We start from the raw sequence: 56,602 nt of genomic DNA, 5'->3' as shown, positions 1-56,602 counted from the left end.
CGTACGCGGCGAGGTCCTCGGCGGGCGGTTCCCGGGGCGGGAAGCGCGGACCGTGCGGCGGCGTGGGCTCGATCCGGTCCGCCCGGAACGTCCGCCAGTCGCCGCGGTCCACGTCCCAGGCCACGAGGTACCAGCGCCGTTCGGTGCAGACGAGCCGGTGCGGTTCGACGGTCCTGCGGGTGGTGTCGCCGCCGTGGTTCCGGTACGCGAAGCGGAGCCGTTCGCTGTCCCGGCAGGCGTTGGCCAGCTCGGTGAGGACCGCCGGGTCGACCCGTTCGCTCGGGGTACGCAGCATGGGCACGGTGAAGTCGGTGAGCGCGCCCACCCGCCGCCGCAGCCGGGCCGGCAGGACCTGTTCCAGCTTGGCGAGGGCGCGTACGGAGGTCTCGCCGATGCCCTCGACGCCCTGGCCGGCCGCGGTGCGCAGACCGACCGCGACCGCCACGGCCTCCTCGTCGTCGAGGAGCAGCGGCGGCAGCTCGGCCCCGGCCCCGAGCTGATAGCCGCCGCCGGTGCCGGGGCTGGCGTGCACGGGGTAGCCGAGCTCGCGCAGCCGGTCGACGTCGCGCCGTACCGTACGCGAGGTCACCCCGAGCCGGTCGGCGAGATCGGCACCGGACCACTCCCGGTGGGCCTGGAGCAGCGAGAGCAGACGCAGCAGCCGTGCGGAGGTCTCCAACATGCCCCGAGTCTGTCAGCCCTCGCGGACAGGTACGGTCCTCGATGCGAGGGCGAGCGGCCCGATCGGCAGGACACCCCCCGACGGCCGTCAGTGGAGGCGCCGGAGCAGGCCGCGCGCCAGACGGGCGGCCTTCGTCCTCAGCAGGTAGGCCGCGTCGACGGCCCGGCCGATCTCGTGGTGCCGCTTCGCCTGCCCCGCCGAGTCGGTGCGCCGGCTCGCGCCCCGGTCGGCGAGCTCCGTCCAGAGTGCCTCGTGCCGGGCCACGATCCGGACGGGGTCGAAGCGTTCGGAGGAGGCGAGTGCCGCCCGCGCGGTCTTCGCACGCAGTTCGTCGTCCTCGACGAGACCGCGCAGCGCCCCCGCGACCGCGGCCACGTCGTCGACCGGCACGAGCCGCCCGTCGACCCCGTCCTCGATGATCTCGCGCGGTCCGTTCGGGCAGTCGGTCGCCACCACCGGCAGCCCGCAGCGCATCGCCTCCACGATCGACATCCCGAAGGACTCCCGCCGCGAGGTCACCGCGGCGATCGAGCCCTTGGCCCACTCCGGTTCCATCGGATGGACGGCGCCCATGAGGAAGACCTGCCCGCCGAGGCCCCGTTCCCCGATCTGCCGGGCCAGCTCCTTCTCCAGGTCCTCGACCGCGTCGCCGGTGCCGTAGATCCGCAGCTTCCAGTCCGGGTGGTCCGCGGCGACCTCGGCGAAGGCGTCGATGAGCACGTCGTACCGCTTGACGCGGGTCAGCCGGCCCGCCGCCACGACGGTCCTCGCCGCGGGGTCGGCGGGCGGCAGGGCGGGCGCGGGCACGCAGTTGGGCACGGCCTCGATCCGTACGCCGGGCAGCCCCAGTCTCCGATAGTCGCGGGCGTCGGCCTCGGTGACCGTCGTGACGGCGTCGAGGAGCCGGTACTCGTGCCGGATGTCCCGCCGGAGCCGGCGGCTGTGGCCGGCCAGGCCCAGGTGCTCCTGGCCGACGAGGACCGGCCCCCGCCGGGCCTGCCGGGCCAGGTGCACGTTGAGCCCGGGGCGGGTGGCGACGAGGACGTCGGCCTCGACGCCGCGCAGGTACTCCCCGATCCGGGCGTCGGTGAGCGCGCTGTACTGCTTCCAGCGGCCGTCGCCGCGCGGAAAGACCTCGGCGGGCCGGTGGATGTCGGGGTGGTCGCCGTCGTGGTCGGGACTGTCCTTGCGCAGATCGACGAGATGACGGAGCGTCACGTCCGCGGGGAGGCCGAGGATCGGCCGGTCCCGGTGGCGGAACACCGAGACGATCTCGACCTCGTGGCGGGCGGCCAGTTCCTCGGCGAGCGTGAACGTCGTCCGGATCGTGCCGCCGTAGTGGTAACCGTTGTGGAGCAGAAAGGAGATACGCATCGGGCTGCCGGTTCCCCCCGGTCAGTGATGTCGGTCGGTCGGTCGCGCCGACTGTACTGCCGGGACGCGCCTCCCTTCCGCCGGGACGTACCTCCGCGTCACGGGCGATAGCCCAGCATGGGCACGGTCATGCAGTTGTCCGTCATGTCGCCCTGCCCCACCCAGCCCCGGCCGTCCTCCCAACGGGCCACGGACAGACAGGTGTGACGGGTCTCGGGCGGCTCCGCGAGGTGCTCGAAGCGGACGGGCAGCAGCAGTCCGCGCGCGGTGTACGGCTCCGGCCGGTTCAGGTACTCCTCGACGCACCCCCGGGTGAGCCCGCCGCCCCCGGCCAGACAGGAGCGGGCCGCGTCGGTGAACCACATCGCCGCCGCCCACCCCTCCAGCTGCCATTGGGACAAGGGACGCTGCCCCATCGCCGCCCGGAACTCGCGGACCGCGGGGTGCCCGGTGTCCTGGTGGTTGCGGCTGGATCCGGTCGCCCACAGGGCGCTGCGGCAGCCGGGGGCGCGGGCGTAGTCGCGGGCGACGGACGAGGACCAGTTCTGGACGTTGGTGACCTTGGCGTCGACGCGGACCCCGAGCGCCTCCATCGCCTCGCACAGCCGGACGTTGCCGTGGGTGTCCATCGCGTCGAAGAGGAGGTCGACGCCCTGGTCCCGCAGGTCGGCCGCGACCGCGCGGAAGTTGGGCAGGGCGAAGTCGACCTGCTCGTCGACGACCCGGTACCCCTCGGCGCGCAGCCCGTCGGAGACCAGCCGGGCGTAGCCGGCGGAAGCGGCCTGGTTGTACGAGACGACGGCGGCGGTCCGGGCCCCCTTCTCCCGCTCGAACCAGCGGTAGACCTCGGTCCCGCCGTACAGGGTCCCGTCCCAGCCGGGCTTTCCGCCGGTGCGCGGGGCGGAGCTGCCGTAGATCCCGTAGAGGTGCGGATACGTGTCGTAGGCGGGGGTGAGGGGCTGGCCGCCGATGTCGGGGACGCCGGCCCTGGAGACGAGCGGCGCGCCCGCGTAGTTCAGAGCGGTGGTGGCGACGAGCGCGAAGACCCGCCGCTCGTCGACCAGCCGGTGCACGCACGCGTTGTTGCCGACGCCGCTGCCGCCGTCGTCGCAGGTCTCGACCTCGATCCGGCGTCCGTCGAGGCCGCCGCGGGCGTTCAGGGCGTCGAAGTAGGCGCGGGCTCCGTCGCGTGGGCCGGTGAGGGCCTGCCCGCCGACCGGGCTCGTGGCGCTGGTGATGATCCCGACGCGGAGCGGCTCACCGCCGGAGGGGTTGGCGGTGGGCCGCGTCTCGAAGGCGCGCTCCGGGAGCCTGCTGCCGCACCCCGCGAGGAGCACGATCAGCGCGGCCAGGAGCAGCGCCGCGACCGCCTCAGCAGCCCGGAACGGTGACACCGCTCAGCTCGACCAGGCCGCAGAGGGTCTTGACGGAGACCTTCCAGGTGCCGTCCTGGAGGATCGTGGTGCCCTGGGAGTCGGGCAGGGCGGGGGCCCCGCCGACGAGCAGGTCGTAGGTGACCTCGGCGTCGGTGGCCGAGGTGAACTCGACGTCCGTGACCCGCGCCGAGGTCGCGGCGGCGTTCCTGTCTCCGGCGAAGGCGGCGAGGACCGGCTGCATCGTGTCGCCGTTCTCCAGGAGCTTCACCTTCTCGGCCGCGGGGACCTTCGGGTCGAAGAAGGCCGTCCAGTTCTTGGTGATCTCCGCCTCGGCGGCGGCCGGGTCGGCGGGTTCGTCCTCCCCCGGCGGCTCGGCGGTCATCCCGTACGGCGCGGTCTCCGACACGTTATTGCCGGACGTCGTGTCGTCGGAGCAGCCCGCGACGGCGGGGGCGAGGGCCAGGAGGGCGGCGGCCGCGAGGGCAGCGAGCCGGGTGCGTCCGCCGAGTCGTTCGAGAACCATCTGGCTCACCACCGGGTGTCTCGCCAGGCCGTGCGGCCTGCTGCTTCCAGGGTGGGACGAACCGGGGCATAGTGCAAGGAAAGGGAGAGACGAGGGAGGCCCGTGCAGAGGTCCCGGATCCTGCTGTGGGGCGGTGTCACGGCGGCCGCCGTGGGCGCGGTGCTGTGCGCGCTCGGCTGGTACGGGATCTCCGGCGAGCGCTTCGCGGAGCGCCAGCTGCCCTATCTGGCCTCGTGCACGGTGCCGGGGGCGGCGCTGATCGTGGCGGGCGCGGTCCTGGTCACGGCGGCGCTCCTGTTCCCTGCCGCCCCACCGGACCGGGCAGGCCCACCCGACACCACGGAGACTCCCCCGCCCTCCTCGGACGGCCCCCTCCTCCGGGTCCCGGGCGGCACCCTGGCCCACCGCCCGGACTGCCCGCTGGTGGCGGGCAAGGCGGAGGCGACGGAGGCCGGCGACGCGGCCCTTGACCCCTGCCCGGTGTGTGATCCATGGCGTCCCTGACGTACGAACTGACGCTCGCCGGCCTCGCCGTCGGCAGCGCGGCCGCGCTCACCGGGATCGGCCTGATCGTCACCTACCGAGCGACCGGGGTGCTGAACCTGGCGCACGGCGCCGTCGCGATGATCTGCGCGTACGTGCTGCGGCAGCTGGTGGTCGTGTGGGACTGGCCCCTGCCCCTCGGCGCCCTGGTCACGCTCCTGGTGGTGGCCCCCGGCATCGGCCTCGTCCTGGACCGGGGCGTGTTCCGCCCGCTCGCGCTCCTCGGTTCGAACCCGGCGCAGACCCTGGTGGCCTCCATCGGCGTCTTCGTGCTGCTCGTGGGCGGGGCGGCGCTGCTGTGGGGCGGCGGGGCGCGGGACGACGCGCCGGTGCTGCTCGGTGACGACCCGTGGGCGCAGCTGGCGGCGGTGGTGGCGCTGGCCTGTCTGGTGGCGGCGGTGACGCGGTGGACCCGGTTCGGCCGGGAGCTGAGGGCCGTGGTCGACAACCGTCCGCTCGCCGTCCTGTCGGGGGTGCACGCGGACCGGGTGGCGGCGGCGGGCTGGGCCTTCGGCTCGTTCACGGCCGGACTGACGGGCGTGCTCCTCGCCCCGTACGTACGGCTCGACCCGTACGGGATGCCGCTGCTCGTCATCGAGGTGATCGCGGTCGCGGTGATCGCCCGGATGCGCTCGCTGCCGGTGGCGATCGTGGCGGCGGTCGCGATCGGGGTGGCTCAGGCGCAGATGACACGGCTGCACCCGGAGGGGTGGGCGGGTCCGCTGGTGCAGGCACTCGGGGCGAACCTCTTCGTGGTGGCGCTCCTGGTGGCGGCCCTGGTCCTGCCGGGCGTCGGCGGCAAGGGCCGGGACGCCCTGCCCCCGCCGCCCCGCGCCCGGCCCGTCCCCACCCTCCTCTGGCCGGCCATCGGCGTCCTGTTCCTCCTCCCCCTCGGCTTCGCGGGCTCCGACCTGCAGACGGCGGTGCAGGTCCCTGCGCTGGCGGTGATCCTGCTGTCCCTCGTCGTGGTGGCGGGCCGGGGCGGCCAGATCGCGCTGGGCCAGGCGGCGTACGCGGGCCTGGGCGCGCTGCTCACGGCCCTGCTGGCGACGGCGGGCGTCCCGGCCCTCGTGGCGCTGGGGCTCGCGGTGCCGATGGTGGCCGTGGTGGGCCTGGTGACGGCCTGGCCTGCGATCCGCCGCCACGGCCTGGCACTCGCCCTGGCCACCCTGGCGACCGGCGTGGCGGTGAGCCGCTTCGTCCTCACCCAGCCGTACGCGACGGCGGGCCTGTCCCTGGGCCGCCCGGCGGGTTTCTCCGACGACCGCGCCTTCTACGCCCTGGAGCTGGTCCTGCTGGCCGGCTGCCTGGCCCTGGTGGCGGCGCTGCGCCGGGGCCGCACGGGCCGCGCGCTGGCCGCCCTGCGGGACCACGAACCGGGCGCGGAGGCGGCGGGCGTCCCGGTCCCCGCCCTCAAGCTCCTCGCCTTCGTCCTGGGCGCGGCCCTGGCGGCCCTGGGCGGCGGCCTCCTGGGCATGGGCCTGCGCGCCTTCGACCCGGAGGCGTACGACCCGGTACGCGGCCTGCTCTGGTTCGCGGCCGTCCTGGCCCTGGGGGCCGACAGCCTCCTCACGCCCCTGGTGGGCGCGGCGCTCCTGGTGACCCTGGACGCGGGCCCCCAAGCAGGCACGGCAGCAGCCCTCATCGGCCTCCTGGCCACCCAGTCGGGCCGCCTCCCGCCCCTGACGACCCTGCTGCTCCGCCGAACCCCCCACCTACCGCCGGGCGCCGGCGGCGCGGCACCCCCCACGGGAAAGCCCGCACCTCGGTCGGCAACCCGCACGAGTGGTGCGGGTGGGAACCCCGGTCCGGCCGAAGGCCGGACGCACCCCCACCGGCCCGCACCGGCCCACACACCCGCACACACACCGGCCTCCGCCCCGGAACTCCGCGCCGACGACCTCACCCTCATCTACCCCGGCGGCATCACCGCCCTCTCCCATGTCACCCTCGCCCTCACCCCCGCCCGCATCACCGCGCTCGTAGGACCCAACGGCGCCGGCAAGAGCACCCTCTTCGACTGCCTCGCCGGAACCCTCCACCCCCGGCACCGCCAAGGCCTCATCACGCTCGACGGCACCGACATCACCTCCCGCCCGGCGTACGCCCGGACGCGGCTCGGGATCGCGCGGACCTTCCAGCGGCTCGCCGTGTTCCCGTCACTGTCCGTCGAGGAGAACGTCCGCCTCGGCGCGGAACGGGGCCGGGTCCGCGGCGACCCCGCCGCGGTCGAGCGGAGCCTGCGCCTGGTCGGCCTCGCCGGCCCCGTGCGGCACCGCGCGGCCGCCGGCCTGCCGACCGGCACGCTGCGCCGGGTCGAGCTCGCCCGTGCGCTCGCGGGGCAGCCGCACACGCTCCTCCTCGACGAACCCGCCGCCGGCCTCGACACCGCCGAGACCGCTGCGCTCGCCCGGCTCCTCGCCGCGCTCGCCGCCGACGGCCTGACGGTCCTCGTCGTCGAGCACGACCCGGACCTCGTCGCGGGGATCGCGCACACCGTGCACACCATGGAAGGCGGCCGGCTCCTGTCATGAGCGTGGAGATCGAACTGCGCGCGGCCCGGGTCCGCTACGGCCCCCTGGAGGCCCTGCACGGCCTCGACCTGCCCGTGCCCGCCGGCACCGTCACCGTGCTCCTGGGGCGCAACGGCGCGGGCCGCAGCACGGCCCTGCGGGCCCTCGCCGGCACGGTCGGGCTCTCCTCCGGCCGGGTCCTGTGGCGCGGCGCCGACGTCACCCGGCTCCCGCCGCACGAGCGGGCGCGCCGCGGGCTCTGCTTCGTACCGGATCTGCGGGCGGTGTACGAGGGGCTCACCGTCGCCGAGAACCTCGCGCTCACCGTGCCGGCCGGCGCCCCCGCCCCGTACCCCGAGCTCGTCCCCCTCCTGTCCCGGCCCGCCGGGACCCTCTCCGGTGGGGAGCGCCGGATGCTGGCCCTGTCGCGTGCCCTGCTGAGGCCCGCGCGCGTGGTGCTGGTCGACGAGCCGTCGCTCGGCATGGCCCCGCCGGTCGCGGCCCGTACGTACGGGCTGCTCGCGGCGCTCGCCGTGGAGCGCGGGGCGGCCGTGGTCCTGGCCGAGCAGCGCGTACCGGAGGGCCTGCCGGGCGGCTCGCTCGTCCACGAGCTGCGACGCGGCTCCCGCGCGTCCAGCGGGGAGCCGCACGAGTACGCCCGAGGCGCCACGCCCTGACGTCAGAGCGGCGCGATCCGCAGCATGGTGCCGACGACGATCCGGTTCGGGTCGGGCCCGATGAGGCTCCGGTTCGCCGCGTAGAGCGCCTGCCAGCCGCCCTTGACGGCGAAGCGCCGGGCGATGGAGCCGAGCGAGTCCCCCGGCTGGACGGTGTGGACGCGACCGCTGAGCCCGTACCGCTTGGAGCAGACGGGCCAGGCGCCCCAGCCCTGCGTGCGCAGGACCTCCTCCGCGATCGTGATCTGCTGCGGGCGGGTCGCCAGGTCTGCCCGCGGGGCGTACTTCGTGCCGCCGTGCTCGACCCAGGTCGGCTGCCAGAACTGGAGCCCCCCGTAGAAGCCGTTGCCGGTGTTGATGTGCCAGCGGCCGCTGCTCTCGCACTCGGCGACGCAGCCCCACGGCCACTGGTCGACGGCGCAGGCGTAGCCGGGCACGCCCGCCGCGGCCCGCACGGCGTCCGCGGAGGACGAGACGGCCCCGGAGACCGCGGCGGCCACGGCCGCGTCCCACGGCCCGTCGGACACGTCCTTGGCGTGAGCCGGGACCGGCGTCAGGGTGATCAGCGCCGCCGCCGCGGCCACCACGGAACCGGCCGTCCAAAATCGGATCTTCGACATCGGGGCAGGCTAGGCAGCCGCCCGGCACCCCCGGCCCGTGCCGCGCGGAACGGTGTTCACACCCCACCCGGTCGGAGTCACCGGCCCCGCCGCACGAGCCACCGGCAAGTTGCCTCGCTTCCACGCGTGACCCCGGCCGATCCTGACCCGTTGAACTCGGCATGAGACGACCGGGAACGGCCCGGCGTCCCCCCGTACCGAGTCCAGGGAGCCCCCCGTGCCGCGCATGCTCGACGTCAGCGAGGACGTACGCGCCGAGATCGGCGACGAAGAAGCCGACCGGCTGCTTGCCGGCGACAACGCCCCGGGCAGCTACGACTGCACCTCCTGCCGCACGCCGGGGGACTCCGAGCAGGAGCGCACCAGCACGGTGCTGTTCGTCGGTGAGGAGACCGCGGTCCTCGCGTTCGCCCACGCCAGCTGCATCCCTTCCCAGGTCGTCAAGGTCGCCGAGGCGCAGCTCCAGGGAGCCGTCGCCTCGATCACCGCGTCGGACGCCGCCGACGCGCTGTCCGCCGCCCACCCCGAGCAGGCCGTGCTCGGTGTCACCAGCGGTCTCGTCCTGATCGAGGGCGAGCTGCACCCGGCGCTGGTCGTGGAGCCGACCGCCCCCGTGGCCCGCCCGGGCACGGACGGTCTCGTCGACGAGTTCCTGCCGCTCCTCGCGGAGCAGGGCTTCCGGCCCGTCACCGATCTCAACGAGAAGCCCGCGCCGCTGCCGGGCTGGTCGGTCCTGGTCGCCATGGGCCAGCTGCACTCCGTCCTCCAGCCGGGACCGAACGGCGCCGGTCAGGCCGCCTGGTGGCAGGCGCACCAGCCGCTCCAGGTCACCGAGGGCTGGCGCGCGGCGGCCAACAAGTCGCACACGGTCCTGGTCTTCGCCGCCCCGGTGGGCTCCATCGGCCAGCAGCCGCGCGAGGACCTGCTGCGCGACGCTCTGGAGAAGGCCGCGGCGAACGGGCGCCTGGTGGCGGCGGCGATGCCGCTGGCCGGTACCTGATGGACGACGGCCGGCCCGGCATAGGGCCCTTGCGGGCCTCAGGCGGACGGGTGGTGCCACCGGCGCCGGGCGGGCCGGGAGGGCTGGGCCGGCTGAGCGGACCGACAGGCGCGGGCGGACTGACAGGCGCGGGCGGACTGACAGGCGCGGGCGGACCGGCTGCGCCCGCCGGTCCGCCCACGGGCGCCCCGCTGGGGGCGGCGGGCGCCAGGAGCACGGGAGGAGGCGCGGCGATGCCGGAGGTTCCGACCGTGCCACGTCCCCGGCGGGCGTCTCTTTCGGAGAGCCGCCCGCATCCGACCGGCGGCGGGGTCGTTGGCACGTACGTGCACCCATACGACCCTTTCCTCCAGCCGTATCCGAGCCAGATCCCCTCCATGCGCCCGGCGCAGGACGTCGCGGCGGGCCAGTCGGCCACGCCGATCTACGACGCCCTGTTCTCGGAGTACCGCCGGTCGTTCCGTACGCTGCCGGGCGACCGGAGCGGCGAGGAGGACGTGGCCTTCCGGGCCTTCGGCACGACCGCGAGCACGGGTCTGTACGGAAACGCCCAGGGATACGGAGCCGTACAGGGATACGGCAGCGGTCACCGGTACGCCTCCGCGTATCCGCCGATGTGGCCGGCGCAGCAGCACCACACCCCTGCGGCGCTCCCGCCGGGTCCGCGCCGGGGCCTCTGAGACATCCGTGAACGGCTGAGGGCCGGGGCATTTCGCCCCGGCCCTCAGCCGTACCGCCCCACAGGGCAGCGGACTACTTCTTACGACCGCGCTTCTCGCGCACGCGCACCGAGATGTGGATCGGGGTGCCCTCGAAGCCGAACTCCTCGCGCAGACGGCGCTCGATGAAGCGCCGGTAGCCGGCCTCCAGGAAGCCCGAGGCGAAAAGCACGAACCGCGGCGGCTTGGTGCCGGCCTGCGTACCGAAGAGGATGCGGGGCTGCTTGCCGCCGCGGATCGGGTGCGGGTGGGCCGCGACGATCTCACCGAGGAAGGCGTTCAGCCGGCCGGTGGGGACGCGGGTCTCCCAGCCGGCGAGGGCGGTCTCGATCGCCGGGACCAGCTTGTCCATGTGGCGGCCGGTCTTGGCGGAGACGTTGACCCGGGGTGCCCAGACGACCTGCTGCATCTCGGTCTCGATCTCGCGCTCGAGGTAGTAGCGGCGCTCCTCGTCGAGCTCGTCCCACTTGTTGTAGGCGATGACGATGGCGCGGCCCGACTCGACCGCCATCGTGATGATGCGCTGGTCCTGGACCGAGATCTTGTCGGTGGTGTCGATGAGGATGACGGCCACCTCCGCCTTCTCGATGGCGGCCGCGGTCCGCAGGGAGGCGTAGTAGTCCGCGCCCGACTGGAGGTGGACCTTCTTGCGGATGCCGGCGGTGTCGACGAACTTCCACGTCACGCCGCCGAGCTCGATCAGCTCGTCGACCGGGTCGCGGGTGGTGCCGGCCAGCTCGTTGACGACGACGCGGTCCTCGTTCGCCACCTTGTTGAGCAGCGAGGACTTGCCGACGTTCGGGCGGCCGATGAGGGCGATGCGGCGCGGGCCGCCGACGGCGTTGCCGAAGCGCTGCTCGGGGGCCTCGGGCAGCTTCTTCAGGACCTCGTCGAGGAGGTCGCCGGTGCCGCGGCCGTGCAGCGAGGAGACGGGGAACGGCTCGCCGAGGCCCAGGGACCAGAGCATGGCGGCGTCGGCCTCGCCGGACTGTCCGTCGACCTTGTTGGCGGCGAGGACGACCGGCTTCCCGGCGCGGCGGAGCAGCTTGACGACGGCCTCGTCGGTGTCGGTGGCGCCGACGGTGGCGTCGACGACGAAGAGGCAGGCGTCGGCGGCCTCGATGGCGAACTCGGCCTGGGCGGCGACGGAGGCGTCGATGCCGAGGACGTCCTGCTCCCAGCCGCCGGTGTCGACGACCTTGAAGCGGCGCCCGGCCCATTCGGCCTCGTAGGTGACGCGGTCACGGGTGACGCCCGGCTTGTCCTCGACGACGGCCTCGCGGCGGCCGATGATGCGGTTCACCAGGGTCGACTTGCCGACGTTCGGGCGGCCGACGACGGCGAGGACGGGGAGCGGGCCGTGCCCGGCCTCCTCGATCGCGCCCTCGACCTCTTCGACGTCGAAGCCTTCTTCCGAGGCGAGCTCCATGAACTCCGCGTACTCGGCGTCGCCAAGTGCCCCGTGGTCGTGCTGGTCGTTCATGAAGTCCGTTCCTTGATCATTCGTGGTCGGTGGGTCCCCGAGCCGCGGGGCCCACTACTGAAAGTCTCGCTCAGCGCCCGGTGAGGCGCCTGGCGTTTTCCAGGTGAGCGGTGAGCTGCCCCTGGATCCGTACGGTGGCCTCGTCGAGCGCCTTGCGAGTGCGGCGGCCGGAGCCGTCGCCCGCCTCGAAGGCGTCGCCGAAGACGACGTCGACGCGGCCGCGCAGCGGAGGCAGTGCCTTGACCAACCGTCCGCGGCGCTCGGTGCTTCCCAGGACGGCGACCGGGACGATCGGCGCGCCGCTGCGGACGGCGAAGTACGCCAGGCCGGCGCGGAGCGAGGCGAAGTCGCCCTCGCCGCGGGTGCCCTCGGGGAAGATCCCGAGGACGCCGCCCTGCTCCAGGACACCCAGGGCGTTGGCTATCGCGTTCCGGTCGGTGCTTTCGCGGTCGACCTTGAGCTGCCCGATGCCCTCCAGGAAAGGCCCGAGCGGCCCGACGAAGGCTTCCTTCTTGATGAGGAAGTGCACCGGGCGCGGAGCGGTGCCCATGAGCATGGGGCCGTCGATGTTGTGCGCGTGGTTGACGGCGAAGATGACGGGGCCGGAGGCCGGCACCCGCCAGGCGCCGAGGACACGCGGCTTCCAGAAGCCGTACATCAGGCCGATGCCGATGCGTCGGCCGACGGCGGCGCCCCTCTGAGAGGGCACGGTCACTTGGCGGCCGTCCTCTTCTCGTCCACGAGGGTGACGACGCACTCGATGACCTGGTCCAGGGTGAGGTCGGTGGTGTCGACCTCGACGGCGTCGCCGGCCTTCGCGAGCGGGGAGGTCTTACGGCTGGAGTCGGCCGTGTCCCGCTTGATCAGGGCTTCCTTCGTCGCGTGCACGTCGGCGCCCTTGAGCTCGCCGGAGCGGCGGGCGGCACGGGCCTCGGGCGAGGCGGTGAGGAAGATCTTCAGGTCGGCGTCCGGCAGGACGGTGGTGCCGATGTCCCGGCCCTCGACGACGATGCCGTGCTCGGCGCTGCGGGCGATGGACCGCTGGAGCTCCGTGATCAGGCTCCGCACCTCGGGGACGGCGCTGACGGCGCTGACCTTGGAGGTGACCTCTTCCGTACGGATGGGACCGGCGGCGTCGGCACCGTCCACGGTGATCGTGGGGCGGCCCGGGTCGGTGCCGGAGACGATGACCGGCTTGGAGGCGGCGTTGGCGACGGCCTCGGCGTCGGTCACGTCGACGCCGTTGCTGATCATCCACCAGGTGATCGCCCGGTACTGGGCGCCGGTGTCGAGGTAGCTCAGCCCCAGCTTGGCGGCGACCGCCTTCGAGGTGCTCGACTTGCCCGTGCCGGACGGCCCGTCGATGGCGACGATCACGGATTCCACGGTGGGAACACCTTCCTGGGTGAGCGATAGGGCCTCGCCGAGATGCGGGCACCTCCACAAGGTTACCGAGTCCCCAGCACCCGTTCGGCCCCACCCACGGCCGCAAGCACCCATCGGCCGCCTCGCCCGGGTCGGCCCTCTGCCGGACGGGCACCTCCCCGAGCGAGGCGCACCCCTGCCGGGCGGCGCGAGCCTGGCGCGCACCTGCGGTGCGATACCCCTCCGCCGGACCTTCACCCCACCCCGTGCGGGGCCGCCCCCTGCAGGGGCCATGCCCACCCAGCCCGCCCCGTGCGGGCCGCACCGCCACGAGGCCGCGCCCACCCCCGTGCGGGCCGCACCACCACGAGGCCGCGCCCACCCCCGTGTGGGCAATGGCCCCGCAGGGCGGGACGGGTGGGCACAACGGGGTGGTGGGCAGTAACGCTGCCGGGCGGCCCGCAGTGTCACGTGGTGCGGAGGGCCCAGCCTCGTTCCTGGAGGGATGCGCTCAGAGCCGGGGCCGCCGTCGGGTCGACCATCAGTTGGACCAGGCCCGCCTGCTGCCCGGTCGCGTGCTCGATGCGGACGTCCTCGATGTTGACCCCCGCCCGCCCCGCGTCCGCGAAGATCCGGGCCAGCTCGCCCGGCTGGTCGCTGATGAGGACCGCGACGGTCTCGTAGGCCGTGGGCGCGGCGCCGTGCTTGCCGGGGACGCGGGCCCGCCCGGCGTTCCCCCGGCGCAGGACGTCCTCGACGCCGGACGCGCCGTCCCGGCGCTTGTCCTCGTCCGCGGACTGCAGCGACCGCAGCGCGCGGACCGTCTCGTCCAGGTCGGCGGCGACGCCCGAGAGGACGTCGGCGACGGGACCCGGGTTCGCGGAGAGGATCTCGACCCACATGCGCGGATCGGAGGCGGCGATCCGCGTGACGTCCCGGATGCCCTGACCGCAGAGCCGTACGGCCGACTCGTCGGCCTCCTCCAGGCGCGCGGCGACCATCGACGACACCAGCTGGGGGGTGTGGGAGACGAGGGCGACGGCCCGGTCGTGGGCGTCGGCGTCCATGACGACGGGCACGGCCCGGCAGAGGGCGACGAGCTCCAGGGCGAGGTTGAGGACCTCGGTGTCGGTGTCCCGGGTGGGGGTGAGGACCCACGGCCGCCCCTCGAAGAGGTCCGCGGTCGCCGCGAGCGGGCCCGAACGCTCCTTGCCGGACATCGGGTGCGAACCGATGTACGCGGTGAGGTCGAGGCCCCGCGCCTCCAGCTCCCGCTTCGGTCCGCCCTTGACGCTCGCCACGTCCAGGTAGCCGCGCGCGAGGCCGGCCGACATCGCCTCGGCGAGGGTGACGGCGACGTGCGCGGGGGGTACGGCGACGATCGCGAGGTCCACGCGCCCTTCGGGCGCCTCGTCGGTGCCCGCGCCGAGCGCGGCGGCGGTCCGGGCGCGCGCCGGGTCGTGGTCGCGGAGGTGGACCGTGACGCCCCGGGCCGCCAGGGCGATCGCTGCGGAGGTGCCGATCAGTCCGGTGCCGATGACGAGCGCTGTTCTCACTGGGCGATGTCCTTGCGCAGGGCGGCCGCGGCGCCGAGGTAGACGTGCGCGATCCGGGACTTGGGCAGTTCGGTCTCGACGTGGGCGAGGAGCCGGACGACCCTCGGCATCGCGCCCTCTATGTCGAGCTCCTGGGCGCAGATCAGGGGCACGTCGACGATCCCGAGGTCCCGGGCAGCGGCGGCGGGGAAGTCGCTGTGCAGGTCGGGGGTGGCCGTGAACCAGATGCTGATGAGGTCGTCGGCCGTGAGTTCGTTGCGCGCGAGGACGGCGGTGAGCAGCTCCTCGACCTGCTCGCGCATGTGTCCGGCCTCGTCCCGCTCCAGCTGGACGGCTCCTCGGACCGCTCGTACCGCCACGTCGTGCTCCTTCGCCTGCGTCAAGTGCTCCGTTCAGCCTAGTCAGCGGTGGGGAGGACGCGTCGCGGCGCCCGCCTTCCGAGACGGAGGGCGGGCGCCGGCGTACCCGCCTAGAGCTGCTGCTGCCGGATGATGTCCTCCAGGGAGCCCTGGGGCACCGAGCCGTTCGGGGTCAGCTTGTCGACGGCCTGGGGCAGGGTCTGGGCGAGCTCGTCGGCGGCCTCCTGCGGGGTGAGGCCGGCGTCCGCCGCGACCTTCTGGAGGGTCTCGTCGGGGAGGGCCTCGGTGATCTGGGCGCCGCTGACGGGCTGGTTCCGGCCGGTGCCGACCCAGGACTGGGCCTGGTCGACGAGGCCGGACTTCGTCAGCATGTCGATCAGCCCGCCGAGCGGGTTCGCGCCGTCGGCGCCCGCGCCGCTCTTGCCTCCCGCGAGGGCGCCGAGCAGGGAGCCGAGAACACCGCCGGCGCCGCTGCCACCGCCCTGGCCGCTGCCTCCGAGGAGGCTGCCGAGGAGACTGCCGAGGTCGTTTCCCGCCATCGTTCTGCCTTTCGTCCGGTACGGAACACGCCCAATCTCACCCATACCGCGTCGTTCCGCCACTCGGTGTACACGCGGCTCGCGGTGGAGCGGTCGGCACGCGGTACAACAGTCGGCATGCTTCTGCACGTCCTACCGCTGGCCGACTGGTCCGCCGACCCCGCCGATCCCACCGCCCCCTACGCCCCGGCGTCGCTCGCCGCCGAGGGCTTCGTCCACTGCTCGGCCGACGCGCCCGCGGCTCTGGCGATCGCCGACGGCCCCTACCGGTCGGTGCCCGGCCCGCTCCTCGTCCTGGTGATCGACGAGTCCCGGCTGGGCGGCGAGGTCCGCTGGGAGGGCGCCGGGGGCCGGCTCTACCCGCACGTCTACGGACCCATCGAGCGAGCCGCGGTGACGGAGGTCCTGGAGGTCCGCAGGGATGCGGACGGCCGTGCGAGGGAGCTGACGCCCCGCCCGTAGGCGTGTTGCGGGGCCCGGGGCCCGGGGCGCCACCAAGCTGGGCGCCATGACTTCACGCGCCACGAACCGCCGCACCGTCCTGATCGCCGCCGCGGCCCTGACGACGGGCTGCGGCTCGGACGGCGGGGGTGACGGCGGTACGGAGACCACGGCCCCTGCCACTCCCGACACTTCGGCCGCGCCGAGCGCCCCCGCGACGACCGCCACCTCCGCGGCACCCGCGGCGACCGCCACGACGGCCACGACGACCGGCGCTCCCCCGCTGGCCAGAACCTCCGGGATCCCGGTCGGCGGCGGCACGGTCTTCACCGCGGAGAAGGTGGTCGTCACGCAGCCCACCGCCGGGGAGTTCAAGGCCTTCTCCGCGGTCTGCACCCACCAGGGCTGCCTGGTGAACAAGGTCGCGGACGGCACCATCGACTGTCCCTGCCACGGCTCCAAGTACCGCATCGCCGACGGCTCGGTCGTGCAGGGCCCGGCCACCCGCGCGCTCCCGGCCGAGCAGATTATTGTCTCGGGGGAATCGATCACCCTCGCGTAATCTCACCGCCATGACTCCGGACGAGCTGGTGCGCGACCACACGATCTACTCCTGCGTGATGGGCTCGCGCGCCTTCGGTCTGGCCACCGAGGGCAGCGACACCGACGTGCGGGGCGTCTATCTCGCCCCGACGCCGCTCTTCTGGCGGTTCGACAAGCCCCCGGCCCATGTGGAGGGCCCGGGCGAGGACCAGTTCAGCTGGGAGCTGGAGCGCTTCTGCGAGCTGGCCCTGCGCAACAACCCGAACGTCCTGGAGTGCCTGCACTCCCCCGTCGTCGAGCACGTGAACGACCTCGGGCGCGAACTGCTCTCCCTGCGCGGGGCGTTCCTCTCCCGGCAGGCCCACCAGACCTTCGTCCGGTACGCCGGCGGCCAGCGCCGCAAGCTGGACGCGGACGTCCGTCAGCACGGGCAGCCGCGCTGGAAGCACGCGATGCACCTGCTGCGACTGCTGGCGAGCTGCCGCGACCTGCTGCGCACGGGCGAGCTCCGCGTCGACGTCGGCGAGGAGCGCGACCGCTACCTCGCGGTCAAGCGCGGCGAGGTGTCCTGGCAGGAGGTCGAGTCCTGGATGGACCGCCTCCAGGACGAGGCGGACCTCGCCCACGACACCAGCCCGCTCCCGGCCGTCCCGGACCACGCCCGCGTGCAGGACTTCCTGATCCGCGCCCGCCGCGCCTCGCTCTGACGCCCTCCCGGCGTCCCGCTCGAGGGGCGCCGGGGCCCCGCTCAGACGTCCCAGAGCGCCCCGAAGGCCAGCAGTTCGCTCCGGTACTCGATGTGCCGCGTCCACTCCTCCGGCCAGGCGTCGGCGCCCAGGTGCGCGCCGGCGAAGGCGCCCGCGAGGGCGGCGATCGAGTCGGAGTCTCCGCGCGTGCAGGCCGCCCTGCGCAGGGCGGTGAGCGGCTCGTCGGGGAAGAGAAGGAAGCAGAGCAGGCCGGTCGCGAAGGCCTCCTCGGCGATCCAGCCGTCGCCGGTGTACTCGCAGGGGTCGAGCTCCGGGTCGGCCGTGCGCTGGACGGCGTCGAGGCGTTCCAGGACGGCCAGGCACTCGTCCCAGCCGCGCCGGACGAAGTGCCCGGCGCTGGGGTCCTGGGAGCGGGTCCACAGGTCGCCGAGCCAGCGCTCGTGGTAGCGGTCCCGGTTCTCGTACGCGTACGAGCGCAGCTGTCCGACGATCCCGGTCGGGTCCACGCCCCGGGCGAGCAGCCACACGGCGCGGGCGGTGAGGTCGGAGGCGGCGAGGGCGGTGGGGTGGCCGTGGGTGAGGGCGGCCTGGAGCTGGGCGGCTCCGGCGGTCTGCTCGTCGTACACGTGCCGGAGTCCGAGCGGGGCGACCCGCATGTTGGCGCCGCAGCCCTTGGAGTGGATCTGGCTGGCGTCCTGCCAGAGGCCGTCGCCGTCGAGGAGGGCGCAGGCGCGGAGGCAGGTGTTGCCGGGGGCTCGGTTGTTGTCGGGCGAGTGGTACCAGGCGACGTACTCCCTGCGGATGGTGTCGGCGAGCCGCTCGGGGCCCGCCACGCCCCGCTCCTCGCACGCCCTGACGGCCCGGGCGAGGGCGAGCGTCATCTGGGTGTCGTCGGTGACGTACGCCGTGCCGCGGGTCACGGGCAGTGGGGCCCTCCGCCAGGGCCCGTGCTTCGCGAGGATCGACGGCACGTCGTGGAACTCGGTCGGGAAGCCCAGCGCGTCGCCGAGCGCCAGCCCGATCAGCGCCCCGGTGGCGGCCTTCTTGGCGGTCTGCCGCGTCATGTGGATCGTCCTTCCGGTCGGAGCAGCGGCGGGTGGAGGGCCGTGGCCTCTCCCGCCCGGTAGAGCGCGGCCGGTTTCCCCCGTCCGCCGGTGCGGCGCGGCGGGCCCTCCACGGCCCGGACGAAGCCGGGTGTGGTGAGGACCTTGCGCCGGAAGTTGGGGCGGTCGAGTTCGACGCCCCAGACCGTCTCGTACACCTGCCGCAGCTCACCGAGGGTGAACTCCGGCGGGCAGAAGGCGGTGGCGAGGCACGAGTACTCGAGCTTGGCGCCGACGCGCTCGCGGGCGTCGGCGAGGATCCGGTCGTGGTCGAAGGCCAGCGGCCCGTGCGAGCCGTAGGGCAGCCACCGCGCCTCGGCCGCGTCGCCGCCGCCGCGTGGCTCGGGCAGGCCGGGGACGAGCGCGGTGAAGGCGACGGAGACCACCCGCATCCGGGGGTCCCGGTCGGGTTCGCTGTAGGTCCGGAGCTGTTCGAGGTGGAGTGCCTCGACGGTGGCCCCGGGCAGCCCGGTCTCCTCCGCGAGCTCGCGGCGGGCGGCCGTCTCGGCTGACTCGCGGGGCAGGACGAAGCCGCCGGGCAGCGCCCACTCCCCCGCGTACGGCTCCTGGCCTCGCTGGACGAGGAGGACGTGCAGGCGTTCCTCGCGGACGGTGAGGACGGCGAGGTCGACGGTGACGGCGAAGGGTTCGAAGGCGTACCTGTCGTAGCCCTCGGGCGCCTTGGGGGTGTTCATCGGCGCTCCGCGAGGCGATCGGTGAGGTGTGGGCCCTCGGCGAGCAGGGCGTCGACGGCGGCGACGGCCGACGCGAGGCGCTCCTCGTGCGGGCCGCTGAGGACGGCCGTCCGGCGGCCGGTGCGGGCGAGCTGGGTGAGGAGGCGCGCGGTCATCCAGGGCCGCAGCTCGTCGTCCTCGCGGCCGACGCCCCGGTGGTCGGTGAGCAGCCAGAGGTGCTGCCGGCTGCGGGCGGCGATCTCCCCGGTCTCGGCGCTCGCGGTGCCCAGGTGCCGCTCGTGCCAGATGGTGGCGGCGAAGGCGTCGGTGTCGCAGAAGAGGACGGGCGAGCCGTCCCGGGCCGCCTCCTCCTCCAGCTCGGCCTGGCGCTGCGCGATGACGGGGAAGTCGGAGGAGCGGAAGGTGACGTCGGACCGGGTGGCGCCGGGGTGCTCGGCCCGGAGTCCGGCGAGCTCGAGTTCGCGGTACTCGCGCCCGTACGCCGGTACGCACCGGGTGCGGGCCCAGACGCCGCCGCGCCGCCGGTAGTGGTCGGTGAGGGCGAGGGCCATGGTGGTGGCGCCGGTGGACTCGGCGCCGAGGACGACGACGCGCCGGGTGAGTCCGGCGCGGACCGGCGGCTCCAGGAAGTCCCAGGAGCCGGCGACGTCGGCGCGGACGGCGGCGTCGGAGACGGGGAAGCGGGTGCGGTCGGGGCCGGGGTCGACCGTCACGGACTCCGCACCGAAGCGACGGCCGAGCTCCTCCCCGTACGGCTCCGAGGTGAAGACCGCGTCGACGTGCTCGGGCACGGCCGCCCCGAGGTCCTCGTCGACGGCTCCGACGACGAGGGCCTCGGGGTGGATCTCGCGCATCCAGGCGACACGGTCGGCCAGGGACAGGCTCTCGCCGGAGGAGGCGCTGACGAGCACGGTGAGGCGCTCGCACCGCTCGCCCGCGGCGCGGACGAGGTGGTGGTGACCGGCGTGCGGCGGACAGAACCGTCCGAGCACGAGGCCGTGGCCGTAGCGCTTCGGCCCGCTGCCGGGCCTCGCACCTGCGGAACTCATACCGTCCCCATCTCTCCCGCCGCGAGCGGCCCGGCCCTCCCGGTGCGGCCTGTGCGGCGCACCGGGAGGGAGCCGGAGCCTGGTCCACCCCCGTGGGTCCAGGTCCGGCTGCCGCTCGCGGCGAGGGCGATGAGGACGAACGCGAGGCTCACACCCGCCTCCTTAAGAGTCACCTTGACTATAAATGCTGACGGGTCTCGGCCACAAGCGCGAAAGAGGCCCGTGACCGGCGTGCGGTCACGGGCCTCTCGCGGAGGGGGCGGGAACTACATCCCGACTTCCTTCATCAGCATGCCGACCTCGGTGTTGGTCAGACGGCGCAGCCAGCCCGACTTCTGGTCGCCCAGGGCGATCGGACCGAAGGCCGTACGGACCAGCTTGTCGACCGGGAAGCCGGCCTCGGCCAGCATCCGGCGCACGATGTGCTTGCGGCCCTCGTGCAGCGTGACCTCGACCAGGTAGTTCTTGCCGGTCTGCTCGACGACACGGAAGTGGTCGGCGCGGGCGTACCCGTCCTCCAGCTCGATGCCGTCCTTGAGCATGCGGCCGACCTCGCGGGGCAGCGGGCCGGTGATCGCGGCGAGGTAGGTCTTCTTCACGCCGTACTTGGGGTGCGTGAGGCGGTGGGCCAGCTCACCGTGGTTGGTGAGCAGGATGATGCCCTCGGTCTCCGTGTCGAGCCGGCCGACGTGGAAGAGCCGGGTCTCACGGTTGTTGACGTAGTCGCCCAGGCACTGGCGGCCTTCCGGGTCCTCCATGGTGGAGACGACGCCGGAGGGCTTGTTCAGCGCGAAGAACAGGTGGGACTGGGTGGCGACGGTCAGGCCGTCCACCTTGATCTCGTCCTTCTCCGGGTCGACGCGCATGCCCTGCTCGAGCACGATCTGGCCGTTGACCTCGACGCGGGCCTGCTCGATGAGCTCCTCGCAGGCACGCCGGGAGCCCATGCCGGCACGGGCGAGGACCTTCTGCAGACGCTCGCCCTCCTGCTCGGCGCCGGGGAAGGTCTTGGGGGTCTTGATCTCGGGCTTGCCGGCGTACCGCTCCCGGTTGCGCTCCTCCGTGCGGGCGTCGTACTCGCGCGAGCGGGACGGGGTCGTACGGCCGCCACCGCGCTGCGGGGACTGCCGGGGACCGCCCTTGGCTCCACCACGCGCGGAGGCGCCGCGGCCGCTCTTGGGGCCGCCGGCGGAGCCGCCGAGGCCGGGCACGTCGTACTGACGCTCTTCGGGACGCGGGTTGCGCGGCCTGCTGCTGCCGCCGCCCTGCCGGTCGTCGCGGCCACCGCCGCCGCCGGCGCCGCGGTAGCCACCGCCACCGCTACCGGAGCCACCGGAGCCGCGGTAGCCGCCACCCCCGCCGCTGCCACCACGACCGGCGCCGCCGCCGCTGCCGCCACGGCCCGCGCCGCCACTGCTGCTGCCGCCGCGGCCACCGCCGCTGCCGCCGCGGCCACCGCCGCTGCCGCCGCGGCCGCCGCTGTTGCCACCACGGCTCCCGCCGTTGTTTCCGCTGCTGTTCCTGCCGCTGCTGCTTCGCATCAAATTTCCGTCTTGTCGTCTACGTCTGCGTCCGGATCGAACGACGGGACGCCTTCCAGCGAGTCCGGCTCGACCGCCTCCGCCTCAGGGAGGAAAGGCGCGAGCTCGGGGAGTTCGTCCAGGCCGCGCAGGCCCATCCGCTCCAGGAAGTAGTTCGTCGTCCTGTACAGGATCGCACCTGTTTCGGGTTCCGCGCCCGCCTCCTCCACCAGACCCCGCTGGAGAAGGGTCCGCATGACCCCGTCGCAGTTGACCCCGCGGACCGCGGAGACCCGGGAACGGCTGACCGGCTGGCGGTACGCGACGACCGCGAGGGTCTCCAGGGCCGCCTGGGTGAGCCGGGCCTGCTGCCCGTCGAGCACGAAGGCCTCGACGGCCGCGGCGTGGGCCGCCCGGGTGTAGTAGCGCCAGCCTCCGGCCACCCGCCGCAGCTCGAAGCCGCGGCCCTGGGCGGTGTACTCGTCGGCCAGCTCGTGCAGGGCGTCGGCCACCTCGCGCGGGGTCCGGTCCAGCACCTTCGCGAGGTGCTGCTCGGTGGCGGGCTCGTCGACGACCATCAGGACGGCTTCGAGGGAAGGCTTGAGGTCGCTCACTCCTGGGCCTCCGTTTCTGGGGCGGATGTGGTGGCCGGGTCGGGTTCCCGGTCGAACTCGTCGGTGACGCGGGCCTCCCCGTCGCCGCCGGCCCAGGTGACGGTGAGCTCCCCGAGGGCCGTCTCCTGGTCGAGGCCGACGGCCTTCTCCCGGTAGAGCTCCAGGAGGGCGAGAAACCGGGCGACGACGGTGAGGGTGTCGCCGGCGTCCTCGATCAGCTCCCGGAAGGCCGCCGTCCCGCGCTCGCGCAGCAGCGCGACGACCACGGCGGCCTGCTCCTGCACGCTGACGAGCGGGGCGTGGATGTGCTCGACGTACACCTGGGGCTCGGCCTTGGGCTGCATGGCCTTGACGGCCAGCTTGGCGAAACCCTCGGCCCCGATGGAGATGACCACCTCGGGGAGCAGCTCGGCGTGGTGCGGTTCGAGCCCGACGGTACGGGGGTGGCGGCGGCCCTCGGCCTCCCAGCGGTCCTGGAAGATCTCTGCGATCCGCTTGTACGCGCGGTACTGGAGGAGCCGGGCGAAGAGCAGGTCGCGGGCCTCCAGGAGGGCGAGGTCGGCCTCGTCCTCCACCTCGGCGACGGGGAGCAGCCGGGCGGCCTTGAGGTCGAGCAGGGTGGCGGCGACGACGAGGAACTCGGTGGTCTGGTCGAGGTCGCCGTCGGGGCCCAGGGCGCGGAGGTGCGCCATGAACTCGTCGGTGACCTGGGAGAGGGCGACCTCGGTGACGTCGAGCTTGTGCTTGGTGATGAGCTGGAGGAGCAGGTCGAAGGGCCCCTCGAAGTTCGCGAGCCGCACGGTGAACCGCCCGTCAACGGGCTCGGCGGCGGCCTCGCCCCCGCCGGGAGCGACGGGCACGGTCCCGGCCACGGACTCACCGACAGGCCCCGCCACGGGGGGCACGGCTCCGGCCAGGGACTCCGCCAAGGGCTCGGCCCCAGCCTCAGCCACGGCCTCCTCTACCGGCTCGGCCAGGGCCTCCGCTACGACGGGCTCGGCCAGGGGCTCGGCCACCGCCTCCGCCCCGGCCAGGGCCACCCCTGCCTCGTCGGGCACTGGCCCCCGCGTCTCGCCCGGGCCGCGGCCCAGGGGGCGGCGGCCCGGCGGGCGGGACGTTTCGTCAGAGGTGTGGCGCATGGGGGTCCAGGGAGAACGGAGAGCTCGGCAGCAGCCCGCAGGCTACCGTCAGCGGCCGCGCAGGCGGCGTACGAGGATGCTCGCGTCGCCGCGGGACTCCAGGTCCGCCAGGACGACGGCGACCGCCTCCCGGACGATCCGGCCCCGGTCGACGGCGAGGCCGTGCTCGCCGCGGAGCACCAGCCGGGCGTGCTCCAGGTCCATGAGCTCCTCCGCGGAGACGTAGACCGTGATCTTCTCGTCGTGGCGCTCACGGCCGCTGGGCCGCCTGTTCGGGGTACGGCCGCCGCGCCGCCGGGCGGCCGCCGGGGCCGGGACCGTGGCGGGGCCCGCGGGCTTCTGGGCGGCGGGGCCTTCCGGCTCCGCCGTCCTGGCCCGCGGTTCGGCCGCCTCGGAGTCCGCGGCCGTGTGTTCCGCGGAGCCCTCGGCCGCCGCCGTGTCGCTCTCGCCCGCAGGGGCCGGGACGGCCCGGCGGGGTGAGGACGACTGGAGCGCCGTCCCCCCGGTCGTACGGAAGAGTTCGTCGGCGCCGGGCAGACTCACTCGGCGTGACACCGGGCGAGCACCTCCCTGGCGAGCTGGCGGTAGGCGGCGGCGCCCACGGAGTTCGAGGCGTACGTGGTGATGGGCTCGCCGGCGACCGTGGTCTCCGGGAAGCGCACGGTCCGCCCGATGACCGTGTGGTACACGTGGTCGTCGAAGGCCTCGACGACGCGCGCGAGGACCTCACGGCTGTGCACGGTCCGCGAGTCGTACATCGTGGCGAGGATGCCGTCGAGCTCCAGGTCGGGGTTGAGCCGCTCCTGGACCTTCTCGATCGTCTCGGTCAGCAGCGCCACTCCGCGGAGGGCGAAGAACTCGCATTCCAGCGGCACGATGACCTTGTGAGCCGCCGTCAGGGCGTTCACGGTCAGCAGGCCGAGCGAGGGCTGACAGTCGATCACGATGTAGTCGTAGTCGTTCATCAGCGGCTTCAGGGCGCGCTGGAGCGTGGACTCGCGCGCGACCTCGCTGACCAGCTGGACTTCGGCGGCCGAGAGGTCGATGTTGCTCGGCAGCAGGTCCATGTTGGGCACTGCGGTCTTGAGGAGCACCTCGTCCGCCGACATGCCCCGCTCCATGAGCAGGTTGTAGACGGTGAGGTCGAGCTCCATCGGGTTCACGCCGAGGCCGACCGACAGGGCTCCCTGCGGGTCGAAGTCGACGAGCAGCACCCGTCGTCCGTACTCGGCGAGCGCGGCACCCAGGTTGATGGTCGACGTGGTCTTGCCGACGCCGCCCTTCTGGTTGCACATCGCGATGATCTTGGCGGGTCCGTGGTCGGTCAGGGGACCCGGGATCGGGAAGTACGGCAGGGGCCGTCCGGTGGGGCCGATCCGCTCGCGGCGCTGGCGGGCAGCGTCGGGTGCGAGGGTGGCCGCGTACTCCGGGTCGGGCTCGTACTCGGCGTCGGGGTCGTAGAAGTGCCCCTCGGGCACCTCGTCAAAGGCGGCGAAGTGGGTGGACTCTCGGCCCATCTCGTTGCCGGCCGTGGCGTTCACGTGTAGGCCGTCCATCGTCTTCATCGTGTGGGCTGTCGTCATGGGCTGGTGCGTCGCGAAGGTCCGCACCGCGACGGAGCCGATCGGAGCACCTGGCGCACCGCTCCCGGGAGTAATTGTCGACTCATTCACAAGTCGTCTTACCTCCTTGGATGTCACCAGGAACATTTATCGATAGGTCAGCGTGGCACCATGCCGACGGTTGGCGACTCTATGGCGTGTCACCGCTCCGCAGCAACACAATCCGCCGGACCCGGCCGGATGTGTCGGCAACCGAACACGTCTCTGTCAAGGGTGCGCAGGCATGCATCCACACGTTTCAGGGGTGCGCGAAACGGTTAAAGGGTTACGTTCGAGGCGAGTTGCTCGGGCCCCGGACAGGGCCGGACGCACAGCCGGCCGGACCTTGTCGAACAAGGTCCGGCCGGGTGTGTGGCATTGACGGCACCGGTTGACGGCGGCGCCTGCGGGGTCAGCCCAGGAGGGTGCTCAGCTCGACGTGCTCGAGGCCGTGCGCCTCGGCGACCTCCTTGTAAACCACCTTGCCGTCATGGGTGTTGAGACCCAGACCGAGGGCGGCGTCGCGGCGCAGAGCCTCGACCCAGCCGTTGTTCGCCAGCGACACGATGTAGGGCAGCGTGGCGTTGGTGAGCGCGTAGGTGGAGGTGTTCGGGACGGCGCCGGGCATGTTGGCGACGCAGTAGAAGACCGAGTTGTGGACCTGGAAGGTCGGCTCGGCGTGGGTGGTCGCGTGGGAGTCCTCGAAGCAGCCGCCCTGGTCGATCGCAATGTCGACAAGGACACTTCCGGGCTTCATCTTGGCGACGAGCTCGTTGGTGACCAGCTTCGGGGCCTTGGCACCCGGGATGAGGACGGCGCCGATGACGAGGTCGGCCTCGACGACGGCCTTCTCCAGCTCGTAGGCGTTGGAGACGATCGTTTTCACCTTGGTGCCGAAGATCTTGTCGGCCTCGCGGAGCTTGTTGATGTCGCGGTCGAGCAGGGTCACGTGGAAGCCCATGCCGACGGCGATCTGCGTGGCGTTCCAGCCGGAGACGCCGCCGCCGATCACGACGCACTCGCCGGCGTGGGTGCCGGGGACGCCGCCGGGGAGGACGCCACGGCCGCCGACCGAGCGCATCAGGTGGTACGCGCCGACCTGCGGGGCCAGGCGGCCCGCGACCTCGGACATCGGGGCGAGCAGCGGCAGGGCGCGGTTCGCGGTCTCGACGGTCTCGTAGGCGATGGCGGTGGTGCCGGAGGCGAGCAGCGCGTCCGTGCACTCGCGGGAGGCGGCGAGGTGCAGGTACGTGAAGAGGGTCTGGTCCTTGCGGAGGCGGTGGTACTCCTCCGCGATGGGCTCCTTGACCTTGAGCAGCAGGTCGGCGATCGCCCAGACCTCGTCGGCGGTGGGGAGGATCTCGGCGCCGGCGGCGACGTACTCCTTGTCCGTGATCGAGGAGCCGACACCGGCGTTCTGCTCGATGAAGACCTGGTGGCCGTTGCGGACGAGCTCGTGGACACCCGCAGGGGTGATGGCCACGCGGAACTCGTTGTTCTTGACCTCGCGGGGGATGCCGACCTTCATCGTCGATCACGGTCCTTGAATCTGGGGGGACAACTGGGGTACTGCGATACATACCCGGATGCACTGCGGCGCACCGGGGCAGACCACGTTCGAACGCGGCGGACCCAGTCTAATGAAGGAGTTCCCGGTGTCTAGCCTTTCAAAGTACTAATCTTTCTCGAACCCACTACGGATTTCGCAGGCTGCGGTGCGTGATTCCAGCAATCGCTCCGCCGCGGCCCTGTGCAGCCCGGCCGCAGCGGGGTCACCGAGCCGGTCGAGCGTGTCGGCGAGCCGCAGCTGGAGGGCCGCCTGCAGCCGGGTGTCCCGCGCCCGCCGGGCCCACTCCACCGCCTCCTCGCAGGTCCGCAGCGACTCCTCGGGGCGCCCCGCGTACTCCTGGACCCGGGCCGCCTCGCTCAACGCCCGTGCGTGGCCCGGGAGATCGTCGAGCCTGCGGTAGCCGGCCGCGGCGGCCCGCCAGTTCCGCAGGGCCTCGCCGTACCGCCCGGCGTAGGTCTGCACGGCGCCGAGGCGGCCGTACAGCCGGGCCTGGTCGGCGCGCTCGTCGCGGGCGAGTCGCTGGGCGAGCGCGCGCCCGTACCAGTCGCCGGCCCGCTGCCAGTCGCCCAGCTCCTGATACGAGCCACCTACGGATTCCATCGCCCGACCGGTGGCGTACGGATCATTTGCTGCCCTTCCGGCATCCAAAGCCAACCGATATCGCAGCAGAGCGTCCTGCGTCCGTCCGGTCCTGGCGTCCAGGTCGGCCAGGTTCAGCAGGGCGGCCGCCCGCTCGCGGTGCAGCCCGCGTCGCTCGGCCACGTCCAGGACGAGCCGGTGGAGGCCGTACAGCTCGGGCGCCGCGGCCTCGGCGCCCCGGTGCGCGGCCAGCGCCCTGACGAAGGAGGCGATCAGTCGGCGGGCCAGGGTGTCGAGCTCCCCGTCGGCGACGGCGAGGCGGGCGGAGGCGAGCAGGACGGGCTGCCGGGAGCGCAGCCAGTCGGCCCCGGCGTCCCGGTTCGGGAAGCGCAGGGCGCGCGGCAGTCCGGCCAGTTTCCGCCGGGCGGCCGAGCCCTCGGGTTCGGTGACCGCACGGCACGACTGGAGGAGCCGTACGGTCCGCTCCAGCATCCGGGCCCGGGCGAGCTGCACCTCGGCGGGCCGGTCGCGCTCCTCCAGCTGAGCGCGAAGGAGAGGGACGAGATGCCCGGGAACCGCGTACTGCCCGTCGTCCCCGGCGGAGACGAGCCCCAGGGCGGCGAAGTCGGCGAGGGTGGTGGCCGCCGCGGAGACCGAGCAGCCGGCCAGGGCGGAGGCGGTGTGGGCGTCCGCCCGGCCGAGCGGGGCCAGGGAGAGGAATCGCAGTATCCGCGCGGCGGTCGCGGGCAGGGCCTCGTGGGCCAGCAGGAAGGTGCGGGTGAGCGGGTCGCCGGTCAGTCCGCGCAGCTGCTTCGCGAGGTCGGCGACGGAGGCCTTGGGGCGGGCCGCGAGCCAGCCCCCGGCGAGGACGACGGCGGCGGGCATCCCCCCGCACTCCTCGACGAGGGTCTCGGCGGCCTGCGGGTCGACGGTGATGCGGACGGAGCCGGTGAAGGCGGTGAGCAGCTCGATGGCCGACTTGGCGTCGAGGCCGCCGAGGGTGCAGGGCCGTACGTCGGGGATGCCGGTGAGCGGTCCGCGCGACACGCCGACGACCAGGGTGGCGGGGTCGTCGGGGATCAGCGGGTCGGCCTGCTCGGCATCGACGGCGTCGTCGAGGATCAGGACGGCCCGGCGCCCGGTGAAGGCACGGCGGACCAGCTCGGTCAGCTCGTCCTCGGCGGCGCCGGGCGGCTCGGGCACGCCGAGCGCGGCCAGGAGTTCCTGGGCCACGCGGGCGGTGGGGACGGGGTCGCCGCCGGGCTCGGTGAGCCGGGCGCGGAACACCCCGTCGGGGTAGCGGTCACCGAGGCCGGCGGCCAGCTCCTCGGCGAGGGCGGTCCGTCCGGAGCCCGGCTTGCCGGCGACGAGCAGGACCCGGGCGCGGGGTGCCTTGCGGCCCGTGAGGGTGTCGAGGCCGGTCCGTTCGATGTCGGCGCGCAGGGCCTTCAGCTCCCGCTGCCGGCCGAAGAACCGCCGGCCCACGGCCGCCGCCACCGCCTGATCCGTCACGGGCCACGCTCCCGTCCACCTGCGCACGAGCCATCCCGCGGGGGACTCCGCACGGGCGATTCCGAGCGTAGTTCAGGGCGCGGCACGGACCCGGCGGAGCGCGGCGGACACATCGCCCGATCGGATCAGCCGATGGTCACACCGCCGGGTTCCTGCGGGGACGACGAGGTGCCGTCACGACACGAACGGGCGGGCCGGCCAGGGCGCCTCCGCCGGCCGCAGCGCCTCGACCCCGTCGCCCGCGCGCGCGGCGGCCAGCGACAGGACACCCACCACCAGGCAGTTGTTGTGCAGCTCACCCGCGAGGACCGCGCGCACGAGCTCCGCGAGCGGCACCCGCGCCGACTCCATGTCGGCCTCCTCGTCGGAGACTTCGTAGCGCTCGCCCTCCGCCTCCGCGAGGTCCCGGGCGAGGAAGATGCGTACGGCCTCGTCGCAGCCGCCCGGGGTCGTGTAGACGTCGGTCAGGACCCGCCAGTCCCCCGCCTTGACGTGGGCCTCCTCGTACAGCTCGCGCTGGGCGGCGTGCAGCGGGTTCTCACCGGGCACGTCGAGGAGCCCCGCGGGGATCTCCCACAGCTTCTGCCGCACCGGGTGCCGGTACTGCTTGAGCAGCAGGACCCGGTCCTGCTCGTCCAGGGCCAGGACGGCCACCGAGCCGGGGTGGACCTGGTAGTCGCGGCGGGCGACCGTGCCGTCCGGCATGACCACGTCGTCCGTGCGGACACTGGTCTTCTTGCCCTGGAAGGGGGTCGTCGTCGCGACGACGCGCCACTCCTGCGGGGTGTCCTGCAGCTCCATCTGGGTCCTCCCACGTACGCGCACACACGAAAGCCGGGGTACGTGTCCGTCAGGACCCGTACCCCGGCAACGTTAACGCCGACCGACGACAGCGCCGGTTACTTCGCGGGCTTGCCCGTCTTGCGCTCGACGGCCGCCTTGACCAGGCCCGCGAAGAGCGGGTGCGGGCGGGTCGGGCGGGAGCGGAGCTCCGGGTGCGCCTGGGTGGCGACCAGGTAGGGGTGGATCTCGCGCGGGTACTCGACGTACTCGACGAGCTTGTTGTCCGGGGAGGTGCCGGAGAAGACCAGGCCGGCCTTCTTCTCCAGCTCCGCGCGGTAGGAGTTGTTGACCTCGTAGCGGTGGCGGTGGCGCTCGTCCACGTACGGCTGGTCGTCGTAGACCTCGCGGACGATCGAGCCCTCGGCGAGCTTCGCCGGGTACAGGCCCAGGCGCATCGTTCCGCCCAGGTCGCCGGCGCCCTCGACGTACGCGAGCTGCTCCTCCATCGTGGAGACGACGGGGTGCGCGGTCGCCGGATCGAACTCGGTGGAGTTGGCGTCCGGGATGTCCGCCAGGTTCCGCGCGGCCTCGATGACGATGCACTGGAGGCCGAGGCAGATGCCGAGCAGCGGCACCTTGTTCTCGCGGGCGTACTGGATCGCGCCGATCTTGCCGTTCACACCGCGGTCGCCGAAGCCGCCGGGGATGAGGATCGCGTCGACGTCACCGAGCTGCTTCTTGGCGCCGGCCGGCGTCTTGCAGTCGTCGGAGGTGACCCACTTGACCTTGACCCGGGCCTTGTTGGCGAAGCCGCCGGCCCGCATGGCCTCGGTGATCGAGAGGTAGGCGTCGGGCAGGTCGATGTACTTGCCGACGAGCGCGACCGTGACCTCGTGGTCGGGGTTGTGGACGCGGTCGAGCAGGTCGTCCCAGGTGGACCAGTCCACGTCACGGAAGGGCAGGTCGAGCTTGCGGACGACGTAGGCGTCCAGGCCCTCGGTGTGCAGGACCTTCGGGATGTCGTAGATCGACTTGGCGTCGATCGCGGCGACGACCGCGGCCTCGTCGACGTCGCACATCAGCGAGATCTTGCGCTTGATGGCGGTCGGGACCTCACGGTCGGCGCGCAGGACGATCGCGTCCGGCTGGATGCCGATGTTGCGGAGGGCGGCGACCGAGTGCTGGGTCGGCTTGGTCTTCAGCTCGCCGGAGGGGCCGATGTAGGGCAGCAGCGAGATGTGCACGACGAAGACGTTGTCGCGGCCGACCTCGTGGCGGACCTGGCGGACGGTCTCCAGGAACGGCAGGGACTCGATGTCGCCGACGGTGCCGCCGACCTCGGTGATGACGACGTCCACGTCGTCCGTCGCCATGCGGCGGATCCGGGACTTGATCTCGTTGGTGATGTGCGGGATGACCTGCACGGTGTCGCCCAGGTACTCGCCGCGCCGCTCCTTGGCGATGACCTGCGAGTAGACCTGGCCGGTGGTGACGTTGGCCGAGCCGTCGAGGTCGACGTCGAGGAAGCGCTCGTAGTGGCCGATGTCCAGGTCGGTCTCGGCGCCGTCGTTGGTGACGAACACCTCACCGTGCTGGAAGGGGTTCATCGTGCCCGGGTCGACGTTCAGGTACGGGTCGAGCTTCTGCATCGTGACCCGCAGTCCACGGGCCTTGAGGAGCGCACCCAGGCTGGAGGCGGTCAGGCCCTTGCCGAGGGAGGAGGCGACACCCCCGGTGACGAAGATGTGCTTGGTCGTCGTGGTGTTGGGCGGCATCGCCAAGAGGGGGCTCCCGTGGTCGCGTTCTGGAGGTGCGTACCGGCGTCCCCTCCGGAAGAATCGGGGGGTGCCGTCGCTGCGGTTTCGGGGTCCTCGGCTGTCGCCGTTTCCCACCGGTCCACGGGGTACCAGGGTATCAGCGACATCGGGAGACCGCTTCCGGCCACACGCGGCAGTCGGGTGTTCACGGACGGCTACGAAAGGGTGGGGCGGGATCCGTCCGACGGGGTGATCGCCGTGGTCACGGGCTTGTTCACCCGATCGGAGCAGCGACGTTACCGGCGTGATCACCGCGTCACTAGGGTGCGACGTATCCTGCTCGGACACAGCCCGCCGAGCAGCCCGGCCATCGGCACCACCCCGCCGGCTCGACCGGACCGAGCGCTCGTCGACGAACCCCTGACCGCTGACACCAGCAGACCCGGCTGACACCCAGCCGGCGCATCCGAGCAAGCGCCCCACGGGGCGGACATGGCCGTTCGACTGGAGTGAAGCACGTGGCCGGGCGCATCGAGGATTACGCACTCATCGGGGACATGCAGACCGCCGCGCTGGTCTGCCGGGACGGCAGCGTCGACTGGCTGTGCCTCCCCCGCTTCGACTCCCACGCGGTCTTCGCGGGACTGCTCGGCACCGAGGAACACGGGTTCTGGCGGGTGGGTCCCGCCGCGGCCGAGGAGGACGAGGCGCCCCCGGCCGACCGGCGGCGCTACCGCGGCGACTCGCTGATCCTGGAGTCCGAGTGGGACACCGACCGCGGCACGGTCCGGGTGACGGACTTCATGCCCCCGCGCGACGGCGCGCCGCAGCTCATCCGGATCGTGGAGGGCGTCTCCGGGCGGGTCGCGATGCGCTCCGCGCTGCGGATGCGGTTCAGCTACGGCCGGATCGTGCCCTGGGTCCACAAGGTCGGCGAGCGCACGGTCGCCGTCGCCGGGCCGGACTCGGTGTGGCTCGACGCGGACGCGGAGACGCACGGCGAGTCGCTCACCACGTACTCCGAGTTCACCGTCGCCCCCGGCGACCGGATCACCTTCACGCTCTCCTGGCAGCCCTCCCACAAGGAGCCGCCGGCGCTGCCGGACCCGGAAGGCTCGCTGGAGGCGACCGCCGACTTCTGGCGCGAGTGGGTCGACCACTGCACGTACCACGGCCCCTACCGGGAGGCGGTGGTCCGCTCCCTGATCACGCTGAAGGCGCTGACGTACGCCCCGACCGGCGGGATCGTGGCCGCGCCGACCACCTCGCTGCCCGAGGAGATCGGCGGCGTCCGCAACTGGGACTACCGCTACACCTGGCTGCGGGACGCGGCGATCACCCTCTCCTCGATGCTGCGCACCGGCTACCGCGAGGAGGCCCGCGCCTGGCGGGACTGGCTGCTCCGCGCGGTCGCGGGCGACCCGGAGAACCTCCAGATCATGTACGGCATCGCGGGCGAGCGGGAGCTCGGCGAGGCGGAGCTGGACTGGCTCCCGGGGTACGAGAACTCCGGCCCGGTCCGCGTCGGCAACGGCGCCGCCAACCAGCTCCAGCTCGACGTCTACGGCGAGGTCACCGAGGCCCTGCACCTCGCGCACATGACGGGCCTGTCCCGCAACGACTACGCCTCCCTCCTCCAGATCAAGCTGATCAACTACCTGGAGAAGCACTGGGACCAGCCCGACGAGGGCATCTGGGAGGTCCGCGGCCCACGCCGCCACTTCACCCACTCCAAGGTGATGGCCTGGGTGGCCGTCGACCGCACGATCAAGCTCATCGAGTCCGGGGACGCCGACGGCCCGCTGGAGCGCTGGCGCGAGCTGCGCGACGAGATCCACCGGGACGTCTGCGAGAAGGGCTACGACAAGGAGCGGAACACCTTCACGCAGTCGTACGGCTCCCAGGAGCTGGACGCCTCGCTGCTGCTGATCCCGCAGATGGGCTTCCTGCCGCCGGACGACAAGCGGGTCATCGGCACGATCGAGGCGATCCAGCGGGAGCTGTCCACGGAGGACGGCTTCGTGCTGCGCTACCCGACGGCGGGCGAGGAGGCCGGAGTCGACGGACTCGAAGGTGACGAGGGCGCGTTCCTCGCCTGCTCGTTCTGGCTCGCGGACGACCTGGCGATGATCGGCCGGGTGGACGAGGCCCGCACGCTCTTCGAGAAGCTGCTCGCCCTCCGCAACGACCTCGGGCTGCTCGCGGAGGAGTGGGACCCGCGGCTCCAGCGCCAGGTGGGCAACTTCCCGCAGGCGTTCAGCCACGTCCCGCTGATCGACACCGCGCTGCGCCTGACGGCCAGCGGGGCGTACGGAGGCTGAGGCGCGGAGCAGGGCCCGCAGGAATACGCTGGGAGGGTCCTGTCCCCCGCACGAAGGGGGCTCCCATGGCTCCCCACGTCTCCGAAAGCGCCCTGGCCGGACTGGTCGAGGACCTCGCCGGTGAGGTGATCATCCCCGGCGGTCCGGGCTACGACGAGGCGCGTGCCCTGCACAACGGCATGATCGACCGGCGCCCGTCGGTGATCGCCCAGTGCGCCACCCAGGCCGACGTGTCCAACGCGATCCTGTTCGGCCGCGAGGCCGAACTGCCGATCGCGGTGCGCGGCGGCGGGCACAGCGTCGCCGGGACCTCCATGATCGACGGCGCGCTGATCGTCGACCTCCGCCGGATGCACGGCGTCGTCGTGGACCCGGAGGACATGACGGTGCGGGTCGAGGGCGGGGCGACCATGGGCCACCTGGACCACGCGTGCCAGCCGTTCCACGTGGCGACCACCGGTGGGCGGGTGTCCACGACCGGCGTCGGCGGCTTCACGCTGGGCGGCGGCTCGGGCTGGCTGGAGCGGAAGTTCGGGCTCGCCAGCGACAACCTGCTCGCCGTCGACCTGATCACCGCCGAGGGCAAGCACGTCCACACGGACGCGGCGGAGAACCCGGAGCTGTTCTGGGCGCTGCACGGCGGCGGCGGCAACTTCGGCGTGGCGACCTCGCTGACGCTGCGGCTGCACGACCTGCCGGAGATGAGCATGGCGATGCTGTTCTTCCTGCCGGAGGTGGCTCCCGAGGTGGTGCGGACGTACCGCGCCCTCGTCGAGTCGGCTCCCGACGGCGTGGGCGGCGGCGTCATCTACTTCCCCGCGCCGCCGGAGCCGTTCGTCCCCGAGCACCTCGTCGGGAAGCTGGTCTGCGGCACCCTGTTCACGTACGCGGGTCCCGTCGCCGAGGTGCGCGAGCTCGCGGCGCCGCTGCTCGCGCTGAAGCCCGTGATCGAGATGGTCACGGACGTTCCCTACGCCGATCTCCAGTCCATGCTCGACGACCCGCCGGGCCTGCGGAACTACTGGTCGGCGGAGTACCTGAACGAGTTGCCGGACGCCGCCGTGGACGCCTACTGCGCCCGCGCGGAGCTGATCCCGCCCCCCACCGCCTGCCAGCACGTGCTGTTCCCGCTGGGCGGCGCGGTGGCGGCCGGACCGTCGGACCACCCGATTCCGTGGCGTACCGCGCCGTGGGGTGTCCATCCCTTCGCGACCTGGGTCGACCCGGCCGACGACGACCGGGCGATCCAGTGGGTACGGGACGTGCGGGCGGACGCGACACCGTGGTCGACCGGAGCCGTGTACCTGAACTTCATCGGCTCCGAGGGAGAGCGGCGGGTGGTCGAGGGCTTCGGCGCCGACAACTACCGGCGCCTGGCCCGGGTCAAGGCCTCGTACGACCCCGACAACGTCTTCCGCTACAACCACAACATCGCGCCGGCCGCCTGAGGCTCACCGCAGCGCGTCGATCACCTCCCTGGCGGCGCGCTCGCCCTCCGTGGCCCCGCCCTCCATGAAGCCCTGGAAGTCGTAGCTGCAGTGTTCGCCGCCGATGTGGACGTTGCCCTGGGCCCTGCCCTCGTATCCGGCGTACCGGTGGAGGTAGCCGACGGGCCAGCAGGAGTACGCGCCGAGGGCGTACGGGTTCTTGTGCCAGGCGGAGAGCTGGGCGCGGCCCGTGTACGCGGCGGAGGTGCCGGGGAAGAAGGCGTCGATGCCCGCGAGGTAGCGGGTGACGAGGCCGCGCACGTACGGGTCGGACTCGGTGGAGAACGGCCCGGCGGGGTTCAGGTTCCTGGCCAGGCTGCCGCCGTTGTACTGGATGAGGATGCCGCCGGTGCCTCCCTGGATCTTGGTGGTGTCCCAGGTCTGCTGGACCTCGGAGTCGGTGAAGCAGTCCCCGGCGGACACCCCGGGCCAGGGGCCGGTGCCGCGCCACGGGCGGGTGCCGAACTGCATGTTGAGCTTGGTGCAGTGCCCCATGGTCGCGTCCCGCAGCAGGTTCCGCATGAGCGGGTCGAAGCCCGCCAGGGACAGGTCGAGCTGTTTGAGGACCGGCAGCGGGAGACAGAGGACCGTGTGGTCGGCGGTGACGGTCCGGACGGCGCCGGCCTCGGTGAAGGTCAGCGTCTGGGTGCCGTCGGCGTTGGCCCGTACGGCGGTCAGGGACCAGCCCCGGCGCAGGGTGCCGGCCGTGAGGGCTCCGGCGATGGCGTTCGGGAGCAGGTCGTTGCCGCCGACGATGTGGTAGCGCTCGTTGGACAGGCCCCAGATGTTGAAGTTGCCCGGATTGGTCTGGTAGCCCATGAGCAGGACGAGGGCGAGCGAGGACTGCTCGGTGGTGTCGGCGCCGTACTCGACGTTGTAGGCGACGTCGATGAACCTGCCGAGCGGGGAGGAGTGGCCGCCGGGGACCCGGGTCTCGATCCACTCGTACACGGACATGTTGTCGAGGGCGGTGCCGGTGGGCGTGGTCTGGTTCCAGAAGACCTCGCCCGCCTCGGAGAGGTCGCGGCGCAGCGACTGGTAGACCGCGTTGAAGTCCTCGTCGGCCTGGTGGCGCGGATAGTAGGCGCCGTCGAACCAGAGGACCTCCTCGGCCCCGTTGGGTCCGCCGCCGAGGAAGTCCTCGACGTCGAGGTCGAAGCGGCGGCAGAGCTCCAGGATCTTCTTGTGGCTGGTGTCGATCAGCTCGCCGCCGATCTCGGAGGTCTGGCCGTACGCCCAGTGGCCGCGCTGGGTCCACATCCGGCCGCCGACCCGCGAGGGGTTCGCCTCGTAGAGGACGGGACTCAGGCCGGCGTCCTGAAGGGTGAGGGCGGCGGTGAGGCCGGATATCCCGGCGCCGACGACGGCGACCCTGGCGGTGCTCTTGACGGGCGGGGACGGGGTGGCGGCGCGGGCGGGGGCGGCCCCGCCGAGACCGGCGGTCCCGGCGGCGCCGACGGCGACACCCGCGGCGGCCGCGTACTTGAGGAGGGAGCGGCGCCCGAGGGCGTCGGCTCTCATGCCTCTGAGCTCGTCGACGGGGATGTCGAGCCGCCGGGCGTCGGCGTGCTCGGCCGCGAGGCGCTTCAGCAGGTGCATCGGGTTGGTGCGTGCCATGGAGCGCTCCTTGAGGAAGGGGGAATCAGCTCTGCGGTACGGCGGCGGGGGCGGGGGCTGCCTCGGCGGGGCGCTCGGTCGCGTCCTCCAGGACGATCCGGCCGATGATCTCGTAGCGCTCGGGCCGCTTGGCCTTGAGGTAGAAGCCGAGGCCGAGGCCTCCGGAGAAGACCACGCCGACGATCCAGGGGATCGCCTTGAAGAAGAGGGAGTCGGCTGCGAGTCCGGCCGCGGTCTCCATGTTGATGACCAGAAGGACGACGACGGCGATCATGCCGATGCCGCCGAGGAGCGGCGCGGTGAGGGTCCTGAACCAGTGCCGGTCCTCCGGGTGGTTCTTGCGGAAGTAGCCGATGACGGCGAAGGAGCAGAGGGTCTGGACGATGAGGATCGCCATCGTGCCGAGGATCGCGAGCAGGGTGTAGAGGTGGATGTAGGGGTCCTGGCCGGTGAGCCAGAAGGCGCCGACGAGGCCGACGGCGATCCCGCTCTGCACGTAGGAGGCGATGTACGGCGAGCCGTGCCGCGCGTGGGTGCGGCCGAGCGCCGGGTGGAGGAAGCCCTCGCGGCCGATGGCGTACAGGTAGCGCGAGGCGCACTGGTGGAAGGCCATGCCGCAGGCGAAGGAGCCGGTCAGCAGCAGCCACTGGAAGGCGTCGACGGCCCAGGCGCCGATGAAGGACTGGGTGGGTGCGAAGAACAGGTCGAGCGGGCTGGCGGAGGCGGACAGCTTCACCGAGCCGCTGAGGCCGTTTCCGGCGATCGTCATCCACGACACGTAGATGTAGAAGAGCCCGACGCCGATGACGGAGATCAGGGTGGCGCGCGGGATGACCCGCTTCGGGTCGCGCGACTCCTCCCCGTACATGGCCGTCGACTCGAAGCCGACCCAGGACCAGAAGGCGAAGAACAGTCCGAGCCCGGCCGAGGTGCCGGTGAAGGCGTTCACGGGGTTGATCGGCTCGACCGGGATGCCGTCGGGTCCGCCGCCGGCGATCAGGACGGCGGTGGCGACCGCGAAGAGGACGGCGATCTCCGCGATGAGCATGACGCCGAGGGCCTTGGCGGTCAGGTTGATGTCGAAGTACGAGAGGACGGCCGTCACGGCCAGCATGACGGCCGCGTACAGGATCCACGGGATGTCGACGCCGAGCTGGTCGGCGACCGTGGTCTTGGCGAAGTATGCGAAGACGCCGACGATCGAGGCTTCGAAGACGATGTACGCCAGGACGGCGAGCATGCCGGAGGCCATGCCGGCGATCCGGCCGAGGCCGTGCGAGATGTAGCCGTAGAAGGCGCCCGCGGCCGTGATCCGCTTGGCCATGGCGACATAGCCGACGGAGAAGACGGTCAGGACGAGGGTCGCGAAGAGGTATCCGGCGGGTGCGCCGGTGCCGTTGCCGAAGCCGACGGCGATGGGGAGGTTGCCGGTCATCGCGGTGATCGGGGCCGCGGTGGCCACGGCCATGAAGACGACGCCGACGAGACCGACGGAGTTGGCCTTCAGCCGGTGGACCTCTGGAGTGGAGTTCTCTGCCATGGCGCGAGAGCATCCTCGCGTGTGACACAGGCCACAATCGACATGCGGTCGCACAATTCCCGCCACGGGGCGACGAGTTGTCGCCCCGATGTACGAAGTGTCCGGTGCCGTGACCGTGCGGTGATGTCATCGAAACACGGACGCGGGGTAGCGTCCGGCACCATGGACAATCAGGGCGGGATCACCGTGCAGCGGGCGCTCGAACTCCCGGGTCTGCGCAGCGGGCTCCCGGAGGTCGTCGCCGGCGCGGACCGGCTGCACCGCACGGTGCGCTGGGTGCACGCGGGCGAGGTGCCGAACATCGCGTCGCTCCTCAAGGGCGGCGAGCTGCTGCTGACCACGGGCCTCGGGCTCGGGACCCGGCCGGCCGAGCAGCGGGCCTTCGTCCGCCGGCTCGCGGACCGGGGCATCGCGGCGCTCGTGGTGGAGCTGGGCCCGCGCTTCGCCCGCCTCCCGGCGACGATAGTGGAGACCGCGCGGGCCGCCGGGCTGCCCCTGGTGCAGCTGCACCGCGAGGTCCCCTTCGTGGCCGTCACGGAGGAGATCCACACCGAGATCGTCAACGGCCACTACGCGCTCCTCCGGCAGGCAGAGGAGGTCCACCGGCAGTGCACGGGGGCCCTGCTCGGCGGCGGCGGGGTGCCGCAGGTCCTCCGTATCCTCTCCGACTTCGCCGCGAACCCGGTCTTCCTGGAGACCGCCGACGGCCAGCTCCTGTACGCGGCGGGCACCGAGTCCGGCCCCGCCGACCCGCTCCAGGTGTGGGACGGGCTGCGCGGCCAGCGCGCGGCCCGCGAATCCGGCCCGCCGACCGGTACGGTCCTCGTCGACGTGCCGGGCGGCGGCCCCGGTTCGGGCTCGGTCCGGGCCCGCCTGGTCCTCCTCGCGGTCTCCGGCGCCCTCTCCCCCGTCCACCGGATGGCGGCCGAGCGGGCGGCGGGCATCCTCGCGGTGGTCCTCATGCAGGCACGCCAGGAGGAGGAGCTGGCCGCACGCGGCCGGGGCGACTTCCTGACGGACCTCGCGGAGGGCCGGATCACGGCCGAGGCGGCACCGGCCCAGGCCCGCGTCCTCGGCTTCAAGCCGGGCGAGGGCCCGCTGCTGCCGGTGGTCATGCGCCTGGCCCCGGAACTCTCCCCTTCGGGCAACTGGGCGCTCCTCGCCCGGGCGGTCCTCGAGGAGCTCGCCTCCGTCGGAGTCCCTGTCCTGCTGGGCGTCCGCCCGGTCGAGGGACGGGTCCCGCTCCTCCTGGGCCTGCGCTCGGAATCCGAGCGCACGGCCGTCGCGGACCGGGTCGCGGCGGCGCTCCGCGCGGGCGTGGAGCGGGCGGGCCTGGAGCGCGCGGGCGTCCACCCGCCGGTGGTCGTCGTGGGAGTCGCCGGAAGCTGGGCGGCGGCCTCCGCGGGCCTGCGGCACGCGGCGGAGACGGCGACGGCCGCGCAGGGCCTCTCGGACCTCCCCTGGTACGACGCCCGCCGCCTCGACATCGACCTGCTGCTGTGGCGCCTGCGCGACCATCCGGACCTGGCGGCCTTCGTGGACCGCGCGATCGGGCCCCTCCGGGACCACGACCGCACCTCCCGGCCGCCGCTGCTCCCGACCCTGGAGACGTACCTGGCCCACGCGGGCCGCAAGGCGGAGACGGCCCGCGAACTCCACCTCAACCGCCAGACCCTCTACAACCGTCTGGCCCGCATCTCCGAACTCCTGGGCACGGACCTGGACGACCCCCAGACGGTCCTGGCCCTCTCCCTGTCCCTGAGAGCCCGCCGCCACACGACGTAACGCGCCGCAAGGCTTCGGGAAGGGGCGGGGGAATCACCCTCACCCGCCCCGCCTCCCGCTACCGCCGGCCCGCCAACTCGTCGTACACGCTCAGCACATGAGCGACCGTCTCGTCCTCCGTGGGCCACGTCCCGGCCTGCACCCGCCCCGCCGCCGCGAGGTCCATCCGCCGCTCCGCGTCCTCCAACAGCCCCCGCACCGCCCCCGCGAGCGCCACAGCGTCCCCGTACGGCACGAGCTCCGCCGCGTCCCCGACCAGTTCCGGGACTCCGCCGACCGCCGTCGCGACCAGCGGCACACCGAGCCGCAGCGCCTCCTGCGCGAGCAGGGAGCGGGCCTCCCGGCGCGACGGGAGGACCGCGACGTCCGCCGCGGCCAGCAGCTCCGCGACGTCGTCGCGCCGCCCGATCAGCCGCACCGCGAGCCGCTCCGCGGTGATCCGCCGCTGCAGCGCGGCCCGTTCGCGCCCCTCGCCCGCGATGACGAGCAGCGGCTGCGGGTCGAGGTCCCGCCACGAGCGCGCCGCGTCGAGCAGCGTCCCGTACCCCCGCCCCCGTTCGAGCGCGCCGACGGCCATCAGCAAGGGCCGGTCGATCGCGCCCAGTTCGGCCCGGGCCTTGCCGTCGTGGAGGCAGACGGGCCCGCGCCCGGCCGGCACGGTGACGGGCGCGAGCCGGGCGTCCCGCGCCCCGCGCCGCCGTGCCCGGTCGACGAGTTCGGACGACGTGCCGAGGACGACGGACGCGGCCCGCACGGTCCTGCGCTCCAGGAGCCGCTGCACCCCGCCCCGCGCCCCGTCCAGGTGGTTCCGGCTGTGCCAGGTCGTGACGAGCGGCGTACGACCCTTCCCGGACGTCGGCCCGCCCCCCGACCCCACGGAGGCCGACCCGCAGGCCGGCGCCGAGAGCGCGAGCGTGGCCCGCACGGAGGCCTGGAGGCCGTGCGCGTGGACCACGTCCGCGCCGATGCAGGCGTTGCGGAGCGCGGTGACGGTCGCGGGGTCCCCGAGGCGCGGCAGGGGCACGAAGTGCGCCCCCGCACCGAGGTAGTCGTAGAGGCGGTCGAGTTCTGCCGGGGCGCACACGGTCACCCGCACGCCCCTCGCCACCAGCCCCGAGGCGAGTGATCGGACGTGAGAGCTGCTGCCCGCGCTGCCGCCGCCCAGCACTTGGACCGTACGGAGCTGTGTCACGCGCCCAAGGATGCCAGCCCGTACCGCCGACCGTACGCACGTTCCGGCACCGAAACGGCGTCGTTCCCTTGTACGGAGGGCGTCCGCCGTCCGCACCCGTCCCAGGATTCACCCACTCGGGCGAGCGCGCGAGGTGGCGTCCCACTCCCCCCACGCCGCGGCGGCGACGACTCCCGCCGCGTGCGCGAGGAGCCCGAACCGCCCGTTCCCGGCGGCGATCGCGCCGCCGACGGCCGCACCGAGCGCGTGCGCCCCGGCGTCGCCGAGCATCGTGCGCTCCCCGAGGTCCTCACCGAGGACCGCCGAGGCCGCTCCCATCGGGGCGGCGGCGAGCGACCCGCGGAGCAGCCCGGGAGCACCGAGCGCGAGCACGGTCAGGCCCGCCCGCCCCGGCCGTACGTCCACGAGGTTCACCAGATGGGCGCTGCCGGCGATGACGACCCCGGCGAGGACCTTGTCCACGGGCCGTTCCTTGAGCAGCGCCCCGGCCGCCAGCGAGACCGCGCCGATGCCGAGGAACTTGACGGCCCCGCTGGTCACCTCGCCGTCCCGCAGCGCCGCCAAGTGCGCCCGGAAACCGCGCCGGTGATCGCCCTTCACATCGTCGTACGCCCCGCACGCCGCGGCGGCCAGCACGGCGAACGCCACGGGCCCGCTGCCGCTGCCGGCCGCCGCCCCGAGAGCCGTCGCGGGCCCGGAGTGCAGGTCGACGCTCCGCCCGGCGTGGTTGGTCCGCGTCCACCGCGGACCGTCCACCGACCGGCGCATCCCCTCGTACACCGCCCGCGTCACCCCCGCGGCGACCCCGAACGCCGCGAGTCGTCTCACGCGTCCGCCCGGGCCGTCGCGAGCAGCTCCTCCGCGTGCGCCCTGGCCGTCTCGGAGTCCTCCTGGCCGGCGAGCATCCGGGACAGCTCCCTGACCCGCTCCTCGCCCTCCAGGACGGTGACGCCGGACCGGGTCACGGAACCGTCGTTGGTCTTCTCGACGAGCAGCTGCCGGTCGGCGAAGGCCGCGACCTGCGGCAGGTGGGTGACGACGACGACCTGCGCCGTCCTGGCGAGCTTGGCGAGCCGCCGCCCGATCTCCACGGCCGCCTTGCCGCCGACGCCCGCGTCGACCTCGTCGAAGAGGTACGTGGGCACGGGGTCGGTCCCCGCGAAGACGACCTCCACGGCGAGCATCACGCGGGACAGCTCACCGCCGGACGCGCCCTTGGCGATCGGCCGCGGCGGCGCGCCCGGGTGCGGGGCGAGCAGCAGCTCGACCTCGTCGGCCCCGGACGGGCCGTACGCGACCCGCCGGCCGCCGACCTCGACGCCGTCGGGGTCCTCGGTCTGGCTGATGGCGAAGGACACGCGCGCGTGCGGCATGGCGAGCGAGGCCAGCTCGGCGGTGACCGCCCCGGCGAACCGGTCGGCCGTCTCCGTGCGGGCGTCGGTGAGCCCCTGGGCGAGGACGGACAGCTCGTCGCGCAGCCGGTCCCGCTCGGCGGTCAGCTCCTCGACACGGTCGTCGTCGCCGTCCAGCTCACCGAGCCGGGCAGCGCTCTCCTCGGCCCAGGCGAGGACGGCGGTGATGTCCTGGCCGTACTTCCGGGTGAGCTGGGTGAGGGCGGCGCGCCGCTCCTCGACGGCGGCGAGCCGCAGCGGGTCGGCGTCCAGGTCGTCGGCGTATCCGGCGAGCTCCCCGGCCACGTCCCCGAGCAGGATGGAGATCTCCCCCATCCGGTCGGCGAGCGAGGCGAGCGCCGCGTCGTGGGACCGTACGGCCTCCAGGGCCCGGCCCGCTCCCGCGACGAGGGTCGTCGCGTCGACGGCCTCGGGGTCCTCGGGGTCGCCCGCGAGCGCGCCGTGCGCGAGCGCGGCGGCGGAGGCGAGGGCCTCGGCGTGCCCGAGCCGTTCCGCCTCGGCGGCGAGTTCGGTGTCCTCCCCGGCGCGCGGGGCGACGGCCTCGATCTCGGTGAGCCCGAAGCGCAGCAGATCGGCTTCCTGGGCCCGTTCCCGGGCCCGGGTGGTGATCTCCTCCAGCTCGCCCGTGACGGCCCGCAGCCGCTTGTACGCCTCGCCGTAGGCGGCGAGCGGTACGGCGACGGCCTCGCCCGCGTACCGGTCGAGCGCACCGCGCTGCCGGGCGGGCTTGAGCAGGCCCTGCTGGTCGGTCTGGCCGTGGACGGCGACGAGCTCGTCGGCGAGCTCGGCGAGCAGCCCGACGGGCACGGAGCGCCCGCCGAGGTGGGCCCGTGAGCGTCCTTCGGCCGAGATGGTGCGGCTGACGAGGAGCACTCCCTCGTCGAGCTCCGCCCCGGCCTCCTCCGCGCGCACGGCCGCGGGCGCGCCCGCGGGCACGCTGATCCGTCCTTCGACGACGGCCGAGGCCGCGCCGATCCGCACCAGGGCCGGGTCGGCCCTTCCACCGAGCAGCAAGCCCAGACTGGTCACGACCATGGTCTTGCCCGCACCGGTCTCACCGGTCACCGCGGTGAAGCCGGGCGACAGCTCGACCACCGCGTCGTCGATGACCCCGAGCGACCGTATCCGCATCTCCTCCAGCACGCCCCAGACCATACGAGGTTTCCCTGGTCCGATGCGACATCGCCCCGGGCGTAACTCTCCGGCGCGCCGATCGTTCGGGACCACCGGAGGGAGCGGGCGATCAGTGCGGAGCGCCCCGCCAGCCGGAGACCGGGAGGGCGAACTTGGCGACCAGCCGGTCCGTGAAGGAGGCGTGGTGCAGCCGGGCCAGCCTGACGGGCACGGCGCCGCGCCGTACCTCGACCCGCGCGCCCGCCGGGAGCTCCACGGTCCGCCGCCCGTCGCACCACAGCACGCCGTGCGGGGTGTGCGGCTCGACCTCGACGGCGAGGACCGACTCGGGGGTGGTGATGAGCGGCTTGGCGAAGAGTGCGTGGGCCCCGATGGGGACCATGAGCAGGGCCTCGACCTCCGGCCAGACGACCGGCCCGCCCGCCGAGAAGGCGTACGCGGTGGAGCCGGTCGGTGTCGCGCAGATCACCCCGTCGCAGCCGAAGCCGGTCACCGGGCGGCCGTCGATCGCGAGCACGACCTCCAGCATCCGCTCCGGGGACACCTTCTGGACGGCCGCCTCGTTGAGCGCCCAGTCGCGGTGCAGGACGTCGCCGTTCTCGTACACGACGACGTCGAGCGTCATGCGCTCCTCGACCTCGTACGCCTTCGTCACGACCCGGTCGACGACCTTGTCGAGGTCGTCCCGCTCGGCCTCCGCGAGGAAGCCGACCCGGCCCAGGTTGACGCCGAGCATCGGCACCCCGGAGGCGCGGGAGAACTCGGCGCCGCGCAGCAGCGTGCCGTCGCCGCCGAGGACGACGAGGAGTTCACAGCCGTCGAGGGCGTCGGAGCAGGCCTCCGGCACCTTCTCGACGGACGGCGGCAGCGGCAGGTCCGAGGCCTCGGCCTCCAGGACGCGGACGCCGATACCGCAGCGCAGCAGCCCCAGGACGACCAGTTCGGCGCTGCGCACGGCGGCCGGCCTGCCGGTGTGCGCGAGCAGGAAGACGGTGCGTGATGTTCCCGATGGTGCTGCTGTCGAGCTCAACTAGGTCCCTCCGCCACGGCGCGGTCCACATCTGCCGGATCCAGCGCGGGCGCGCCCGCCCGCAGCCACAGAAAGTACTCGACGTTCCCGGAGGGGCCGGGCAGCGGGCTCGCGGTGACGCCCAGGACACCGAGTCCGAGCTCGGCGGCGCGCCGGGCCACGTTCTTCACGGCGTCGGCTCGGAGTTCGGGATTCCGTACGACTCCGCCCGTCCCGAGCCGTTCCTTACCCACCTCGAACTGCGGTTTCACCATCAGGACGAGGTCCGCGTCGGGTGCCGTGCACGCCGCGAGGGCGGGCAGGACGAGACCGAGCGGGATGAAGGACAGGTCGCCCACGACGAGATCGACCGGCACACCGTCGATGGCGTCGAGTGTCAACTCGCGTACGTTCGTCCGGTCCTTCACGGTGACGCGCTCGTCGCTCTGCAGCGACCAGGCGAGCTGCCCGTAGCCGACGTCGACGGCGACGACATGGGCGGCGCCCGCGCGCAGCAGCACGTCGGTGAAGCCGCCGGTGGAGGCCCCCGCGTCCAGGGCGCGCCGGCCCTCGACCCGCAGGCCCTGCGGGACGAAGGCCTCGAAGGCCCCGGCGAGCTTGTGGCCGCCGCGGGAGACGTAGTCGGGATCGGAGTCGTCCTGGACGACGACGATGGCCGCGGCGGTCTCGACCTGGGTGGCGGGCTTGGTGGCGACGGTCTTGCCGACGGTCACCCGGCCCGCGGCGATCAGCTGGCTGGCGTGCTCGCGCGAGCGCGCGAGTTTGCGCCGTACCAGCTCGGCGTCGAGACGGCGGCGTGCCACTCCTGCCACGTTCGGTTCAGCTCCTGTTGTCGTGCGGACGGGGGGCGGGGTGTGCGTCGAGCGAGGTCAGCTCGGCGCGCAGTCCACGGTGTACATCCTCGTACACCTCCAGGTGTCCGTCCGCCGGGAGGTGGTCCACCTCGGCGAGACGCGCCAGGTGGGCGTCTACTCCGGCGTGGCCGGTGAGCTCCCGGGCGACGCCGAGCGGCGCGGGCACGGCGGGCTCGTGGTCCTCGGCGGCCCCCGCGGCTTCTCGCTCGTCGGGCCTCTGCTCGGTCGTCGCGTCGCTCATCCCCCGACGCTATCGCGAAGCCCTGGGGTACGGTCGACGGCGATGGCGACGATCACTGAGTGCCGTGGCGCACTGGACAGACTTTCGGACAGCTTCGCGCGGGCGGACGGCGACGTGCGGAGTGCGGCCGCGCTCGACCGCACCCTGAGCTGCCACATCACGGACCTGGACACGACCTTCACCGGCCGTCTCGCGGGCGGCCGGATCGAGGTCGTGGACACGGTCCCGGGCCCGCCGCCGGGGAAGGCGCAGATCCGGCTCGCGATGACCGGCGACGACCTGCTGGCGATGGTGGGCGGCGAGCTGAACTTCGCGAAGGCCTGGGCCTCCGGCCGGGTCAGGCTGGAGGCCGGCTTCCGCGACCTGCTGAAGCTGCGCTCACTTCTGTAGGGCGGGCGCCTGGGCCGCCCCGGTGTCACGGGCCCGCGCCTTGCGCCCGGCCGGTACGACGAGCGGCGTGCCGGTCTCCGGGTCCTCGATGACCTGGCAGCGCAGCCCGAAGACCCGCTCGACGAGCTCGGCGGTGACGATCTCGGACGGCGGGCCCTCGGCGACGATCTCGCCGCCGCGGACGGCGATGAGGTGCGTCGCGTACCGGGCCGCGTGGTTGAGGTCGTGCAGGACGGCGACGAGCGTCCGGCCCTGCGTCTCGTGCAGCTCGGCACAGAGGTCGAGGACGTCGATCTGGTGCTGGATGTCGAGGAAGGTCGTCGGCTCGTCGAGGAGCAGCAGCGGCGTCTGCTGGGCGAGCGCCATGGCGATCCAGACGCGCTGGCGCTGCCCGCCGGAGAGCTCGTCGACGTACCGCTCGGCCAGTTCGGCGACGCCGGTCGAGGCCATCGACTCCTGCACGATCCGCTCGTCCTCCGGCGACCACTGGCGCAGCAGTCCCTGGTGGGGGTAGCGGCCACGGGCGACGAGGTCGGCGACGGTGATGCCGTCGGGCGCGATCGAGGACTGGGGCAGCAGGCCGAGGGTCTTGGCGACCTTCTTGGCGGGCAGCGAGTGGATCGACGCCCCGTCGAGCAGGACCCGCCCCTCGGCGGGCTTCAGCATCCGGGAGAGGGCGCGCAGCAGCGTCGACTTGCCGCAGGCGTTGGGCCCGACGATGACGGTGAAGGAGTTGTCGGGGATCTCGACGGACAGGTCGCGGGCGATGACCCGCTGCTCGTACGCGAGGGTGACCGATTCCGCGCTCAGCCGCTGCTTCTGCCGACCGCCCATACCCGTGCTCCCCTTGTCCTTGTCCTTGTTCGTGGTCATATCCGGCCCGCCTTGCGTTCGGTGACGAGCAGCCAGAGCAGATAGCAGCCGCCGAGGATGCCGGTGACGACGCCGACCGGGAGCTGGCGCTCGCCGAAGGCGTTGGTGGCGATCCAGTCGGCGCTGAGCAGCAGCGCCGAGCCCATGAGGGCGGAGGCGGCGAGGTTGGGGCCGGGCGCCCGGGTCAGCCGGCGGGCCAGCTGGGGCGCGCTCAGCGACACGAAGACGATCGGCCCGGCGGCGGAGGTGGCGACGGCGACGAGCAGGACGGCCGAGGCCATGAGGACGATCCGGGTCCGCTCGACCTTCACCCCGAGGGCGTACGCGGCGTCGTCGCCCATCTCCAGCATGCGCAGGGCCCGGCCGTGGCCGAGGACGAGCGGCAGCAGGACGCAGCAGACGGCGAGCAGCGGCCAGAACTGCGACCAGTCGCGGCCGTCGAGGGAGCCGGTCATCCACACGGTGGCGCGGGTCGCGTCCACCAGGTTCGCCTTGGTGATCAGGTAGTGGATGACGGAGGTGAGCATGGCGGCGGCGCCGATGCCGACGAGCACGAGCCGGTAGCCGTGCACGCCCTTCTTCCACGCGAGCAGGTAGATCGTGACACCGGTGACGAGCCCGCCGACGACGGCCCCGCCGGCCGCGGCGGCGGCGCTGCCCTGGAAGAGGACGATGACGAGGAGGGCGCCGACGGTGGCGCCCTGGCCGAAGCCGATGACGTCGGGGCTGCCGAGCGGGTTGCGGGAGACCGACTGGAAGACGGCCCCGCCCACGGCGAGCGCGGCGCCGACGAAGACGGCGACGAGGACCCGCGGCAGCCGCAGGTCCATGACGGCGAACTCCTGGACGGCGGTGCCCTGGCCGAGGAGCGTGTCGACGACCTCGCCCGGCGTCATGGGGAAGTCCCCGGTGCCGATGAGGACGACGGCGACGGCGACGGTGAGCACGAGCAGTCCGACGACGGAGAGCGCGGCCCGGGGCTCGTAGCGTACGGAGAGCCCGCCGCCGGCCCGCAGGGTCTTGGTGGTCACAGCTGGGCCATCCTCTTGCGGCGGACGAGTCGGATGAAGACGGGCCCGCCGATGAGGGCGGTCACGATGCCGACCTGGAGCTCGGAGGGCCGGGCCACGAGCCGCCCGACGACGTCGGAGCCGAGCAGCAGGACCGGCGCGAGGACGGCCGCGTACGGCAGGATCCAGCGCATGTCGGGCCCGGTGATCGCCCGCACCATGTACGGGACCATCAGCCCGAGGAACACGATGGGCCCGCAGGCCGCGGTGGCGGCTCCGCACATCAGGGTGACGGCCACCATGGCGACGACCCGGGTCCGGTTGATGTTCGCACCGAGGGCCCGGGCGGTGTCGTCGCCCATCTCCATGGCGTTCAGGGGCCGCGCGATGAGGAGCGCGAGCACGGCCCCGGTCAGGATGAAGGGGGCGACCTGCCGGATCGTCGCCATGTCGGCGGAGGCGAGCGAGCCGACCGTCCAGAACCGCATCCGGTCGAGGGCAGCGGAGTTGAGCAGCTCGACGGCGTTGACGTACCCGTAGAGCGCGGCGGTCGCGGCGGTCCCGGCGAGCGCCAGCCGCACGGGGGTGGCGCTGCGGCTGCCGCCGAGCAGATAGACGACGACGGCGACGACTGCGGCGCCCACGAAGGCGAACCAGACGTACTCCTTGACGTCGACCACCCCGAGGAACGCGATGGCCGAGACGACGGCCGCGGCGGCGCCCGCGTTCACCCCGAGCAGTCCGGGCTCGGCCAGCGGATTGCGGGTCAGCCCCTGCATCACGGCCCCGGACAGCCCGAGGGCGAGCCCGACGAGCAGCCCGAGGAGGGTACGGGGGACGCGTACGTCATGGATGACGACGTCGTTGCCCACACCGCTGTTCTCGAACAGCCCGTGCCACACGTCTCCGAGCGGCACCGGCTTGGCACCGATCATGATGCTCAGGACACAGACCAGCAGCAGGACCGCGACGGCCACCACCAACCCGACGGCACGGACGGAATTCCGGCGCGTCGGAGCCGTGGCGGCGGGCGTCGGATCCGCGCTCGCTCGGGAAGGACTCTCAACCAACACGGAGTTAGGTTAGCCTACCCAACTTTCTGCCCCGTGCAGGGAATCCTCAAGGAATCGTCACCGCCCCACCCGCGCCAGCGCCTTCCCCGCGTCCAACCCGCACACCCCGTCACCCGCGGCCGACCACGCGGCACCGCACAATGCCCGCACCCCGTCCATCACATCCGCCCCCTCAGCACCCTCAAGCACCAACTCGCCCCCGCTCACGGACGCCCTCCACGCTCCACACTCAACGGCTCCCCCCGCCCCTTCGACGACCTCCGGCTGACCCACCAGCAGCCCCCGCAGATCCGCCGCCACATACGTCGGCCGATGCTCCGGCACCGCCGCCAGCAACTGCGCCACGTCCGTCACCCCGGTGAGGACGAGCAGCGAGTCCACCCCACCGTTGAACGCGCCCTCGATGTCCGTGTCCAGCCGGTCCCCCACGACCAGCGGCCGCGCGGCCCCCGTCCGCAGCACCGTCTCCCGGTGCATCGGCGGCAGCGGCTTCCCCGCGACCTTCGGCTCCGCACGACCCCCCGACGCGATCCGCACGACCTCGACCGCGGCCCCGTTCCCCGGCCCGATCCCCCGTGCGCCCGGAATCGTCAGGTCGGTGTTCGAGGCGTACCACGGCACCCCGCGCTGCACCGCGTACGCGGCCTCCGCGAACCGCCCCCACGGCAGGTCCGGCCCCCCGTACCCCTGGACGACCGCCGCCGGCTCAAAGTCCGCCGACTCCACCGGCACGAGCCCCCGCTCACGCAGCGCCACCCGGAGCCCCTCACCCCCGACGACCAACACCCGCGACCCCTGCGGCACTTCCTCCGCGATCAGCCGCGCCACGGCCTGCGCCGAGGTGACCACGTCCCCGGCCACCGCCGGCACACCGAGATCGGTGAGGTGCGCCGCGACCTCCTCCGGCGTCCGCAGCGCGTTGTTGGTGACGTACGCCAGGTGCATACCGCCCTCGCGCGCCACGCCGAGCGCCTCGACGGCGTACGGGATGGCCGCCCCGCCCGCGTACACGACACCGTCCAGGTCGAGGAGCGCCGTGTCGTACGCCGCGCTCAACGCCACCGCGCTGCTCCCCGGAAGCCTCCTGCCGCCACCGTCGTGCTGCCCCTGGCCGTTCCGCACCGTCACCGCTCACTCCTCGCCTCGCCGGGTGAAATTTCCCCCGCTCCCCCGATCATCGCTCATGCCCACGCCCACATACGATGTCGAGATGAACACCTCAGGTCACGCGGCCGACGCTGTCCGCGACGACGACGCAGGGCTGCGTCTGGCCCCGTTCCGCGGACTCCGTTACGTCCCCGAGCGGGTCGGCAGCCTGGCCGCCGTGACGTCCCCTCCCTACGACGTCGTCGTACGACCTGACGGACTTCTCCATCTGGAATCGGCCGACCCCCACAACATCGTCCGGCTGATCCTCCCGCAGGCCATCACCGCCGGCACCCGCCACCGCAAGGCCGCCGTCACCCTCGACCGCTGGCTCGCCGACGGCGTCCTCGCCCCTGACCCGGAACCCGCGCTCTACGTGTACGAGCAGAACGGCGACGGCATCCTCCAGCGCGGCATCATCGGCGCCCTGGAGCTCTCCACCCCGGACAAGGGCGTGGTCCTCCCGCACGAGGACGTCATGCCGCACGTCGTCGAGGACCGCGCCGCCCTCATGCGGACCACGGCCGCCAATCTGGAACCCCTGCTCCTCACCTACGTCGGAGAGGACGACGGCGGCGCCGACGCCGTCATCGAGCGCGCCGTACACCGCGAGCCCCTGCTCTCCACCACCACGGAGGACGGCTTCCACCACCGCCTCTGGGCGGTCACCGACCCGGCCGAACAGGCCGCCGTCGCCGAGGAGCTCAGCCGCCACCAGGCCCTCATCGCCGACGGCCACCACCGCTGGGCGACGTATCTGCGCCTGCGCGACGAGCACACCGCTCCCGGCCCCTGGAACTACGGCCTGGTCCTCCTCATCGACACCGCCCGCTACCCCCTGCGGGTCCGCGCCATCCACCGCCTCCTCAACCGCCTGCCGGTCGCCGACGCGCTGGCGGCCCTCGGCGACTCCTTCCGCGTACGCCGGATCGAGCGCCCCCTGCCGGTGGCCCTGGAGGCCCTGGCCACCGCGGCGGCCGAAGGCAACGCGTTCCTCCTCGCGGGCGACGGCGCCTTCCATCTCCTGGACCGCCCGGACCCCGCCCTCCTCGAACGGACGATCCGCGCGGACCGCCCCGAGGCCTGGCGCACCCTGGACGCGACCGTCCTGCACTCCGCCCTCCTGGAGCAGCTCTGGCACATCCCGGACGCGCCCGAGGACATCGCCTACATCCACGACACGGAGGCCGCGGTCGCCCAGGCGGAACGCCGCGGCGGTACGGCGGTCCTGATGCACCCGGTCCGCGAAGAGGTCGTACGCGACCTGGCCCGCCAAGGCGTGACGATGCCCCGCAAGTCGACCTCGTTCGGCCCGAAACCCGCGACCGGCCTGGTCCTGAGAAGCCTCGCGCTGGACTGACCCCGGAAACGAAGAAGGGCGGCACCCCGAGGGGTACCGCCCTTCTCACGTGCTCAAAGGATCAACGGTCGTCGCCGTCGACGTCCTCGTCGTCCTCGACATCGTCGATGTCGTCCTCGACCGCACCCTGAACGTCCTCGACGTCCTCGACGTCCGCAACACCCTCGGCGCCCTCGGCGCCCTCGACGTCCTCGACATCTTCGACGTCCTCGTCGTCCGAATCGTCGAAGGCGTCCACGAACTCGATGCCGTCCAGCTCGGCGAGCCGGTCCGAGGCGTCCGTGACGCCGTCCTTGTCGGCCTCCAGAGCCTTGGCGAACCAGTCCCGCGCCTCGCCCTCACGCTCGGCGGCGAGCAGCGCGTCGGCGTAGGCGTACCGCAGACGCGCGGTCCACGGGTGAACGGCGCCGGACGCCAGCTCGGGGCTCTGCAGCGTCACGATGGCGGCATCCAGCTGACCCAGGTCACGACGGGCACCGGCGGCCACGAGCCGCATCTCGACCTGCCCGGCCTTGTCCAGCTTCTGCACCTCGGGCTCGCCGGCCATCGCCAGCGCACGCTCGGGACGGCCCAGGCCACGCTCGCAGTCGGCCATGACGGGCCACAGCTCGACGCCACCGCTCATGCGCCGCGCAGCGCGGAACTCGGCCAGCGCCTCGGAGTACTTCTGCGTGGCGTACGCGGCGAAGCCGGCGGCCTCGCGCACGGCCGCGACACGCGACGCGAGACGCAGGGCGACACGGGAGTACTCGTACGCCTTCTCCGGCTCGTCGTCGATCAGCTGGGCGACCATGACGAGGTTGCGCGAGACGTCCTCGGCCAGTCCCTTGGGCAGGCTCATGAGCTCCTGACGCACGTCCGCGTCGATCTCGTCACCGGTGACCTCCGGCGGGATCGGCAGCCGCTTGATCGGCGCACGGTCGCCACGGTCCCGGTCACGGTCGTCACGCGCCCCGTAGCCACCCCGGTCGTCCCGCCCACGGAACCCACCACGGTCGCCGTCACGCCGGTCGTCGCGCCGGAAGCCACCGCCACGGTTGTCGTCCCGACGCTCATCGCGACGGAACCCACCACCACGGTTGTCATCCCGACGGAAGGGAGGCCGCTCATCACGACGCTCGTCACGACGGAAGCCACCGCCGCGGTTGTCGTCCCGACGGTCGTCACGCTGGAAGGAAGAGGGCCGCTCATCACGACGGAACCCACCACCGCGGTTGTCGTCGCGACGCTCATCGCGACGGAAGCCACCGCCGCGGTTGTCGTCCCGACGGTCGTCACGCTGGAAGGAAGAGGGCCGCTCATCACGACGGAACCCACCACCGCGGTTGTCGTCGCGACGCTCATCGCGACGGAAGCCACCGCCACGGTTGTCGTCCCGACGGTCGTCACGCTGGAAGGAAGAGGGCCGCTCATCACGACGGAACGAAGGCCGCTCATCACGACGCTCGTCACGACGGAAGCCACCGCCACGGTTGTCGTCACGGCGGAACCCGCCACCGGAACCGCCACCGCGGTTGTCATCCCGACGGTCGTCGCGCCGGAAGCCACCACCGGTACCGCCACCGCGATTGTCGTCGCGCCGGAAGCCACCACCGGTACCGCCACCGCGATTGTCGTCGCGCCGGAAGCCACCACCGGTACCGCCACCGCGATTGTCGTCGCGCCGGAAGCCACCACCGGTACCGCCACCGCGATTGTCGTCGCGCCGGAAGCCACCACCGGAGCCACCGCCACGGTTGTCATCCCGACGGAACCCGCCACCGGAACCGCCACCGCGGTTGTCATCCCGACGGTCGTCGCGCCGGAAGCCACCACCGGTACCGCCACCGCGATTGTCGTCGCGCCGGAAGCCACCACCGGAGCCACCGCCACGGTTGTCATCCCGACGGAACCCGCCACCGGAACCGCCGCCACGGTTGTCATCCCGACGGTCATCACGACGGAAGCCACCACCGGAGCCACCACCGCGATTGTCGTCGCGCCGGAACCCGCCACCGGAACCGCCGCCACGGTTGTCATCCCGACGGAACCCGCCACCGGAACCGCCGCCACGGTTGTCATCCCGACGGTCATCACGACGGAAGCCACCACCGGAACCGCCGCCGCGGTTGTCGTCGCGGCGGTCGCCACGACGGTCGTCGCGCTGGTACGAAGGCCGGTCGTCGCGACGGAAGCCGCCACCGCCGCCGCCCCGGTTGTCGTCACGGCGCGGCCCGCGGAAGCCGCCCCGGTCGCCACCGCCACCGTCGTTGCGACGCGGCTCGCGCTCCGGACGGCCGTCGGGAGAGTTGGTGGACATGTGGGTGACTCCTGTCTTCGGGTACTGCAGTCATTCTCGCGCAGCCGGCACTCGGCCGCGCATCGGGAAAATCAAGCAAAAAACAAAAGGACCCCTGGTCCCAGCGTGAACGCTGGGACCAGGGGTCCTGAAATATTGTTCGGCGGCGTCCTACTCTCCCACAGGGTCCCCCCTGCAGTACCATCGGCGCTGAAAGGCTTAGCTTCCGGGTTCGGAATGTAACCGGGCGTTTCCCTAACGCTATGACCACCGAAACCCTATCGGTTTCGAGCGAACAAGCACACTCTGTAGTTATGTTCTAGCTCTAGAAACCAGCAACTGTTCGTTGCTTCAGAACTAACACAGTGGACGCGAGCAACTGAGGACAAGCCCTCGGCCTATTAGTACCGGTCAGCTCCACCCATTACTGGGCTTCCACATCCGGCCTATCAACCCAGTGGTCTACTGGGAGCCTTACCCTCTCAAGGAGGTGGGAATACTCATCTTGAAGCAGGCTTCCCGCTTAGATGCTTTCAGCGGTTATCCCTCCCGAACGTAGCCAACCAGCCATGCCCTTGGCAGGACAACTGGCACACCAGAGGTTCGTCCGTCCCGGTCCTCTCGTACTAGGGACAGCCCTTCTCAATATTCCTACGCGCACAGCGGATAGAGACCGAACTGTCTCACGACGTTCTAAACCCAGCTCGCGTACCGCTTTAATGGGCGAACAGCCCAACCCTTGGGACCGACTCCAGCCCCAGGATGCGACGAGCCGACATCGAGGTGCCAAACCATCCCGTCGATATGGACTCTTGGGGAAGATCAGCCTGTTATCCCCGGGGTACCTTTTATCCGTTGAGCGACGGCGCTTCCACAAGCCACCGCCGGATCACTAGTCCCGACTTTCGTCCCTGCTCGACCCGTCGGTCTCACAGTCAAGCTCCCTTGTGCACTTACACTCAACACCTGATTGCCAACCAGGCTGAGGGAACCTTTGGGCGCCTCCGTTACCCTTTGGGAGGCAACCGCCCCAGTTAAACTACCCATCAGACACTGTCCCTGATCCGGATCACGGACCGAGGTTAGACATCCAGCACGACCAGAGTGGTATTTCAACGGCGACTCCACCATGACTGGCGTCACGGCTTCAAAGTCTCCCACCTATCCTACACAAGCCGAACCGAACACCAATATCAAACTGTAGTAAAGGTCCCGGGGTCTTTTCGTCCTGCTGCGCGAAACGAGCATCTTTACTCGTAGTGCAATTTCACCGGGCCTATGGTTGAGACAGTCGAGAAGTCGTTACGCCATTCGTGCAGGTCGGAACTTACCCGACAAGGAATTTCGCTACCTTAGGATGGTTATAGTTACCACCGCCGTTTACTGGCGCTTAAGTTCTCAGCTTCGCCACACCGAAATGTGACTAACCGGTCCCCTTAACGTTCCAGCACCGGGCAGGCGTCAGTCCGTATACATCGCCTTACGGCTTCGCACGGACCTGTGTTTTTAGTAAACAGTCGCTTCTCGCTGGTCTCTGCGGCCACCCCCAGCTCAAGGAGCAAGTCCTATCACCGGTGATGGCCCCCCTTCTCCCGAAGTTACGGGGGCATTTTGCCGAGTTCCTTAACCATAGTTCACCCGAACGCCTCGGTATTCTCTACCTGACTACCTGAGTCGGTTTAGGGTACGGGCCGCCATGAAACTCGCTAGAGGCTTTTCTCGACAGCATAGGATCATCCACTTCACCACAATCGGCTCGGCATCAGGTCTCAGGCTTAATGCGTGACGGATTTGCCTATCACACGCCCTACACCCTTACCCCGGGACTACCACCGCCCGGGCTGGACTACCTTCCTGCGTCACCCCATCGCTTACCTACTACCACCTTGGGTCGACGGCTCCACCACTTTCCTTTCCCCGAAGGGTCCGGAACGGCTTCACGGCCTTAGCATTAATGGGCTCGATATTGGGCGTTTCAAAGCGGGTACCGGAATATCAACCGGTTGTCCATCGACTACGCCTGTCGGCCTCGCCTTAGGTCCCGACTTACCCTGGGCAGATCAGCTTGACCCAGGAACCCTTAGTCAATCGGCGCACACGTTTCTCACGTGTGTATCGCTACTCATGCCTGCATTCTCACTCGTGAACCGTCCACAACTCGCTTCCGCGGCTGCTTCACCCGGCACACGACGCTCCCCTACCCATCACAGCGGGCGTTGGCCCTATTGCTGCAATGACACGACTTCGGCGGTACGCTTGAGCCCCGCTACATTGTCGGCGCGGAATCACTTGACCAGTGAGCTATTACGCACTCTTTCAAGGGTGGCTGCTTCTAAGCCAACCTCCTGGTTGTCTCTGCGACTCCACATCCTTTCCCACTTAGCGTACGCTTAGGGGCCTTAGTCGATGCTCTGGGCTGTTTCCCTCTCGACCATGGAGCTTATCCCCCACAGTCTCACTGCCGTGCTCTCACTTACCGGCATTCGGAGTTTGGCTAAGGTCAGTAACCCGGTAGGGCCCATCGCCTATCCAGTGCTCTACCTCCGGCAAGAAACACACGACGCTGCACCTAAATGCATTTCGGGGAGAACCAGCTATCACGGAGTTTGATTGGCCTTTCACCCCTAACCACAGGTCATCCCCCAGGTTTTCAACCCTGGTGGGTTCGGTCCTCCACGAAGTCTTACCTCCGCTTCAACCTGCCCATGGCTAGATCACTCCGCTTCGGGTCTTGAGCGCGCTACTAAATCGCCCTATTCGGACTCGCTTTCGCTACGGCTTCCCCACACGGGTTAACCTCGCAACACACCGCAAACTCGCAGGCTCATTCTTCAAAAGGCACGCAGTCACGACCCATTGGGTAAACCCAATGAGCGACGCTCCCACGGCTTGTAGGCACACGGTTTCAGGTACTATT

General features: G+C 72.3%; 49 protein-coding genes, 2 rRNA genes and 2 pseudogenes (2 of these 53 cut by a window edge). 13 read left to right on the top strand and 40 right to left on the bottom strand.

Annotated elements, in window-relative coordinates; translation table 11 throughout:
- The 4 genes from DEJ46_RS31130 to DEJ46_RS31115 form a co-directional block, all read right to left on the bottom strand.
- On the bottom strand, nt 1-682 hold the 5' portion of the coding sequence (locus DEJ46_RS31130) for a helix-turn-helix transcriptional regulator (RefSeq protein WP_150271706.1). It extends 317 nt beyond the left edge of the window; 682 of the gene's 999 nt are visible here — the first part of the coding sequence; the start codon lies at nt 680-682; its stop codon lies off the left edge, out of view.
- An 87-nt stretch (nt 683-769) separates the two neighbouring features.
- Complete coding sequence (locus DEJ46_RS31125; RefSeq protein WP_150271704.1) at nt 770-2,056, bottom strand: glycosyltransferase family 4 protein; 1,287 nt, start codon at nt 2,054-2,056, stop codon at nt 770-772.
- Nucleotides 2,057-2,154: 98 nt separating this feature from the next.
- Nucleotides 2,155-3,450, bottom strand: a complete 1,296-nt coding sequence (locus DEJ46_RS31120; RefSeq protein WP_150271703.1) for an ABC transporter substrate-binding protein — start codon at nt 3,448-3,450, stop codon at nt 2,155-2,157.
- Complete coding sequence (locus DEJ46_RS31115) at nt 3,428-3,955, bottom strand: hypothetical protein (protein ID WP_150271701.1); 528 nt, start codon at nt 3,953-3,955, stop codon at nt 3,428-3,430. The genes DEJ46_RS31120 and DEJ46_RS31115 overlap by 23 nt, the downstream gene beginning before the upstream one ends.
- Before the next feature lie 102 nt (nt 3,956-4,057).
- Between DEJ46_RS31115 and DEJ46_RS31110 the strand changes: the two genes are divergently transcribed.
- Genes DEJ46_RS31110 through DEJ46_RS31100 form a run of 3 tightly spaced genes read left to right on the top strand, consistent with a single transcriptional unit; the run spans nt 4,058 to nt 7,688 of the window.
- Nucleotides 4,058-4,459 carry a hypothetical protein gene (locus tag DEJ46_RS31110; RefSeq protein ID WP_150271699.1) on the top strand — a complete coding sequence of 134 codons (402 nt, stop codon included), beginning with the start codon at nt 4,058-4,060 and terminating at the stop codon, nt 4,457-4,459.
- On the top strand, nt 4,447-7,032 hold the full coding sequence (locus DEJ46_RS31105) for an ABC transporter permease subunit (RefSeq protein WP_150271697.1): 2,586 nt from the start codon (nt 4,447-4,449) through the stop codon (nt 7,030-7,032). The genes DEJ46_RS31110 and DEJ46_RS31105 overlap by 13 nt, the downstream gene beginning before the upstream one ends.
- On the top strand, nt 7,029-7,688 hold the full coding sequence (locus DEJ46_RS31100; RefSeq protein ID WP_150271695.1) for an ATP-binding cassette domain-containing protein: 660 nt from the start codon (nt 7,029-7,031) through the stop codon (nt 7,686-7,688). The genes DEJ46_RS31105 and DEJ46_RS31100 overlap by 4 nt, the downstream gene beginning before the upstream one ends.
- A 2-nt stretch (nt 7,689-7,690) precedes the next feature.
- On the opposite strand, the gene DEJ46_RS31095 is transcribed toward DEJ46_RS31100, so the two are convergent.
- Nucleotides 7,691-8,308, bottom strand: a complete 618-nt coding sequence (locus DEJ46_RS31095) for a transglycosylase family protein (protein ID WP_150271694.1) — start codon at nt 8,306-8,308, stop codon at nt 7,691-7,693.
- 217 nt (nt 8,309-8,525) lie between these two features.
- Between DEJ46_RS31095 and DEJ46_RS31090 the strand changes: the two genes are divergently transcribed.
- Both DEJ46_RS31090 and DEJ46_RS31085 read left to right on the top strand, forming a co-directional pair.
- Nucleotides 8,526-9,308 (top strand): hypothetical protein, encoded by a 783-nt coding sequence (locus DEJ46_RS31090; protein ID WP_055644328.1) that lies wholly within the window; start codon nt 8,526-8,528, stop codon nt 9,306-9,308.
- Nucleotides 9,309-9,685: 377 nt separating this feature from the next.
- Complete coding sequence (locus DEJ46_RS31085) at nt 9,686-9,988, top strand: hypothetical protein (RefSeq protein WP_317852200.1); 303 nt, start codon at nt 9,686-9,688, stop codon at nt 9,986-9,988.
- A gap of 73 nt (nt 9,989-10,061) precedes the next feature.
- Here DEJ46_RS31085 and der read toward each other — a convergent pair whose 3' ends face one another.
- The 6 genes from der to DEJ46_RS31055 form a co-directional block, all read right to left on the bottom strand.
- Complete coding sequence (der, locus tag DEJ46_RS31080; protein ID WP_150271691.1) at nt 10,062-11,510, bottom strand: ribosome biogenesis GTPase Der; 1,449 nt, start codon at nt 11,508-11,510, stop codon at nt 10,062-10,064.
- A 70-nt stretch (nt 11,511-11,580) separates the two neighbouring features.
- Nucleotides 11,581-12,168 carry a lysophospholipid acyltransferase family protein gene (locus DEJ46_RS31075; RefSeq protein WP_150274916.1) on the bottom strand — a complete coding sequence of 196 codons (588 nt, stop codon included), beginning with the start codon at nt 12,166-12,168 and terminating at the stop codon, nt 11,581-11,583.
- Nucleotides 12,169-12,221: 53 nt separating this feature from the next.
- On the bottom strand, nt 12,222-13,010 hold the full coding sequence (gene cmk / locus DEJ46_RS31070) for a (d)CMP kinase (protein ID WP_223835207.1): 789 nt from the start codon (nt 13,008-13,010) through the stop codon (nt 12,222-12,224).
- A gap of 332 nt (nt 13,011-13,342) precedes the next feature.
- A complete protein-coding gene (locus tag DEJ46_RS31065; RefSeq protein WP_150271688.1) occupies nt 13,343-14,431 on the bottom strand; it encodes a prephenate dehydrogenase in 1,089 nt (362 codons plus the stop codon).
- The gene (gene aroH / locus DEJ46_RS31060) at nt 14,428-14,790 is read right to left on the bottom strand and encodes a chorismate mutase (RefSeq protein ID WP_150271687.1); all 363 of its coding nucleotides are present in this window, start codon (nt 14,788-14,790) and stop codon (nt 14,428-14,430) included. The genes DEJ46_RS31065 and aroH overlap by 4 nt, the downstream gene beginning before the upstream one ends.
- A gap of 110 nt (nt 14,791-14,900) precedes the next feature.
- Nucleotides 14,901-15,329, bottom strand: coding sequence for a YidB family protein (locus DEJ46_RS31055; RefSeq protein ID WP_150271685.1), 429 nt, complete (start codon nt 15,327-15,329; stop codon nt 14,901-14,903).
- A gap of 117 nt (nt 15,330-15,446) precedes the next feature.
- Between DEJ46_RS31055 and DEJ46_RS31050 the strand changes: the two genes are divergently transcribed.
- From DEJ46_RS31050 to DEJ46_RS31040, 3 genes are read left to right on the top strand one after another with little or no spacing between them, the layout of a single operon-like run.
- On the top strand, nt 15,447-15,791 hold the full coding sequence (locus tag DEJ46_RS31050) for a DUF952 domain-containing protein (RefSeq protein ID WP_150271683.1): 345 nt from the start codon (nt 15,447-15,449) through the stop codon (nt 15,789-15,791).
- 46 nt (nt 15,792-15,837) lie between these two features.
- Complete coding sequence (locus DEJ46_RS31045) at nt 15,838-16,332, top strand: Rieske (2Fe-2S) protein (RefSeq protein ID WP_150271681.1); 495 nt, start codon at nt 15,838-15,840, stop codon at nt 16,330-16,332.
- 10 nt (nt 16,333-16,342) lie between these two features.
- On the top strand, nt 16,343-17,020 hold the full coding sequence (locus DEJ46_RS31040; protein ID WP_150271679.1) for a DNA polymerase beta superfamily protein: 678 nt from the start codon (nt 16,343-16,345) through the stop codon (nt 17,018-17,020).
- A 41-nt stretch (nt 17,021-17,061) separates the two neighbouring features.
- Here the strand turns inward: DEJ46_RS31040 and DEJ46_RS31035 are convergent, their stop codons facing one another.
- From DEJ46_RS31035 to DEJ46_RS30980, 13 genes and pseudogenes are all read right to left on the bottom strand, one after another.
- Nucleotides 17,062-18,084, bottom strand: coding sequence for an ADP-ribosylglycohydrolase family protein (locus DEJ46_RS31035; RefSeq protein ID WP_150271678.1), 1,023 nt, complete (start codon nt 18,082-18,084; stop codon nt 17,062-17,064).
- Complete coding sequence (locus DEJ46_RS31030; protein ID WP_150271676.1) at nt 18,081-18,818, bottom strand: NUDIX hydrolase; 738 nt, start codon at nt 18,816-18,818, stop codon at nt 18,081-18,083. Before DEJ46_RS31030 ends, DEJ46_RS31035 begins: the two co-directional genes overlap by 4 nt.
- Nucleotides 18,815-19,867, bottom strand: a complete 1,053-nt coding sequence (locus tag DEJ46_RS31025) for an AAA family ATPase (RefSeq protein WP_150271674.1) — start codon at nt 19,865-19,867, stop codon at nt 18,815-18,817. The genes DEJ46_RS31030 and DEJ46_RS31025 overlap by 4 nt, the downstream gene beginning before the upstream one ends.
- Nucleotides 19,868-19,869: 2 nt before the next feature.
- Nucleotides 19,870-20,007: pseudogene (locus tag DEJ46_RS39350) on the bottom strand (nicotinamide riboside transporter PnuC); the annotation flags it as partial.
- Between the two features lie 126 nt (nt 20,008-20,133).
- The gene (locus DEJ46_RS31020) at nt 20,134-21,408 is read right to left on the bottom strand and encodes a pseudouridine synthase (protein ID WP_150271672.1); all 1,275 of its coding nucleotides are present in this window, start codon (nt 21,406-21,408) and stop codon (nt 20,134-20,136) included.
- Entirely contained in the window at nt 21,408-22,001 is a 594-nt protein-coding gene (scpB, locus tag DEJ46_RS31015; protein ID WP_079037675.1) for an SMC-Scp complex subunit ScpB, read from the bottom strand. The genes DEJ46_RS31020 and scpB overlap by 1 nt, the downstream gene beginning before the upstream one ends.
- Nucleotides 21,998-23,140 (bottom strand): segregation and condensation protein A, encoded by a 1,143-nt coding sequence (locus tag DEJ46_RS31010; protein WP_150271670.1) that lies wholly within the window; start codon nt 23,138-23,140, stop codon nt 21,998-22,000. The genes scpB and DEJ46_RS31010 overlap by 4 nt, the downstream gene beginning before the upstream one ends.
- A 48-nt stretch (nt 23,141-23,188) precedes the next feature.
- Nucleotides 23,189-23,695: a hypothetical protein gene (locus DEJ46_RS31005; protein WP_150271668.1), complete on the bottom strand. Its 507-nt coding sequence runs from the start codon at nt 23,693-23,695 to the stop codon at nt 23,189-23,191.
- Nucleotides 23,680-24,705 (bottom strand): ParA family protein, encoded by a 1,026-nt coding sequence (locus DEJ46_RS31000; RefSeq protein WP_037631020.1) that lies wholly within the window; start codon nt 24,703-24,705, stop codon nt 23,680-23,682. The genes DEJ46_RS31005 and DEJ46_RS31000 overlap by 16 nt, the downstream gene beginning before the upstream one ends.
- A gap of 448 nt (nt 24,706-25,153) precedes the next feature.
- Nucleotides 25,154-26,269 (bottom strand): alanine dehydrogenase, encoded by a 1,116-nt coding sequence (gene ald, locus DEJ46_RS30995; RefSeq protein WP_150271666.1) that lies wholly within the window; start codon nt 26,267-26,269, stop codon nt 25,154-25,156.
- A 147-nt stretch (nt 26,270-26,416) separates the two neighbouring features.
- The gene (locus DEJ46_RS30990; protein WP_150271664.1) at nt 26,417-28,402 is read right to left on the bottom strand and encodes a tetratricopeptide repeat protein; all 1,986 of its coding nucleotides are present in this window, start codon (nt 28,400-28,402) and stop codon (nt 26,417-26,419) included.
- Between the two features lie 174 nt (nt 28,403-28,576).
- On the bottom strand, nt 28,577-29,203 hold the full coding sequence (locus DEJ46_RS30985; RefSeq protein ID WP_150271663.1) for an NUDIX domain-containing protein: 627 nt from the start codon (nt 29,201-29,203) through the stop codon (nt 28,577-28,579).
- A gap of 98 nt (nt 29,204-29,301) precedes the next feature.
- Nucleotides 29,302-30,960 (bottom strand): CTP synthase, encoded by a 1,659-nt coding sequence (locus DEJ46_RS30980; RefSeq protein ID WP_024757730.1) that lies wholly within the window; start codon nt 30,958-30,960, stop codon nt 29,302-29,304.
- Nucleotides 30,961-31,460: 500 nt separating this feature from the next.
- On the opposite strand from DEJ46_RS30980, the gene DEJ46_RS30975 reads away from it, so the two are divergent.
- Both DEJ46_RS30975 and DEJ46_RS30970 read left to right on the top strand, forming a co-directional pair.
- Nucleotides 31,461-33,263, top strand: a complete 1,803-nt coding sequence (locus DEJ46_RS30975) for a glycoside hydrolase family 15 protein (protein WP_150271661.1) — start codon at nt 31,461-31,463, stop codon at nt 33,261-33,263.
- 65 nt (nt 33,264-33,328) lie between these two features.
- Nucleotides 33,329-34,711, top strand: a complete 1,383-nt coding sequence (locus DEJ46_RS30970) for an FAD-binding oxidoreductase (RefSeq protein WP_150271660.1) — start codon at nt 33,329-33,331, stop codon at nt 34,709-34,711.
- A 3-nt stretch (nt 34,712-34,714) separates the two neighbouring features.
- On the opposite strand, the gene DEJ46_RS30965 is transcribed toward DEJ46_RS30970, so the two are convergent.
- The gene (locus DEJ46_RS30965) at nt 34,715-36,367 is read right to left on the bottom strand and encodes a flavin monoamine oxidase family protein (protein WP_150271658.1); all 1,653 of its coding nucleotides are present in this window, start codon (nt 36,365-36,367) and stop codon (nt 34,715-34,717) included.
- A gap of 25 nt (nt 36,368-36,392) precedes the next feature.
- Nucleotides 36,393-37,907, bottom strand: coding sequence for an APC family permease (locus tag DEJ46_RS30960; protein WP_150271656.1), 1,515 nt, complete (start codon nt 37,905-37,907; stop codon nt 36,393-36,395).
- 162 nt (nt 37,908-38,069) lie between these two features.
- On the opposite strand from DEJ46_RS30960, the gene DEJ46_RS30955 reads away from it, so the two are divergent.
- A complete protein-coding gene (locus tag DEJ46_RS30955; RefSeq protein WP_150271654.1) occupies nt 38,070-39,692 on the top strand; it encodes a PucR family transcriptional regulator in 1,623 nt (540 codons plus the stop codon).
- 58 nt (nt 39,693-39,750) lie between these two features.
- Here the strand turns inward: DEJ46_RS30955 and DEJ46_RS30950 are convergent, their stop codons facing one another.
- From DEJ46_RS30950 to DEJ46_RS30925, 6 genes are all read right to left on the bottom strand, one after another.
- Complete coding sequence (locus tag DEJ46_RS30950; protein WP_150271653.1) at nt 39,751-40,884, bottom strand: glycosyltransferase family 4 protein; 1,134 nt, start codon at nt 40,882-40,884, stop codon at nt 39,751-39,753.
- 108 nt (nt 40,885-40,992) lie between these two features.
- Nucleotides 40,993-41,712 carry a hypothetical protein gene (locus DEJ46_RS30945; protein ID WP_150271651.1) on the bottom strand — a complete coding sequence of 240 codons (720 nt, stop codon included), beginning with the start codon at nt 41,710-41,712 and terminating at the stop codon, nt 40,993-40,995.
- Nucleotides 41,709-43,451 (bottom strand): DNA repair protein RecN, encoded by a 1,743-nt coding sequence (gene recN / locus DEJ46_RS30940; RefSeq protein WP_150271649.1) that lies wholly within the window; start codon nt 43,449-43,451, stop codon nt 41,709-41,711. The genes DEJ46_RS30945 and recN overlap by 4 nt, the downstream gene beginning before the upstream one ends.
- Before the next feature lie 88 nt (nt 43,452-43,539).
- Nucleotides 43,540-44,460, bottom strand: a complete 921-nt coding sequence (locus DEJ46_RS30935; RefSeq protein WP_056650727.1) for an NAD kinase — start codon at nt 44,458-44,460, stop codon at nt 43,540-43,542.
- Complete coding sequence (locus DEJ46_RS30930; RefSeq protein ID WP_150271647.1) at nt 44,457-45,272, bottom strand: TlyA family RNA methyltransferase; 816 nt, start codon at nt 45,270-45,272, stop codon at nt 44,457-44,459. The genes DEJ46_RS30935 and DEJ46_RS30930 overlap by 4 nt, the downstream gene beginning before the upstream one ends.
- Before the next feature lie 7 nt (nt 45,273-45,279).
- Entirely contained in the window at nt 45,280-45,555 is a 276-nt protein-coding gene (locus DEJ46_RS30925) for a hypothetical protein (protein ID WP_150271645.1), read from the bottom strand.
- Between the two features lie 42 nt (nt 45,556-45,597).
- Between DEJ46_RS30925 and DEJ46_RS30920 the strand changes: the two genes are divergently transcribed.
- Nucleotides 45,598-45,945, top strand: coding sequence for an SCP2 sterol-binding domain-containing protein (locus DEJ46_RS30920; protein WP_150271644.1), 348 nt, complete (start codon nt 45,598-45,600; stop codon nt 45,943-45,945).
- On the opposite strand, the gene DEJ46_RS30915 is transcribed toward DEJ46_RS30920, so the two are convergent.
- The 4 genes from DEJ46_RS30915 to DEJ46_RS30900 form a co-directional block, all read right to left on the bottom strand.
- Nucleotides 45,934-46,818, bottom strand: coding sequence for an ABC transporter ATP-binding protein (locus tag DEJ46_RS30915; protein WP_411757792.1), 885 nt, complete (start codon nt 46,816-46,818; stop codon nt 45,934-45,936). The two genes, DEJ46_RS30920 and DEJ46_RS30915, sit on opposite strands and share 12 nt — an antisense overlap.
- The gene (locus tag DEJ46_RS30910; RefSeq protein WP_150271642.1) at nt 46,815-47,849 is read right to left on the bottom strand and encodes a FecCD family ABC transporter permease; all 1,035 of its coding nucleotides are present in this window, start codon (nt 47,847-47,849) and stop codon (nt 46,815-46,817) included. Before DEJ46_RS30910 ends, DEJ46_RS30915 begins: the two co-directional genes overlap by 4 nt.
- Nucleotides 47,846-48,805, bottom strand: coding sequence for an iron chelate uptake ABC transporter family permease subunit (locus tag DEJ46_RS30905; RefSeq protein ID WP_174867352.1), 960 nt, complete (start codon nt 48,803-48,805; stop codon nt 47,846-47,848). The genes DEJ46_RS30910 and DEJ46_RS30905 overlap by 4 nt, the downstream gene beginning before the upstream one ends.
- 153 nt (nt 48,806-48,958) lie before the next feature.
- Nucleotides 48,959-50,029, bottom strand: coding sequence for an HAD hydrolase-like protein (locus tag DEJ46_RS30900; RefSeq protein ID WP_150271640.1), 1,071 nt, complete (start codon nt 50,027-50,029; stop codon nt 48,959-48,961).
- A gap of 82 nt (nt 50,030-50,111) precedes the next feature.
- Between DEJ46_RS30900 and DEJ46_RS30895 the strand changes: the two genes are divergently transcribed.
- Nucleotides 50,112-51,407, top strand: a complete 1,296-nt coding sequence (locus DEJ46_RS30895; RefSeq protein ID WP_190622979.1) for a DUF1015 domain-containing protein — start codon at nt 50,112-50,114, stop codon at nt 51,405-51,407.
- 61 nt (nt 51,408-51,468) lie between these two features.
- On the opposite strand, the gene DEJ46_RS39345 is transcribed toward DEJ46_RS30895, so the two are convergent.
- The 4 genes and pseudogenes from DEJ46_RS39345 to DEJ46_RS30880 all read right to left on the bottom strand — a co-directional run.
- Complete coding sequence (locus DEJ46_RS39345) at nt 51,469-52,308, bottom strand: hypothetical protein (protein ID WP_223835515.1); 840 nt, start codon at nt 52,306-52,308, stop codon at nt 51,469-51,471.
- A gap of 345 nt (nt 52,309-52,653) precedes the next feature.
- Nucleotides 52,654-53,436, bottom strand: a pseudogene (locus DEJ46_RS40965) (hypothetical protein); the annotation flags it as partial.
- Between the two features lie 407 nt (nt 53,437-53,843).
- Nucleotides 53,844-53,960: ribosomal RNA gene (gene rrf / locus DEJ46_RS30885) — 5S ribosomal RNA — on the bottom strand.
- A 106-nt stretch (nt 53,961-54,066) separates the two neighbouring features.
- A 23S ribosomal RNA gene (locus tag DEJ46_RS30880) occupies nt 54,067-56,602 on the bottom strand (it continues 586 nt past the right edge of the window).

This window comes from Streptomyces venezuelae (assembly GCF_008642375.1).
Lineage (GTDB): Bacteria > Actinomycetota > Actinomycetes > Streptomycetales > Streptomycetaceae > Streptomyces > Streptomyces venezuelae_G.
This window is presented reverse-complemented; position numbering and strand designations above follow the sequence as displayed.

Bases quoted from the DNA above. Each gene is read 5' to 3' on its own strand.
- DEJ46_RS31055 (WP_150271685.1), bottom strand. From the start codon at position 15,329: ATGGCGGGAAACGACCTCGGCAGTCTCCTCGGCAGCCTCCTCGGAGGC.
- DEJ46_RS30920 (WP_150271644.1), top strand. From the start codon at position 45,598: ATGGCGACGATCACTGAGTGCCGTGGCGCACTGGACAGACTTTCGGAC.
- DEJ46_RS31025 (WP_150271674.1), bottom strand. From the start codon at position 19,867: ATGAGTTCCGCAGGTGCGAGGCCCGGCAGCGGGCCGAAGCGCTACGGC.
- DEJ46_RS31085 (WP_317852200.1), top strand. From the start codon at position 9,686: ATGCGCCCGGCGCAGGACGTCGCGGCGGGCCAGTCGGCCACGCCGATC.
- cmk (WP_223835207.1), bottom strand. From the start codon at position 13,010: ATGGGTGCTTGCGGCCGTGGGTGGGGCCGAACGGGTGCTGGGGACTCG.
- DEJ46_RS31095 (WP_150271694.1), bottom strand. From the start codon at position 8,308: ATGTCGAAGATCCGATTTTGGACGGCCGGTTCCGTGGTGGCCGCGGCG.
- DEJ46_RS30985 (WP_150271663.1), bottom strand. From the start codon at position 29,203: ATGGAGCTGCAGGACACCCCGCAGGAGTGGCGCGTCGTCGCGACGACG.
- DEJ46_RS31050 (WP_150271683.1), top strand. From the start codon at position 15,447: ATGCTTCTGCACGTCCTACCGCTGGCCGACTGGTCCGCCGACCCCGCC.
- DEJ46_RS30895 (WP_190622979.1), top strand. From the start codon at position 50,112: ATGAACACCTCAGGTCACGCGGCCGACGCTGTCCGCGACGACGACGCA.
- DEJ46_RS30960 (WP_150271656.1), bottom strand. From the start codon at position 37,907: ATGGCAGAGAACTCCACTCCAGAGGTCCACCGGCTGAAGGCCAACTCC.
- DEJ46_RS31000 (WP_037631020.1), bottom strand. From the start codon at position 24,705: ATGAAGACGATGGACGGCCTACACGTGAACGCCACGGCCGGCAACGAG.
- DEJ46_RS30980 (WP_024757730.1), bottom strand. From the start codon at position 30,960: ATGCCGCCCAACACCACGACGACCAAGCACATCTTCGTCACCGGGGGT.
- DEJ46_RS31040 (WP_150271679.1), top strand. From the start codon at position 16,343: ATGACTCCGGACGAGCTGGTGCGCGACCACACGATCTACTCCTGCGTG.
- DEJ46_RS31100 (WP_150271695.1), top strand. From the start codon at position 7,029: ATGAGCGTGGAGATCGAACTGCGCGCGGCCCGGGTCCGCTACGGCCCC.
- DEJ46_RS31115 (WP_150271701.1), bottom strand. From the start codon at position 3,955: ATGGTTCTCGAACGACTCGGCGGACGCACCCGGCTCGCTGCCCTCGCG.
- recN (WP_150271649.1), bottom strand. From the start codon at position 43,451: ATGGTCTGGGGCGTGCTGGAGGAGATGCGGATACGGTCGCTCGGGGTC.
- der (WP_150271691.1), bottom strand. From the start codon at position 11,510: ATGAACGACCAGCACGACCACGGGGCACTTGGCGACGCCGAGTACGCG.
- DEJ46_RS31035 (WP_150271678.1), bottom strand. From the start codon at position 18,084: ATGACGCGGCAGACCGCCAAGAAGGCCGCCACCGGGGCGCTGATCGGG.
- DEJ46_RS30925 (WP_150271645.1), bottom strand. From the start codon at position 45,555: ATGAGCGACGCGACGACCGAGCAGAGGCCCGACGAGCGAGAAGCCGCG.
- DEJ46_RS30965 (WP_150271658.1), bottom strand. From the start codon at position 36,367: ATGGCACGCACCAACCCGATGCACCTGCTGAAGCGCCTCGCGGCCGAG.
- DEJ46_RS31105 (WP_150271697.1), top strand. From the start codon at position 4,447: ATGGCGTCCCTGACGTACGAACTGACGCTCGCCGGCCTCGCCGTCGGC.
- ald (WP_150271666.1), bottom strand. From the start codon at position 26,269: ATGAAGGTCGGCATCCCCCGCGAGGTCAAGAACAACGAGTTCCGCGTG.
- DEJ46_RS31125 (WP_150271704.1), bottom strand. From the start codon at position 2,056: ATGCGTATCTCCTTTCTGCTCCACAACGGTTACCACTACGGCGGCACG.
- DEJ46_RS30955 (WP_150271654.1), top strand. From the start codon at position 38,070: ATGGACAATCAGGGCGGGATCACCGTGCAGCGGGCGCTCGAACTCCCG.
- DEJ46_RS31030 (WP_150271676.1), bottom strand. From the start codon at position 18,818: ATGAACACCCCCAAGGCGCCCGAGGGCTACGACAGGTACGCCTTCGAA.
- DEJ46_RS31020 (WP_150271672.1), bottom strand. From the start codon at position 21,408: ATGCGAAGCAGCAGCGGCAGGAACAGCAGCGGAAACAACGGCGGGAGC.
- DEJ46_RS30970 (WP_150271660.1), top strand. From the start codon at position 33,329: ATGGCTCCCCACGTCTCCGAAAGCGCCCTGGCCGGACTGGTCGAGGAC.
- DEJ46_RS31045 (WP_150271681.1), top strand. From the start codon at position 15,838: ATGACTTCACGCGCCACGAACCGCCGCACCGTCCTGATCGCCGCCGCG.
- DEJ46_RS30915 (WP_411757792.1), bottom strand. From the start codon at position 46,818: ATGACCACGAACAAGGACAAGGACAAGGGGAGCACGGGTATGGGCGGT.
- DEJ46_RS31010 (WP_150271670.1), bottom strand. From the start codon at position 23,140: ATGCGCCACACCTCTGACGAAACGTCCCGCCCGCCGGGCCGCCGCCCC.
- DEJ46_RS31075 (WP_150274916.1), bottom strand. From the start codon at position 12,168: ATGTACGGCTTCTGGAAGCCGCGTGTCCTCGGCGCCTGGCGGGTGCCG.